The organism is Tessaracoccus massiliensis (genome assembly GCF_000826065.2).
Lineage (GTDB): Bacteria > Actinomycetota > Actinomycetes > Propionibacteriales > Propionibacteriaceae > Arachnia > Arachnia massiliensis_A.
The window spans coordinates 286,129-343,799 of sequence record NZ_LN623543.1; the positions used below are offsets into that span (position 1 = coordinate 286,129).

General features: G+C 68.8%; 52 protein-coding genes, 1 tRNA gene and 1 pseudogene (2 of these 54 only partly in view). 43 read left to right on the top strand and 11 right to left on the bottom strand.

What is annotated here, in order from left to right; genetic code table 11:
• Positions 1-215, top strand: partial view of a RelA/SpoT family protein gene (locus BN1186_RS11815; RefSeq protein ID WP_040284264.1) — the final stretch only. It extends 2,059 nt beyond the left edge of the window; only the last 215 of its 2,274 coding nucleotides appear in the window; the start codon falls outside the window, past its left edge; the stop codon is at positions 213-215.
• Positions 216-286: 71 nt separating this feature from the next.
• Here the strand turns inward: BN1186_RS11815 and BN1186_RS11820 are convergent, their stop codons facing one another.
• Positions 287-1,531, bottom strand: a complete 1,245-nt coding sequence (locus BN1186_RS11820) for a DUF349 domain-containing protein (protein ID WP_040284265.1) — start codon at positions 1,529-1,531, stop codon at positions 287-289.
• A gap of 30 nt (positions 1,532-1,561) precedes the next feature.
• On the opposite strand from BN1186_RS11820, the gene BN1186_RS11825 reads away from it, so the two are divergent.
• From BN1186_RS11825 to secA2, 4 genes are all read left to right on the top strand, one after another.
• Entirely contained in the window at positions 1,562-1,711 is a 150-nt protein-coding gene (locus BN1186_RS11825; protein ID WP_139651085.1) for an MBL fold metallo-hydrolase, read from the top strand.
• A gap of 12 nt (positions 1,712-1,723) precedes the next feature.
• A complete protein-coding gene (locus tag BN1186_RS11830; RefSeq protein ID WP_281278480.1) occupies positions 1,724-2,233 on the top strand; it encodes an MBL fold metallo-hydrolase in 510 nt (169 codons plus the stop codon).
• Between the two features lie 11 nt (positions 2,234-2,244).
• Positions 2,245-3,579 carry a histidine--tRNA ligase gene (hisS, locus tag BN1186_RS11835; RefSeq protein ID WP_040284266.1) on the top strand — a complete coding sequence of 445 codons (1,335 nt, stop codon included), beginning with the start codon at positions 2,245-2,247 and terminating at the stop codon, positions 3,577-3,579.
• Between the two features lie 115 nt (positions 3,580-3,694).
• On the top strand, positions 3,695-5,974 hold the full coding sequence (secA2, locus tag BN1186_RS11840) for an accessory Sec system translocase SecA2 (RefSeq protein ID WP_040284267.1): 2,280 nt from the start codon (positions 3,695-3,697) through the stop codon (positions 5,972-5,974).
• Between the two features lie 643 nt (positions 5,975-6,617).
• Here the strand turns inward: secA2 and BN1186_RS11845 are convergent.
• The 3 genes from BN1186_RS11845 to BN1186_RS11855 all read right to left on the bottom strand — a co-directional run bounded on the left by BN1186_RS11845 (position 6,618) and on the right by BN1186_RS11855 (position 9,449).
• Positions 6,618-8,027: a DUF222 domain-containing protein gene (locus tag BN1186_RS11845; protein WP_180349075.1), complete on the bottom strand. Its 1,410-nt coding sequence runs from the start codon at positions 8,025-8,027 to the stop codon at positions 6,618-6,620.
• A gap of 268 nt (positions 8,028-8,295) precedes the next feature.
• Positions 8,296-8,490: a hypothetical protein gene (locus tag BN1186_RS11850; protein ID WP_040284269.1), complete on the bottom strand. Its 195-nt coding sequence runs from the start codon at positions 8,488-8,490 to the stop codon at positions 8,296-8,298.
• A gap of 68 nt (positions 8,491-8,558) precedes the next feature.
• A complete protein-coding gene (locus BN1186_RS11855; RefSeq protein ID WP_139651087.1) occupies positions 8,559-9,449 on the bottom strand; it encodes a type III secretion system chaperone family protein in 891 nt (296 codons plus the stop codon).
• Positions 9,450-9,523: 74 nt separating this feature from the next.
• Here BN1186_RS11855 and aspS point away from each other — a divergent pair, with 74 nt between their 5' ends.
• From aspS to aroB, 11 genes are read left to right on the top strand one after another with little or no spacing between them, the layout of a single operon-like run.
• The gene (gene aspS / locus BN1186_RS11860; protein WP_040284825.1) at positions 9,524-11,317 is read left to right on the top strand and encodes an aspartate--tRNA ligase; all 1,794 of its coding nucleotides are present in this window, start codon (positions 9,524-9,526) and stop codon (positions 11,315-11,317) included.
• Positions 11,314-12,675 (top strand): replication-associated recombination protein A, encoded by a 1,362-nt coding sequence (locus BN1186_RS11865; protein WP_040284271.1) that lies wholly within the window; start codon positions 11,314-11,316, stop codon positions 12,673-12,675. The genes aspS and BN1186_RS11865 overlap by 4 nt, the downstream gene beginning before the upstream one ends.
• A 21-nt stretch (positions 12,676-12,696) precedes the next feature.
• Entirely contained in the window at positions 12,697-13,077 is a 381-nt protein-coding gene (locus BN1186_RS11870) for a DUF948 domain-containing protein (RefSeq protein ID WP_246043306.1), read from the top strand.
• On the top strand, positions 13,074-13,301 hold the full coding sequence (locus BN1186_RS11875; RefSeq protein WP_040284272.1) for a hypothetical protein: 228 nt from the start codon (positions 13,074-13,076) through the stop codon (positions 13,299-13,301). Before BN1186_RS11870 ends, BN1186_RS11875 begins: the two co-directional genes overlap by 4 nt.
• 31 nt (positions 13,302-13,332) lie before the next feature.
• Positions 13,333-15,984, top strand: a complete 2,652-nt coding sequence (gene alaS, locus BN1186_RS11880) for an alanine--tRNA ligase (protein WP_040284273.1) — start codon at positions 13,333-13,335, stop codon at positions 15,982-15,984.
• Positions 15,977-16,438, top strand: a complete 462-nt coding sequence (gene ruvX, locus BN1186_RS11885) for a Holliday junction resolvase RuvX (RefSeq protein WP_052460112.1) — start codon at positions 15,977-15,979, stop codon at positions 16,436-16,438. Before alaS ends, ruvX begins: the two co-directional genes overlap by 8 nt.
• Positions 16,435-17,568, top strand: coding sequence for an endolytic transglycosylase MltG (gene mltG / locus BN1186_RS11890; protein ID WP_052460113.1), 1,134 nt, complete (start codon positions 16,435-16,437; stop codon positions 17,566-17,568). Before ruvX ends, mltG begins: the two co-directional genes overlap by 4 nt.
• Entirely contained in the window at positions 17,538-18,389 is an 852-nt protein-coding gene (locus tag BN1186_RS11895) for a shikimate dehydrogenase family protein (protein ID WP_246043307.1), read from the top strand. The genes mltG and BN1186_RS11895 overlap by 31 nt, the downstream gene beginning before the upstream one ends.
• Positions 18,390-18,402: 13 nt before the next feature.
• A complete protein-coding gene (aroC, locus tag BN1186_RS11900) occupies positions 18,403-19,599 on the top strand; it encodes a chorismate synthase (RefSeq protein ID WP_040284274.1) in 1,197 nt (398 codons plus the stop codon).
• Positions 19,596-20,102, top strand: a complete 507-nt coding sequence (locus BN1186_RS11905; RefSeq protein WP_040284275.1) for a shikimate kinase — start codon at positions 19,596-19,598, stop codon at positions 20,100-20,102. Before aroC ends, BN1186_RS11905 begins: the two co-directional genes overlap by 4 nt.
• The gene (gene aroB, locus BN1186_RS11910; protein ID WP_040284276.1) at positions 20,099-21,172 is read left to right on the top strand and encodes a 3-dehydroquinate synthase; all 1,074 of its coding nucleotides are present in this window, start codon (positions 20,099-20,101) and stop codon (positions 21,170-21,172) included. The genes BN1186_RS11905 and aroB overlap by 4 nt, the downstream gene beginning before the upstream one ends.
• A gap of 144 nt (positions 21,173-21,316) precedes the next feature.
• On the opposite strand, the gene BN1186_RS11915 is transcribed toward aroB, so the two are convergent.
• Both BN1186_RS11915 and BN1186_RS16115 read right to left on the bottom strand, forming a co-directional pair.
• Positions 21,317-24,121 (bottom strand): ExeM/NucH family extracellular endonuclease, encoded by a 2,805-nt coding sequence (locus tag BN1186_RS11915; protein WP_074437031.1) that lies wholly within the window; start codon positions 24,119-24,121, stop codon positions 21,317-21,319.
• A gap of 304 nt (positions 24,122-24,425) precedes the next feature.
• Positions 24,426-24,845 (bottom strand): annotated as a pseudogene (locus tag BN1186_RS16115) (lamin tail domain-containing protein); the annotation flags it as partial.
• 264 nt (positions 24,846-25,109) lie between these two features.
• On the opposite strand from BN1186_RS16115, the gene efp reads away from it, so the two are divergent.
• From efp to rpe, 14 genes are all read left to right on the top strand, one after another.
• Complete coding sequence (gene efp, locus BN1186_RS11925) at positions 25,110-25,676, top strand: elongation factor P (protein ID WP_040284277.1); 567 nt, start codon at positions 25,110-25,112, stop codon at positions 25,674-25,676.
• A complete protein-coding gene (gene nusB / locus BN1186_RS11930) occupies positions 25,677-26,105 on the top strand; it encodes a transcription antitermination factor NusB (protein WP_040284278.1) in 429 nt (142 codons plus the stop codon). It abuts the gene before it with no gap.
• A gap of 20 nt (positions 26,106-26,125) precedes the next feature.
• On the top strand, positions 26,126-27,253 hold the full coding sequence (gene carA, locus BN1186_RS11935; protein ID WP_040284279.1) for a glutamine-hydrolyzing carbamoyl-phosphate synthase small subunit: 1,128 nt from the start codon (positions 26,126-26,128) through the stop codon (positions 27,251-27,253).
• Positions 27,253-30,555, top strand: coding sequence for a carbamoyl-phosphate synthase large subunit (gene carB, locus BN1186_RS11940; protein ID WP_040284280.1), 3,303 nt, complete (start codon positions 27,253-27,255; stop codon positions 30,553-30,555). The genes carA and carB overlap by 1 nt, the downstream gene beginning before the upstream one ends.
• Positions 30,552-31,604, top strand: a complete 1,053-nt coding sequence (locus BN1186_RS11945) for a quinone-dependent dihydroorotate dehydrogenase (protein ID WP_040284281.1) — start codon at positions 30,552-30,554, stop codon at positions 31,602-31,604. Before carB ends, BN1186_RS11945 begins: the two co-directional genes overlap by 4 nt.
• Positions 31,601-32,413, top strand: a complete 813-nt coding sequence (gene pyrF / locus BN1186_RS11950; RefSeq protein WP_040284282.1) for an orotidine-5'-phosphate decarboxylase — start codon at positions 31,601-31,603, stop codon at positions 32,411-32,413. The genes BN1186_RS11945 and pyrF overlap by 4 nt, the downstream gene beginning before the upstream one ends.
• A 106-nt stretch (positions 32,414-32,519) precedes the next feature.
• On the top strand, positions 32,520-32,831 hold the full coding sequence (gene mihF, locus BN1186_RS11955) for an integration host factor, actinobacterial type (RefSeq protein ID WP_040284283.1): 312 nt from the start codon (positions 32,520-32,522) through the stop codon (positions 32,829-32,831).
• Positions 32,832-32,852: 21 nt separating this feature from the next.
• The gene (gmk, locus tag BN1186_RS11960; protein WP_040284284.1) at positions 32,853-33,404 is read left to right on the top strand and encodes a guanylate kinase; all 552 of its coding nucleotides are present in this window, start codon (positions 32,853-32,855) and stop codon (positions 33,402-33,404) included.
• Positions 33,405-33,425: 21 nt separating this feature from the next.
• Positions 33,426-33,770, top strand: a complete 345-nt coding sequence (gene rpoZ / locus BN1186_RS11965; RefSeq protein WP_040284285.1) for a DNA-directed RNA polymerase subunit omega — start codon at positions 33,426-33,428, stop codon at positions 33,768-33,770.
• A gap of 84 nt (positions 33,771-33,854) precedes the next feature.
• Positions 33,855-35,042, top strand: a complete 1,188-nt coding sequence (gene metK, locus BN1186_RS11970; RefSeq protein WP_040284286.1) for a methionine adenosyltransferase — start codon at positions 33,855-33,857, stop codon at positions 35,040-35,042.
• 2 nt (positions 35,043-35,044) lie between these two features.
• Positions 35,045-36,979, top strand: coding sequence for a primosomal protein N' family DNA-binding protein (locus BN1186_RS11975; RefSeq protein WP_040284287.1), 1,935 nt, complete (start codon positions 35,045-35,047; stop codon positions 36,977-36,979).
• Positions 36,976-37,887 (top strand): methionyl-tRNA formyltransferase, encoded by a 912-nt coding sequence (fmt, locus tag BN1186_RS11980; RefSeq protein ID WP_040284288.1) that lies wholly within the window; start codon positions 36,976-36,978, stop codon positions 37,885-37,887. Before BN1186_RS11975 ends, fmt begins: the two co-directional genes overlap by 4 nt.
• Positions 37,884-39,191 (top strand): RsmB/NOP family class I SAM-dependent RNA methyltransferase, encoded by a 1,308-nt coding sequence (locus BN1186_RS11985; protein ID WP_040284289.1) that lies wholly within the window; start codon positions 37,884-37,886, stop codon positions 39,189-39,191. Before fmt ends, BN1186_RS11985 begins: the two co-directional genes overlap by 4 nt.
• 5 nt (positions 39,192-39,196) lie before the next feature.
• On the top strand, positions 39,197-39,850 hold the full coding sequence (gene rpe, locus BN1186_RS11990; RefSeq protein WP_040284830.1) for a ribulose-phosphate 3-epimerase: 654 nt from the start codon (positions 39,197-39,199) through the stop codon (positions 39,848-39,850).
• On the opposite strand, the gene BN1186_RS11995 is transcribed toward rpe, so the two are convergent.
• Positions 39,844-40,695: a proteasome assembly chaperone family protein gene (locus BN1186_RS11995; RefSeq protein ID WP_040284290.1), complete on the bottom strand. Its 852-nt coding sequence runs from the start codon at positions 40,693-40,695 to the stop codon at positions 39,844-39,846. The two genes, rpe and BN1186_RS11995, sit on opposite strands and share 7 nt — an antisense overlap.
• Positions 40,696-40,731: 36 nt before the next feature.
• On the opposite strand from BN1186_RS11995, the gene metH reads away from it, so the two are divergent.
• The 3 genes from metH to BN1186_RS15830 are packed head-to-tail and all read left to right on the top strand — an operon-like array spanning position 40,732 to position 45,822.
• Positions 40,732-44,202: a methionine synthase gene (gene metH, locus BN1186_RS12000; protein ID WP_040284291.1), complete on the top strand. Its 3,471-nt coding sequence runs from the start codon at positions 40,732-40,734 to the stop codon at positions 44,200-44,202.
• Positions 44,192-44,857 (top strand): HAD family hydrolase, encoded by a 666-nt coding sequence (locus BN1186_RS15825; protein WP_074437033.1) that lies wholly within the window; start codon positions 44,192-44,194, stop codon positions 44,855-44,857. Before metH ends, BN1186_RS15825 begins: the two co-directional genes overlap by 11 nt.
• Complete coding sequence (locus BN1186_RS15830) at positions 44,854-45,822, top strand: tRNA (adenine-N1)-methyltransferase (RefSeq protein ID WP_187120315.1); 969 nt, start codon at positions 44,854-44,856, stop codon at positions 45,820-45,822. The genes BN1186_RS15825 and BN1186_RS15830 overlap by 4 nt, the downstream gene beginning before the upstream one ends.
• Here the strand turns inward: BN1186_RS15830 and BN1186_RS12010 are convergent.
• Positions 45,745-46,104: a DUF3054 domain-containing protein gene (locus BN1186_RS12010; protein ID WP_040284292.1), complete on the bottom strand. Its 360-nt coding sequence runs from the start codon at positions 46,102-46,104 to the stop codon at positions 45,745-45,747. The two genes, BN1186_RS15830 and BN1186_RS12010, sit on opposite strands and share 78 nt — an antisense overlap.
• A gap of 18 nt (positions 46,105-46,122) precedes the next feature.
• On the opposite strand from BN1186_RS12010, the gene prcB reads away from it, so the two are divergent.
• The 9 genes from prcB (at position 46,123) to BN1186_RS12055 (ending at position 55,621) form a co-directional block, all read left to right on the top strand.
• Positions 46,123-46,908 (top strand): proteasome subunit beta, encoded by a 786-nt coding sequence (gene prcB, locus BN1186_RS12015; RefSeq protein ID WP_052460115.1) that lies wholly within the window; start codon positions 46,123-46,125, stop codon positions 46,906-46,908.
• Positions 46,909-46,910: 2 nt separating this feature from the next.
• A complete protein-coding gene (gene prcA, locus BN1186_RS12020; protein ID WP_342777365.1) occupies positions 46,911-47,561 on the top strand; it encodes a proteasome subunit alpha in 651 nt (216 codons plus the stop codon).
• A complete protein-coding gene (locus BN1186_RS12025; RefSeq protein ID WP_246043308.1) occupies positions 47,554-48,627 on the top strand; it encodes a prephenate dehydrogenase in 1,074 nt (357 codons plus the stop codon). Before prcA ends, BN1186_RS12025 begins: the two co-directional genes overlap by 8 nt.
• A complete protein-coding gene (gene cmk / locus BN1186_RS12030) occupies positions 48,624-49,283 on the top strand; it encodes a (d)CMP kinase (RefSeq protein ID WP_425471501.1) in 660 nt (219 codons plus the stop codon). Before BN1186_RS12025 ends, cmk begins: the two co-directional genes overlap by 4 nt.
• A 43-nt stretch (positions 49,284-49,326) precedes the next feature.
• The gene (gene der / locus BN1186_RS12035; protein ID WP_218975472.1) at positions 49,327-50,658 is read left to right on the top strand and encodes a ribosome biogenesis GTPase Der; all 1,332 of its coding nucleotides are present in this window, start codon (positions 49,327-49,329) and stop codon (positions 50,656-50,658) included.
• A gap of 156 nt (positions 50,659-50,814) precedes the next feature.
• Positions 50,815-52,227: a DUF222 domain-containing protein gene (locus BN1186_RS12040; RefSeq protein ID WP_040284297.1), complete on the top strand. Its 1,413-nt coding sequence runs from the start codon at positions 50,815-50,817 to the stop codon at positions 52,225-52,227.
• A gap of 255 nt (positions 52,228-52,482) precedes the next feature.
• Positions 52,483-54,093 (top strand): SulP family inorganic anion transporter, encoded by a 1,611-nt coding sequence (locus tag BN1186_RS12045; protein ID WP_218975473.1) that lies wholly within the window; start codon positions 52,483-52,485, stop codon positions 54,091-54,093.
• Positions 54,094-54,153: 60 nt separating this feature from the next.
• Positions 54,154-54,227 (top strand) — tRNA-Pro (locus BN1186_RS12050).
• Positions 54,228-54,331: 104 nt separating this feature from the next.
• On the top strand, positions 54,332-55,621 hold the full coding sequence (locus BN1186_RS12055; protein ID WP_218975474.1) for a cytochrome P450: 1,290 nt from the start codon (positions 54,332-54,334) through the stop codon (positions 55,619-55,621).
• A 71-nt stretch (positions 55,622-55,692) separates the two neighbouring features.
• Here the strand turns inward: BN1186_RS12055 and BN1186_RS12060 are convergent, their stop codons facing one another.
• Positions 55,693-56,094, bottom strand: coding sequence for a four-helix bundle copper-binding protein (locus tag BN1186_RS12060; protein ID WP_246043309.1), 402 nt, complete (start codon positions 56,092-56,094; stop codon positions 55,693-55,695).
• 73 nt (positions 56,095-56,167) lie between these two features.
• Positions 56,168-56,809, bottom strand: coding sequence for a hypothetical protein (locus BN1186_RS12065; RefSeq protein WP_139651089.1), 642 nt, complete (start codon positions 56,807-56,809; stop codon positions 56,168-56,170).
• Between the two features lie 112 nt (positions 56,810-56,921).
• On the opposite strand from BN1186_RS12065, the gene BN1186_RS12070 reads away from it, so the two are divergent.
• Positions 56,922-57,635 (top strand): alpha/beta fold hydrolase, encoded by a 714-nt coding sequence (locus tag BN1186_RS12070; protein WP_040284301.1) that lies wholly within the window; start codon positions 56,922-56,924, stop codon positions 57,633-57,635.
• Here BN1186_RS12070 and BN1186_RS12075 read toward each other — a convergent pair.
• On the bottom strand, positions 57,632-57,671 hold the end of the coding sequence (locus BN1186_RS12075; RefSeq protein WP_082031376.1) for a formate--tetrahydrofolate ligase. The gene runs 323 nt beyond the window's last position; only the last 40 of its 363 coding nucleotides appear in the window; the start codon falls outside the window, past its right edge; the stop codon is at positions 57,632-57,634. The genes BN1186_RS12070 and BN1186_RS12075 overlap by 4 nt on opposite strands.

Sequence of the window (57,671 nt, forward strand, 5' to 3'; positions counted from 1 at the left end):
AGGGCATCGACCGTGCCCGTCTGCTCTCGGACGTGTCCTCGGTGCTGTCCGAGCAGCACATCGACATCCTGTCGGTGAACATCAACACCAACAAGCAGCGTCAGTTCACCGGCAAGATCACCTTCGAATCGCCGGATCCCACGCACCTGCAGCATGTGATGAACCTGATCCGCCGCGTGCCCGGCGTCTACGACGTCTACCGCGTCTCCGGCTGACACCCACCTTCGGGAACAGACGGGGCCGCCGGGCGATTCGCCCGGCGGCCCCTTGTGGTCGGTGTCTGGAACTACTTGGTGAAATCGGCGAGCGTCTCGCGCGCCTGGTCCAGCCAGCTGGTGTAGGTCTCGATGGACTTCCGCGCGTCCTTGACCTTCTTGGCATCGCCCTTGGCCTCGGCCGCGGCGAGGTCCTGTTCCAGCTTGGCGATCTGGGCCTCGAACATCTGCACGGTGGTCTCGGCACGCTCGCGTGCCTCAGGATCCGTGCGGCGCCATTCCTCGGCCTCCAGCTCGGCGACGCGGTCGCCCAGCCGGCGGACCCGGGAGTCCAGATCGCGCATGGCGTTGCGCGGCACGTGGCCGATCTCGTTGTACTTCGTCAGGAACTCGCGGTGCGTGCTCTTGGCCGCCTCCACGTCCGTGACGCCTTCGAGGTCCTTCTCCACCTGCTCAACGAGCGCCCGCTTGGCTTCCAGGTTCTCGGCCTGCTCGCCGTCGACGGCGTTCTGCGCCTCGGTGCGGGCATTGAAGAACTGGTCCTGGATGGCGCGGAACCGCTGCCACAGCTTGTCGTCGTCGGCGCGGCGGGCGCTGCCCGCAGCCTTCCAACGCTGCATCAGGTCCCGGAACGCGGCCGAGGTCGCGCCCCAGTCGGTGGAATCCGCGAGCGGCTCGGCCTCCGCGATGATGGCTTCCTTCTCCGCCTTGGCCGCGTCGCGGCGGGTGTTCAACTCGGAGAAGTGGGCCTTGCGGCGGCGCGTGTACTGCGTGCGGGCGCTGGAGAAGCGGTGCCACAGTTCGTTGTCCGTGACGCGGTCGATGCGGGGGAGTGCCTTCCACTCGTCCAGCAGGGTGCGGAAGCGGTCCACGCCGCCGCGCCAGTCCTCGCCCGCAGCGAGCTGCTCGGCCTCCTGGACCATGGTCTCCTTCGCCTGCGCGGTGGCCGCGTTCTGCTCAGCGCGGGCGGCCTTGCGGGCCTCGATCTGCGCGGGCAGCAACTCGGTCAGCGCATCGAGGCGCGTGGTCAGGGCTTGGAGATCGCCCACGGCGTTGGCCTCGGCGACGTTGGTCTTCGCCGTCTCGATGGCGGTCTTGGCCTCCTCCGGCGACATGGCGGTTGCCTTGACGCGGGATTCGAGGAGACTCACCTCCGCGGCGAGGTTCTCGTAGCGGCGGACGTAGAACGCCATCGCCTCTTCTGGGGTGGAATCGGGGATCTGCCCGACACTTCGTTCTGTGTCACCCGTCTTGACGTAGACCGTGCCGTCTTCATCGACGCGGCCGAAATCAGCGGGCGCATGCGGTTCGCTCATGGCACCAATCTAGCGGGATAGGGTGGCCATGTGCTCATCCACCCCATTACTGTCTCGCCCTGGCAGGCAAATTGTTATCTGGTCACCGCCTCCGAAGACGTCGCGGAGTGCGTCATCATCGACCCGGGGATCACCGCCGCGGAGCCGGTGGAGGCCGCGATCCGCGAGCGTGGCCTCTAGCCGCAGGCCATCCTGGCCACCCACGGCCATCTTGATCATGTCGGTGACGCGCACCTCATCGCCGCCCGCTGGGGGTTGCCGGTCTATCTCGCGGAGGCGGACCAGCATCTCCTGATCCACCCTGCCGACGGGCTGGGCCCGCACGGCGCCGCCATGATGCAGCAGTTGACCGCCTCGGACACGCTGCCTCCCATCGAGGATGTCCGCGACTACGGGGATCCCTTCGAGGTGGCAGGCCTCGCCGTCGAGACCTTCGCCGCCCCGGGCCACACCAAGGGTTCCATGTTGTTGCAGGTCACCTCGCCGGAGATCACTGTGGTGTTCAGCGGCGACGTGCTGTTCGCGGGCACCATCGGCCGCACCGATCTGCCCGGCGGTAGCATGTCTGAGATGCGCGATTCGCTGCGGCGCATCGCGGAGCACTTCCCGGCCGATTCCCCGCTGCTGCCGGGGCACGGTCAGCCCACCAGCCTGGCCAGGGAGATCGCCACCAACCCGTATCTGCAGCCCGGAAACCTGTGAGGAACTGAGCCTTGTCCCGCCCCAAGCCGCTGAGCGGCTTCCCCGAGTTCCTGCCCGCCGGCCGCTTCGTGGAGGACCGCGTCCTCGACGTGGTCCGCTCCACATTCGAGCTGCACGGCTTCGCTCCCATCGAGACCCGCGCTGTCGAGCCCCTCGACCAGCTCGCGCGCAAGGGCGAGATCGACAAGGAGATCTACGTCGTGCGCCGCCTGCACGCCGAGGCGGGAGACGCCGACGAACTCGGCCTGCACTTCGACCTCACCGTGCCTTTCGCCCGCTACGTGCTGGAGAACGCCGGGCACCTGGCCTTCCCGTTCCGTCGCTACCAGATCCAGAAGGTCTGGCGCGGCGAACGTCCCCAGGAGGGGCGCTACCGCGAGTTCACGCAGGCCGACATCGACATCGTCGGGCAGGGCGCCCTCGCCTCGCACCACGACGTGGAGATCCCGCTGGTCGCCGTCGATGTGTTCGAGAAGCTCCACCGCGACCTCGGTTTGCCGCAGGTGAAGCTGCTGGTCAACAACCGCAAGGTGCTCGAGGGCTTCTACCGCGGGCTGGGCATCGCCAATCCCGCGGCCGTGATGCAGCGGGTGGACAAGTACGACAAGATCGGCCCCTACGCCGTCAGACAACTGCTCACCTACGAGCTCGGGCTGAGCCAGGCGCAGGCCGGCGCCTGCGTAGCCCTGGCTGGCATCTCCGCCGCGGATGAATCCTTCGTCGACGATGTGCGCGCTCTCGGCGTGACCGACGATCTGCTCGACACAGGGCTGGACGAACTGGCAGGGCTGATCCGCGTCGCCCGCAGGTCGGCTCCAGACAGGGTGGTCACTGATCTGAAGATCGCCCGCGGTCTGGACTACTACACCGGCACCGTCTACGAGACCCTGCTGGTGGGCTCCGAGAAGCTCGGCTCGGTCGCCAGCGGTGGCCGCTACGACTCACTGGCCAGCGACGGGAAGACCACCTTCCCCGGGGTCGGCTACTCGTTCGGCATCACCCGCATCCTCGCCCCGCTGATCGGCAAGAAGAAGATCGGGGCCAGCCGCTCGGTGCCCAGCGCGGTGCTCGTGGCCGTGGACAACGAGGATTCCCGTGAGCAGGCGATCGCCGTGGCCGGGCAGTTGCGTGCGCGCGGCATCCCCGTCGAGGTGGCACCGAAGGCGGACAAGTTCGGCAAGCAGATCCGCTATGCCGAGCGTCGGGGCATCCCGTTCGTCTGGTTCGGCGCCGGCTACGACGACTCGGTCAAGGACATCCGCAGCGGAGACCAGGCAGCGGCCTCGCCCGAGACCTGGACCCCGCCCGCCGAAGACCTCCACGTCGCCGTCACGGCCGTTGGTTGAGCCTGCGAGCTCTGCGAGCAGTGTCGAAACCGCTGACGCATGTCGGACAGGTTGTCACCAGCTTGGCGCCGCAGCCTCTGCTGGGGCCTTCACTTGGGACAACTAGGCTGGTTCCATGTTCGACGCGCTGCGTGCCAAGCTGCTGCGGCAGATCAGCAACCGCCCCGTGGAGCGGCTGGCGCCCATCGCCCGGGCCGCGGCACAGCTGGATCTGAGCACCCGCTCCGACGATGAGCTGAGCGCCGCTGCCCGGACCGATGCTGGGGAGGCCGCCTCCTCTGACGAGGCGTTGGCGAGCTACCTCGCTGCGAGCAGGGAACTGGCCGACCGGCATCTCGGGATGCGGCCCTTCGAGGTGCAACTCCACGCCGCGGCCGCCCTGCTCCGGGGCCTGTCCGTGGAGCAGGCGACTGGGGAGGGCAAGACCCTGGTGCTCGCCCTCGCGGCCGCCTCCTACGGCCTGGCAGGGCGGCGCGTGCACGTCCTCAGCGCCAACGACTATCTCGCGGAGCGCGACGCGCAATGGATGGGCCCACTGTTCTGCGCGCTCGGGCTCAGTGTCGCATCGGTGACCGGGCACACGCCACAGGCCCAACGCCGGGAGCGGTACGCGGCGGGCATCGTCTACGTGCCTGTGGCCGAGAGCGGCTTCGATCTCCTCCGCGACCGGATCGCGATGTCCGCCGATGCCCAGGTCTCTCCCGTGCGCGACGTCGCGCTCATCGACGAGGCCGACGCGGTACTCCTCGACGAGGCGACCGTGCCGCTCGTCCTCAGCGCAGAGGCCGGCACTGCGGAGAGGATCGACCCGCGCATCATCGAGGTGGTCGAGTCCCTCGAGCGGGAGAGTGATTTCGCGGTCGACGACGATGCTCGCGCGGTGCACCTCACCGACGCCGGCCTCACCGCGTTGGAGGAGGCGCTACCCGGTCTCGAACTCTTCGGCCGCCACCATCATCTCCTCGCGCAGGCCAACGTCGCCCTGCACGCCCGGCACCTGCTGCGCCGTGACGTCGACTACGTGGTGCGCGACGGCCGGGCGTGGCTGGTCAGCCAGACGAAGGGCCGCGTCGAACTCCTGCACCGTTGGCCCGAGGGGCTCCAGTCCGCGGTCGAGGCCAAGGAGGGGCTGAAACCATCGGCACGCCTGGAGATCCTCGACCAGGTCACCATCGCGGAGCTCGTCCGCGGCTACGGCACCGTGGTGGGCACCAGCGCGACGCTCTGGCCCGCCGCAGAGGAGCTGTTCGAGCTGTACGGCATCGGGGCCGGACATCTGCCGCCCAACGCGCCCTGCATCAGGGTCGACGAGCCGGTGCGGGTCTACGAGCTCTCCGCCGAGCGTGACACTGCGGCGCTGGATCTCGTGCACGCTGCCCATTCCGCCGGCCAGCCGGTGCTGGTCGGCAGCCCGTCGGTGGCGCGTTCTGAGGAGTTCGCCGCCACGCTGCGCGAGGAGGGCCTCGACGCAGTCGTGCTCAACGCCCGGCAGGACGCGGAGGAGAACACGATCATCGCCCGAGCAGGGGAGCCTGGCCGGATCACTGTCTCCACCCAGATGGCGGGCCGCGGCACCGACATCCGGCTGGCAGACGCCGCCCGCGACGCCGGAGGCCTCCTGGTGATCGGGTTAGGGGTCTTCCCCAGCACCAGGCTCGACGACCAACTGCGGGGGAGGGCCGGCAGGCAGGGCGATCCCGGCCGCTCGATCTTCCTGGCCAGCCTCGAGGACGAACTGATCCAGCAGACCGAACCCAACCACCGCACCCCGGCGGACGTGGCCGACGGCGGGCTGATCCGCGACCGTCGGCTCAACGAGATCGTCGGCCACGCGCAGCGGGTCAAGGAGGGCGAACAGCAATCACTGCGAGGGCTGACCCACCGCTATGGGCGGCTGTTGCGGATCCAGCGCGGCAGGATCCTCGAGCGCCGCCAGCGATGGCTGACCGACGACGCCTCGCTCGCCGAGGCGTGGGGCCTCATCCCGGAGAAGGCCGCCCAGTTGGCCGATCAGGTGACAGAGGACGCCATGCACAGGGCCGCACGTACGGCGTTGCTCGCGAGCGTGGACCGGGCCTGGACCAGGCACCTGGACTTCGCGGCGCAGCTTCGCGAGGGCATCCACCTGCAGAGCCTCGCCCGAAAGGTTCCCCTGGAGGTGTTCAACGGCGAGATAGCCCGCGCGTTCGGCCCCCTGCTCGACCGTTCCGTGACCAGCGCGTCACGGATCCTCGCGAGGGCGACCGTCGTCGACGGCGGGCTGCGGCTGAACGCCCGCCAGTTGGGCATTCCCAGCGCCACCTGGGCTTACACCGTCAGCGACTACTCGCTGGGCAGTGAGCTCGACCGGATGGGCAGGAAGCTGAAGGGCAAGGACCGTCGCGGCTACTACTGAGGTCGCCTTGTGGTTCCCTGAGCGTCGCGCCCTGCGCTGGTTGAGCCCGCGAGTTCTACGAGCGGTGTCGAAACCGCTAAGCGTGCCCAGCACCTGTTCCACTGCGGGGGTGTGCCGCCGAGGGTGGGGAAAGAAGGACGCGAGTGTTGCCCGTGCGCATGGACGGCGACGGTCGGTTGTCGCTGCTCGGCGTGGCCTCGAAACTCGCGCCCTTCACTCCCCGTCCCCGGCTTTGCCCTGTCCGGTTGCCCGTCGTTGCTGCCTACACCGTTGTCGACGTGGTTGCCGGAGCGTCCGGCGTCGGGGTGCGTTGCAGAAAGGCAGCGTTGTCGGGCAACTAGGGACCTGGGTGGGGTCCGGTGCCGGAGAAGCACTTGCGTACCCCCGACCCCGGCCACTCCTTCACGCTTCGCCGGTCCCTGAGCGTGAGCGCCAGCGAACGACGAAGGGCCCCCGCAGCCCGATCCGACACCCCAACCACCAGGGTCAAGACCATAGACACGCTGCGGGCGCCCTTCGTCGCCGCGCGGGGCGCGACGCTCAGGGACCAGGACCCGCGCAGCCGATCCGACACCTCAACCACAGGGCATGCTTGCAGGCCCCGACCGCGAGTTCCGGCAGGGGCTGGCCGAACAGGCGGGGGTCAGGAGACCAGGGCCAACAATTCTGGGTCGAGGCAGGTGGCGCGGTCGGGGTACCGGTCCCACGCCGGATCATCGCCAGGCGGGTCCGCATAAGGTTTCACCGCGGGTGGTTCCAAGGCCGTCGGTCTTGGGGTCAGGGTGTTGAGCCTGATGGTGCCGGCCGAGGTGACCAGAAACTCGAGCCCGGAGCGGTACCGCCAGTGGAACACCCCCGGCGAGATCTGCTCGACCCACACCTTCCCGGCAGTCTTGGGCCGGTGGATGCGTCTGGACAGATTCCCCAGGTTCGGCAACTTCGTCTGCCCCGTCTCGCCTTCCGCATAGGGCTGGGTGTGGTCCATGTCACACGCCCTGGCAGGCGTGGAGCCGAACGGGCCCACGCAGTACGGGTCCCGCACGTTCAGCGCCAGCTTCATCGCCGCGGTGGGGTCATGCGCATCAACCGCTGCGAGGCTGTTGGGGTCGATCACCGGCCTGACGATCACCTTGCACCCCTTGAGGAGTTCGGGGAGGCGGTTGGCGAGGAGGTCGCCCCACTTCTCCACCCGCGCAACACCGGAAAGCTCCTGCCCGACGTCGTCGGTGAGCGGGATCTGCTGCGCGTCGATCGACACGATCAACTCCCGCACCGGAAGGGTGTCCTGCCCGAACCTTGAACGGGCCAACTCACCCATCGCAGCCGCCCGACGAGCATTCAGCTTCACCCGCTGGACATCCGTCTCATCAAAGATCAACGCCTGCACATCGGCAGGCAGATCCTGGGCCGGAAGAGTCGCCGCAATGCTGCTGACCGCGTCCTCAAACGCGATCCCATCCGCCGGATTCAACCGGGCGAACACCTCCACCTGACCATCCTTGATACCCGTGACATGCACCTTCCGCTCCTTGCGCGCCAACACCTCACGGGCCTCAGCCGCCGCCGGATCAGCCGCGATGATCCACCCCGGCAACTCCTTCAACACCCGGACCCAGGGCCACTGCCCCAGAGCTTGGGCGCACTTGGCATCTATCTCGGTCACCTGGGTGGCAGACAGCCGGGCGCACTCCGCCGCGACGCCCGCGGCCTGGTAGAACCTGATCCGGCCCCCGAGCACTGCTTCCCAGAGGACGGGGTGGCGGTCGCGGACGTTGAGCACGTCCGCGATCCTGCCGATCGCCGAACCCGGCGAGATCCCCAGTACAGCGGCGATCTCGACCGCGACGAACTCACCCACCGACGCCGTGCCGTCGGCGCCGAACCGGACCAGACGCTCGATGGTCTCCACCGTTCGCTCTTCATCGATCTCGTAGGCGTCGCAGATCTGCGCAATACTCACCGCCTGCAACACCTCACCCGTCTGGGCCAGGTCGTTGCCTCTCAGGAGGTCTTCCAGACCGTCTGTCACGGCCCGGGGTAATAGATCCATCATGAGATCCACGCTAGAGGCGACCTCTGACATTTTTCGCCTATGCTGGCTATATGGCCAGATTCTTTTCGTTGATGTGGGCTATCCGTTGAGGGTGATGGGTGGGGTGTTGGATCGGCTGCGGGCGCCCTTCGTCGTGGCCCGGCTCCTTCGTCGCGGGGGCCACGCTCAGGGACCAGGGCCCCCGCAGCCGATCCGACACGTCAACCACCGGGGCATGCCAGTAGGCCCCGACCGCGAGTACCGGCAGGGGCTGGGCAAGCAGGCAGGGTCAGGAGACCAGGGCCAACAATTCAGGGTCGAGGCAGGTGGAACGGTCCGGGTACAGGTCCCACGCCGGATCCGCGTACGGACGCACGGGCGGTGGCTCCATGGCCGTCGGTCGTGGGGTGAGGGTGTTGAGCCGGATGGTGCCGGCCGAGGTGACCAGAAACTCCAACCCCCAGCGGTAGCGCCAGTGGAACACCCCAGCGCCTAGAAGGTTTTCGGACACCGCTCGTAGCACTCGCGGGCTCAACCAGCGGCGCCTACCGGTCAGCGGTAGTCGCTGCGCACGAAGTTGGGCACCGAACCCACGAACCGCTCCAGCAGCGCCAGGTGGGCGTCGAGATCCTGCTCCTTGGCGCCCGGGGGCAGCCAGGAGACCACCCAGCCGCCGGCGAGGTCGACGCGTTCGGCGCTCAACGGGGCGTCGACGAACAGGGCAAGTAGCCGCTGGTGCACCACGTCGGACGCGTAGCGCGGATCCTCGGCAGTGACGCGCCAGCGCTGGTTGAAGTCAACAGACTCGAACTTCTGCCGCTGCGTGATCCACACCTCGTCGAGCGACCGGTCGGTCACTGACAGCGGTGGCAGGTGCAACTCGGCCTCGACCGCAAGGAAACGACGCTGGAACTCAGGGCTGTTGAGCCCGTGCACCATCCCGGCGAACGCGGTGTGGGGACCGGCCTTGCCGTAGACGATGTCGGTGATCTTGTGGGTCTTCTTCTCATCGGAGACGCCGGCGATCTTCAGCGCCTTCGCGTGCTCGCGGAGGTGGACGATCATGTTCTCGACCGGCCGCCACGCGTCGGCGGGGCTCTTCCCACGGATGACCGTCCGCTCGTAGCGCCACCCGCGCTCGGCCGCCCAGCGCTGCAACCCGGGACGGATCCGGCGGGCCAGTGCATCGGCGCGCACCTTGCTGACCCCACGGATGATCAGCCACGGGATGCCCACGAGGATCAGGATCGCCAACGCCAGCACCGTGAGGCCCACCAGGATGGCGCCCACCCAGGGGATGTCGAACAGCGTCGACGGGGCCTCGAGCACGATGATCAGCAAGCCGACGCACACCGCGGTCACGACGGCGAGGGTCGTGGTGATGGTCCGGGAGGCACGGCGTGCGAACACGGAGAGGGGCTGACGGCGCTGATGGCGATTCACGAGTGGCAAGGCTACCCCGATAACATGGCCGGACGAGCTGCACCGTCTATGCAGCCGTAGATAGGGAAATGACTGTGATTCGCACCTTTGAGGCCGGCATGCTGCGGGCCGAGCACGTCGGGCAGGAAGTCGTCCTCGCCGGGTGGGTGGCCAAGCGCCGCGACCACGGCGGCGTGGCCTTCATCGACCTGCGCGACGCCTCCGGCATCTGCCAGATCGTCGTGCGCGACGAATACCTCGAATCGGCCGGCATCCACGACCTGCGCAACGAGTTCTGCATCAAGGTCACCGGTGTGGTCGACAAGCGCGACGACGAGAACATCAACCCCAACCTGCCCACCGGCGAGGTTGAGGTGGCCATCCGCGAGCTCGAGGTGCTGAACTCCGCCGCCCCGCTGCCGTTCCAGATCGACGAGCGCACCACGGTGGGCGAGGACGTCCGCCTCAAGTACCGCTACCTGGATCTGCGTCGCCCCCGCCAGCACGAAGCGATGGTGCTGCGCTCCAACGTGACCCACACCATCCGCGAGGTGCTCGCGAAGAACGGCTTCTACGACATCGAGACGCCCACCCTGACCCGCTCGACGCCGGAGGGTGCCCGCGACTTCATCGTCCCGGCACGCCTCCACCCCGGCAAGTGGTACGCGCTGCCTCAGAGCCCCCAGCTGTTCAAGCAGCTGCTCATGGTGGGCGGTATGGAGCGCTACTACCAGATCGCGCGCTGCTACCGCGACGAGGACTTCCGCGCCGACCGCCAGCCCGAGTTCACCCAGCTCGACATCGAGATGAGCTTCGTCGACCAGGACGACGTGATCTCGCTGTCCGAGGAGGTCATGGCCGCCTGCTGGCGCCTCATCGGCGTGGAACTGCCCACCCCGATGCCGCGCATCACCTGGCACGACGCGATGGACAACTACGGCTCCGACAAGCCGGACCTCCGCTTCGACCTGAAGATCCGCGAGCTCACCGAGTACTTCAAGGACACCCCGTTCCGCGTGTTCCAGAACGAGTACGTGGGCGGAGTCGTCATGCCCGGCGGCGCCTCGTTGCCGCGCCGCCAGTTCGATGCCTGGCAGGAGTGGGCCAAGCAGCGCGGCGCCCGCGGCCTGGCCTACATCACCATCGGCGAGGACGGCACCCTGGGCGGCCCCGTCGCCAAGAACCTGTCTGACGCAGAGCGCGACGGCATCGCCGCGGCCATGGACGCCAACCCGGGCGACGCGATCTTCTTCGCCGCCGGCAAGCGCGAGCAGTCCCAGGAACTCCTCGGTGCCGCCCGCCTCGAGATCGGGCACCGCACCGGTCTGATCAACGAGGACGAGTGGAGCTTCGTCTGGGTGGTCGACGCGCCCATGTTCAAGTCCACCGAGGCCGCCGAAGCCTCGGGCGACGTCGCCGTCGGCGGCGGCAAGTGGACGGCCGTGCACCACGCGTTCACCGCACCCACGCCCGAGAGCATGGACACCTTCGACACGGATCCCGGCTCGGCGCTCAGCTACGGCTACGACTTCGTCTGCAACGGCAACGAGGTGGGCGGCGGCTCGATCCGCATCCACCGCCGCGACGTGCAGGAGCGCGTGTTCAAGGTGATGGGCATCTCGGAGGAAGAGGCGCAGGAGAAGTTCGGCTTCCTGCTGGAGGCCTTCAGCTTCGGTGCCCCTCCGCACGGCGGCATCGCGTTCGGCCTCGACCGCCTCGTCATGCTGCTGGGCGGCTTCGACACCATCCGCGACGTCATCGCCTTCCCGAAGAGCGGCGGCGGCTTCGATCCGCTCACCGAGGCCCCGGCCGAGATCGACCCGAAGCAGCGCAAGGAAGCCGGCGTCGATTTCAAGCCCGAGCCGAAGGACGCCGAAGTCACGTCGTGAGCTACGACCTGTTCGGCAACCTCGACCCCGAGCCCGCACAGCGGGGCGGGTCGTTGACCGACGCCCACAACCCGCAGGCGCCGCTGGCCGTCCGGCTCCGTCCCAGGACCCTGGACGAGATCGTCGGCCAGCAGCACCTGCTGGCGCCGGGCTCGCCTCTTCGGCGGCTCGCCGACGGGCAGCCCATGTCGGTGTTCCTCTGGGGGCCGCCCGGGGTGGGGAAGACCACCATCGCGTCGGTGGTCTCGCAGGCCACGAAGCGACGCTTCGTCGAACTCTCCGCGGTGACCGCCGGCGTCAAGGAGGTCCGCGCCGAGCTCACCGAGGCCAAGCGGGAACTGGCCCGCGGCAACGCCACCGTCCTGTTCGTAGACGAGGTGCACCGCTTCTCCAAGGCGCAACAGGACGTGCTCCTGCCCGCCGTGGAGAACCGCCTCGTCACGCTGATCGCGGCCACGACGGAGAACCCGAGCTTCTCGGTGATCTCGCCACTCCTGTCCCGTTCGCTCCTGCTGCGCCTTCAGCCGCTCACCAACGACGACCTCTCGGCCCTGCTGGACCGCGCGTTGACCGATGAACGCGGCGTCGCCCGCACAGACGGCAGCCCGTTCGAACTTGGCGACGACGCCCGCGAACTCATCCTGCGCCTCGCCGGGGGAGACGCCCGCCGGGCGCTGACCTACCTCGAGGAGTCCGCAGCGGCTGCGGATGCCAAGGATCAGGGCGTGATCGATCTGGCCTCGGTCGAATCCTCGGCCGACCGCGCGGCGGTGCGCTACGACAAGGACGGCGACCAGCACTACGACGTCATCTCCGCCTTCATCAAATCCATCCGCGGCTCCGACGTGGACGCCTCCCTGCATTACCTGGCCCGCATGCTGGAAGCGGGGGAGGACCCCCGCTTCATCGCGCGGCGCCTGATGATCTCGGCCTCCGAAGACATCGGCATGGCAGCCAGCGGTGTGCTGCAGACCTGCGTGGCCGCCGCCCAGGCGGTGCAGCTACTGGGGATGCCGGAGGCGCGCATCACGCTGGCGCACGCCACCGTCGCCGCCGCCACGGCGCCGAAGTCGAACGCCGCCTACCTGGCCATCGGGGAGGCCATAGCAGACATCCGCGCGGGCAAGGGCGGCCTCGTGCCGCCGCACCTGCGCGACGCCCATTACGCCGGAGCGGAGAAGCTCGGCCACGGCGAGGGGTACAAGTACGCCCACGACTATCCGCACGGCGTGGCACCCCAGGTGTATCTGCCCGACGACCTCGCCGGCACCCGGTACTACAGGCCGACGGACCACGGCCAGGAAGCCGCGATCGCGGAGCGCGTGGCGGCGCTACGGGCGCTGCTGGGCGACGGGTGAGTCTCGGCTAGAGTTACGCCCATGACGCTCATGACTGTTGGAGAGATCGCGGGCCTACTCGCCGCGGTCGCAGCGTGCGTATTCGTGGCCCTGGCCGCGGTGCCGCTGCTTAAGGCGGGCCGCGCGCTCGACGAGGTGCGCACCGTCGTGCGTGACCTCGGCACCCATTCGACGCCCGTGCTGCAGGAACTCAAGGGCGCCGTGGCCGCCACCAACACTGAGTTGGCCAAGCTGACCGTGGTCACCGATGACGCCTCGAAGATCACCGCCAACGCCAACGTCGTCACCGAGAACGCCGCCCACCTATCTACACTGTTCACCGCCACGCTGGGCGGGCCGTTGATCAAGACGGCCGCCTTCAGCCACGGCGTGCGCCGCGCACTCAAGGGGCGTCGCGCATGAGCCGCTTCTTCTGGTTGCTCGTGGGAGCAGGCCTCACCGTCTTCCTCATGCAGCGCGGCAAGGAACTGTTGTTCAGGTTCACCCCGCGCGGCATCGCCGAGAACGTAGAGAAGAAGGGGCACGAGACCGCCGCCACCGTCGGCGACTTCGTGGCCACCTTCCGCCACGCCATGGCCGAACGCGAGGCCGAACTGCGTCGCGAACTCGACCTCCCCAAGAACTGACTCCGCACACCATCGCTAGGAACCCCATCACATGAAGACCTCCGAGATCCGGAGCCGGTTCGTCGACTTCTTCGCGCGCAACGGTCACGAGATCGTGCCCAGCGCCTCGCTGCTCTACAACGACCCCACGCTGCTGTTCGTCAACGCCGGCATGGTGCCGTTCAAGCCGTACTTCCTCGGCGATGAGCCGGCCCCGTACAAGCGCGCTGTGAGCTCCCAGAAGTGCGTGCGCACCCTCGACATCGACGAGGTGGGCAAGACCACGCGCCACGGCACGTTCTTCCAGATGCTGGGCAACTTCGCGTTCGGCGACTACTTCAAGGAAGGCGCCATCAACTTCGCCTGGGAACTAATCACGGGCTCCGAGGCCGACGGCGGCTGGGGCTTCGACGCCGACAAGGTGTGGGTGACCGCGCTGCACGGCGACCAGGAGACCATCGACCTGTGGCAGAAGGCCGGCATCCCGCGCGAGCGCATCCAGGAACGCGGGCTCAAGGACAACTACTGGCACATGGGCGTGCCCGGGCCGGGCGGGCCGTGCTCGGAGATCTACATCGACCGCGGCCCTGAGTTCGGCCCCGATGGCGGCCCCGAAGCCGACGAGGACCGCTTCCTCGAGATCTGGAACCTCGTCTTCCAGCAGGAAGAACTCTCCGAGGTGCGCCGCAAGGACGACTTCGACGTGCTGCGCCCCCTGCCGTCGAGGAACATCGACACCGGCTCCGGCCTCGAGCGCGTCGCCTACCTGAAGCAGGGCAAGGCGAACATGTACGAGATCGACGAGGTCTACCCCGTCATCGCGAAGGCCTCCGAGCTCTCCGGCAAGACCTATGGCGCCGATGACGTCGACGACGTGCGCTTCCGCGTGGTCGCCGACCACGTGCGTTCCGGCCTGATGCTGATGACCGACGGCGTCACGCCCGGCAACGAGGCCCGCGGCTACGTGCTGCGCCGCCTGCTGCGCCGCGTGGTGCGCGCCATGCGCCTGTTGGGCGTGGGGGACCCGGTGCTGCAGGAACTGCTGCCGGTCTCGAAGGCCGCGATGCTGGCATCCTTCCCGGAGATCGACGAGAACTGGTCCCGCGTGTCCCAGCTCGCCTACGCGGAGGAGGAGTCCTTCCGTCGCACCCTGCAGGCGGGCACCGTCATGTTCGACACCGCCGTCGGTGAGGTCAAGCAGGGTCAGGCGAAGACGCTGCCCGGCGAGAAGGCCTTCCAGCTGCACGACACCTACGGCTTCCCGATCGACCTCACCATGGAGATGGCCGAGGAGCAGGGCCTGGCGGTGGACCGCGCGAAGTTCGACGAGCTCATGAAGGAGCAGAAGGAGCGCGCCCGCGCCGATGCCAAGGCGAAGAAGGGCGGCACCGCCTCGATGGAGGCCTACCGCCAGCTCCGCGACAAGGGCGAGGTGCCGTTCCTGGGGTACACGGACCTCGACGTCGCCACCACCGTGCGCGGCATCATCGCCGACGGCGTGGCCACGGATCGTGCCGAGGACGGCAGCACCGTCGAGATCGTCCTGGCCGAGACACCGTTCTACGCGGAGGCCGGCGGCCAGGACGCTGACCGCGGCACCATCGTCGGCGACGGCTTCCAGCTCGAGGTGCTCGACGTGCAGAAGCCCGTGCCCGGGCTGGTCGTGCACCGCGTGCAGGTGCTCGGCGAACTGCCCGTGGGGGCGCAGGTCGACGCCCGCGTCGACGCCGCCGCCCGCCACGGCGCCTGCCAGGCCCACACCGCCACCCACATCGTGCACGCCGCGCTGCGCGAACTGGTGGGTTCCAACGCGACGCAGGCGGGCTCGTACAACAAGCCCGGCTACATGCGCTTCGACTTCTCCTCGCCCCAGGGCCTCTCGGATCAGCTCAAGGCCGAGGTGGAGGCCAAGGCCAACGAGGCGATCATCGCCAACTTCGCCGTCACGGCGCAGGAGATGAAGCTCGAGGACGCCAAGGCGCTCGGCGCCATGGCCATGTTCGGCGAGAAGTACCCGCCGATGGTGCGCATGGTGGAGCTGGCCGGACCCTGGTCCCGCGAGCTGTGCGGCGGCACCCACGTGGCCACCACGGCAGAGATCGGCGTGCTGAACCTGCTCAGCGAGTCCTCCATCGGCTCCGGCGTGCGGCGCGTGGAGGCGCTGGTCAGCACCGATGCGTTCGCCAAGTTCGCCGCCGAGCGCGCCCTGGTCAACCAGCTCACCGACACGCTGCGCGTGCAGCCCGACAACCTCGTGGGCCGCATCGAGAAGCTTGTCGCCCAACTCAAGGACGCCGAGAAGACCATCGCCAAGCTGCAGTCCGAGAAGCTGCTCGCCGGGGCAGCCTCGCTCGTGGACCGCGCCGTCGACGTCAACGGCGTGCGCTTCCTCGGCGTGGAGACGCCTGGAGTGGGGGGCAACGACCTGCGCACCCTCGCCCTCGACCTGCGCGAGAGGCTGGGCAGCGAACCGGCCGTCGTCGCCCTGGTGGGTGGCGCCGAGAAGCCCACGGCGATCGTGGCCACCAACGAGGCAGCACGTGGCCTCGGGCTGGGCGCCGGCCGCCTGATCGGCGTGGCCTGCGCCGCGCTGGGCGGCAAGGGCGGCGGCAAGGACGACCTTGCCCAGGGCGGCGGCACCGACGCGTCCGCGGCCCCGCAGGCTGTGGCGGCGGTGCGCACTGCGCTGGAGGAGCGTGCCTGACGGCGCGCGCCTCGGCATCGACTGGGGCAAGGCGAGGATCGGGGTCGCGGCGTGCAACGCCGGGGTCTCCTTCGCCTACCCCGTCGAGACCGTGCAGGCCGGAACGGACGAGTTGCGGAGGTTGGCGGCCATCGTCGCCGAGTACGAGCCGGCCGTGGTCTACGTCGGGCTGCCCCTCACCCTGGCCGGAGAGCGGAGCTTCGCCGCCACCTTCGTGCGCGAGAAGGCCGCGCAGTTGGCCCGAGCGATCCCTGCGACACGCGTGCGGCTCATCGACGAGAGAATGAGCACGGCTACGGCATCGCGTAGTCTGGGCGATGCAGGACGCCGCGCCAAGCAACAGCGCAAGGTCATCGACCAGGCAGCGGCCGTGGAGATTCTGCAACGTGCGCTCGACGCTGAGGGGCGTACCGGAGATGTCGTCGGAGAACCTGTAGAACTGGAGGCGGAGTGAGCGCGAAGTTCACAGACAACGATGGGCGCCTGAACTGGCGCCGCCTGGGCTACTACGCCCGCAGCGCCTTCGCGGTGCTGCTGTCGGCGGCCGTGCTGATAGGTGGCGGCTGGTTCATCTACTCGAAGGCCAACGAGGCCTACGTGTCCTGGCGCACAGCGGATGACTACATCGGTGAGGGCACGGGCGAAGAAGTCCAGATCATGATCCCCCGAGGCGCAGGCGCCTCGGATGTGGGGGTCCTGCTGATGGAGGCGGACGTGGTGAAGTCCGCGGGCACGTTCCGCAAGGTCGCCACCCGCAGCGGCAAGTGGGACCAGGTGCAGTCCGGCAGGTTCAAGCTCACCAAGCAGATCCCGGCGGAGACAGCGCTCGACATGCTGCTCGACCCCGAGAACGCGGTGCGCCTGATGGTGACCTTCCCCGAGGGCCTGGCCGCCCAGCGGCAGTGGGCCATCATGGACCGCGCGGCCAACGCCGACATCGGCCTCACCGCCGCAGACATGGCGGAAGCCGCGTCGGATACCAGCATCTACCAGGCGCTCCCCGGCTACGCCAACGGCGAGCTCGAAGGATTCCTGTTCCCCTCCACCTACGAGGTGGGGGAGCCCGCCGTGGCCTCCCACCTGATCGGCACCCAGATCGGCCAGTTCAACCGCATCGCCGAGAAACTCGAACTCGTGGAGGGCGCGCAGGCTCTGGGCACCACCCCGCGCAACATCGTGACCACCGCGTCCATCATCGCCGCCGAGGTCAACAACCCTGACGATCAGCCGATGGTGGCACGGGTCATCTACAACCGCATCAACCAGGGGATGCCGCTGCAGATGGACTCCACCGTGCACTACGCGGTGCAGGACTGGGGCACGGTCTCCACCACCGCCGAGCAGCGCGCCAACCCCTCGCCCTACAACACGTACGTGCACAAGGGCTACCCGCCGGGCCCCATCACCAACCCCGGCGAGAGCGCCCTCAACGCGGCGCTCAACCCGGCGGAGACCGATGCGCTCTTCTTCGTCACCGTGAACCTCGACACGGGCGAGACCAAATTCGCCGCCACCATCGAGGAGCACAACGCCAACGTGGCCGAGTACCAGGCATGGTGCCAGGCCAACACCGGCCGCTGCTGATGGGCGGCCGCTACCGGGCCGCGCTCATCGGCGACCCGGCCGCCCACTCCCTCTCCCCGGCCATCCACCACGCCGGCTACCAGGCCAATGGCCTCGTATGGCGCTACGACGCCGTCACCGTGCCGCCGGAGGAGCTCGACGGCTTCGTGCGGGCGCGCCTCGACGACCCGGCGTGGGCCGGGCTCAGCGTGACGGCCCCGCACAAGGAGGCCATCCTCGGCTACGGCGAAGCCGACGAGCCCACCCGGCTGGTGGGCGGCGGCAACACGCTGGTCTTCGGTGCGGAGCCTAAGGTCTACAACACCGACGTGCCCGGTTTCGTCCGTGCCTGGCGGGCCCACGGCCTCGACGCGCCTCGCTCGGCGGCCATCCTGGGTAACGGCGCGACGGCGCGCTCCCTGGTGCTCGCATTGGCCGGCTTGGAAGCCCGCGAAGTGGTGATCCTGGCCAGGCACCCCGAGCGGGCAGGAGCCATCGTCGACCTGGCGCAGATGCTGGGCCTGTACGCAGAGGTGAAGGTACTGGGGGAGAGCCCCGGCCCGGTTGACCTGGTGGCCAGCACCATCCCCGCAGATGCCACCGCCGCCCACGCCGCGCCCCTCGTGGCCGAATCGCGCGTCGTCTTCGACGCCGTCTATGATCCCTGGCCCACGCCGCTGGGCACCGCCGCTGAGGAGGCCGGGCGGTTCTCGCTCAACGGGCTCGACCTGCTGGCCGGCCAGGCGGTGGACCAGTTCTACCTGTTGACCGGCCACCAGGTGACGTTTGAGGCGTGCCGTTCGGCTGCCGGGCGGGAGCTCCGGCGCCGCGCCGGACTCTGACACAATGGCGCACATGTTGCGTTACCTCACGGCCGGTGAATCCCATGGCCAAGCTCTGATCGCCACCATGGAAGGGATCCCCGCGCACGTCCGCGTAGGGACCGGGGAGATCGCTGAGAACCTCCGCCGGCGCCGGCTGGGCGTCGGGCGTGGCGCCCGGATGAAGTTCGAGGCGGACGAGTTGACGCTGCTGGCCGGCTTCCGGCACGGCGAGACCCTGGGCTCACCCATCGCGATCATGATCGGCAACACCGAATGGCCCAAGTGGGACAAGGTAATGGCCCCCGGCGAGGTGGACGAGGCGGAGCTGGCCGCGCTCGCCCGCAACGCGAAGCTCACGCGCCCCCGGCCCGGCCACGCGGATCTGGCGGGCATGCAGAAGTACGACTTCGACGAGGCCCGCCCCCTCCTGGAGCGGGCCTCCGCGCGCGAGACCGCGGCCCGCGTCGCGCTCGGCACCGTCGCCCAGGCTTTCCTGCAGCAGGCCTTCGGCATCACCGTACTCAGCCACGTCGTCGAACTTGGGCCCGTCCGCGCCACGCGCGAGGACCTGCCCACCATCGACGACCTGCCGGCCATCGACGCCGATCCTGCCCGCTGTTTCGACCCAGAGGCTTCGGCTGCCATGCAGGCCGAGGTGGAGGCCTGCCAGAAGGAGGGCGACACCATGGGCGGCGTCGTCGAGGTGCTCGCCTGGGGTCTGCCGCCGGGCCTCGGCTCCCACACACAGGGCGACCGCCGCCTCGACGCGAAGCTCGCCGGCGCTCTGATGGGCATCCAGGCCATCAAGGGCGTGGAGGTGGGCGACGGCTTCGAGCTGGCCCGCACCCGCGGCTCCCTTGCCCACGACGAGATCCTGCCCACCGACGGTGGAATCCGCCGCGTATCACACCGCGCGGGTGGCACCGAGGGCGGCATGTCCACCGGCGAGGTGCTGCGCGTGCGCGCGGCGATGAAGCCCATCGCCACCGTGCCCCGCGCGTTGCGCACCATTGACACCACCACCGGCGAGCCCACCGCCGCGCACCACCAGCGCTCCGACGTGTGCGCCGTGCCCGCCGCCGGCGTCGTCGCCGAGGCCATGGTCGCGCTCGTGCTGGCGGAGGTGGCGCTGGAGAAGTTCGGCGGAGACTCGCTGGGGGAGACCCGCCGCAACTACGAGGCCTACCTCGCCGACGTCGCCGAGCGCGGGCTGGAGATCGGCCGATGAGCATCGTCATCATCGGCGCGCCCGGTGCCGGCAAGTCCACCGTCGGCAAGCGCCTGGCGCGCAAGCTCGGCAGGACGTACGTCGACGTGGACCAACGCATCGAAGAGGTCGAGGGCAAGCCCGTGGCTGAGATCTTCGCCGACGAGGGCGAAGACTACTTCCGCGCGCTCGAGCAGGAGGCCACGCTGGAGCTCCTCGACGCCTTCGACGTGGTCTCGTTGGGCGGCGGGGCAGTGATGAACCGTGGCATCCGGGAGGCGCTGGAGAACTCGGACCACGAGATCATCTGGCTGAAGGTCTCCATCGGCCAGGCCACCCGCCGGGTCGGCATGAACAAGGCACGCCCTCTGCTGCTCGGCAACGTCCGCGGGCGGCTCATCGAACTCCTGCGGGAACGCAACCCCGTCTACGAAGCGCTCGCCACCCAGATCGTCGAGACCGACGGACGCGGCAGCGTCGAAGTCGCCGATGAACTCGCCGCAGAAAGGGGCGCGGAGCAGTGAGCGTCCACGTCGACTCCACGCTCGGCCCCTACGACGTGCACATCGGTCGCGGCGTCCTCAACCGGCTTCCTGACCTCGTGGGCGACGCGATGCGGGTCGCGGTCATCCACCCCGAACCGCTGACCATGCTGGCGCGGACCGTGGCCGCTCAGCTCGACCGGCAGATCACCATGATCCCGGTGCCCGACGCGGAGGCCGCGAAGACCGCCGAGGTGCTGACCCGCTGCTGGGACACCCTGGCCGGCGCGGGCTTCACGCGCAGCGACCTCGTGATCGGCATCGGCGGCGGCACCACCACCGATCTGGCCGGCTTCGTGGCGGCTTCCTGGCTGCGCGGGGTGGGCTACATCAGCATCCCGACGTCCGTGCTGGCCATGGTCGACGCGGCCGTGGGCGGCAAGACCGGCATCAACCTGGGCGCTGGCAAGAACCTGGTGGGCGCCTTCTACGAACCCCTCGCGGTGCTCTGCGACCTGTCCCTGCTCGACACCCTGCCGGAGCGCGACGTGCGCGCCGGCATGGCCGAGGTGATCAAGTGCGGGTTCATCGCCGACACCGGCATCCTGGAACTCGCCCGGGAGGACCTCACCGACGCGGCGGACACCACCAGCGACCGCTTCGCCGAACTCGTCACGCGCGCAGTGCAGGTCAAGGCGACGGTGGTGGCGGCCGACTTCCGGGAATCCACCTCCCAGGGCGCCAACGTGGGACGGGAGGCCCTCAACTACGGCCACACCCTCGGCCACGCCATCGAGGCCCACGCGGGCTACACCTGGCGCCACGGCGACGCCATCTCGGTGGGCATGGCCTGGTGCTCGCGCGTCTCGCGGCAGCTGTTGGGCCTGGACCACGAGACCGTCGTGATGCACGACGACCTCCTTGGCGGCCTCGGGCTGCCGCTGCGTTACGAGCAGTCGGCGTGGGCGGACCTGCGTCGGATCATGAGCCTGGACAAGAAGGCCCGCGGCGCCACCCTGCGGATCGTGGGCATCACGGAGTTCGGGAAGCCGGTGATCATCGACGGCCCCGATGAGGGCGCTCTCGAAGCCGCCTACCGCGAACTCTCCTAGCTGGTCCCTGAGCGTGCCCCGCGACGAAGGGCCCCCGCAGCCGATCTGACATCTCAACCACCGGGGTCAAGGTCGCAATCACGCTGCGGGGGCCCTTCGTCGCCGCCCGGCTCGCAAGCTCGCCGGGCGACGCTCAAAGTCCGACTACCTCAATTCGGGGCTACCGAACATGACGATGTTGTTGAACACCCATTCGTTGGCCTGGGAGAACACGTAGCCGCCGTTACGGGCCGGGGTGGCCTTGTAGACGGTCACGTAGCTGTACGAGCGGCAACCGTTGCCGCCGGTGCGCGCGGTGTCGCACTCGGTGCGCCACTGCCGGCCGTCGGTCTCGGCGGTCCATTCACCGGTGCGGGCGAGCGGGTTGGTGCCCCATGCCTCGCGGGTCATGTACGGCAGGTACGTGAGGTTGTTGAACGTCCACGTGTTCTTCCGCACGAAGCGACCGTTCTCGATCACCACGACGGTGGCCCAGATCTCGGTGCGGCAGCGCTCGGTCTGCGAGTACTGCTCACAGGTCGTGTTCCAGTCGCGGCCGTTGAGGTTGCGGTGCAGCCCGGCCAGCGTGTACGGCGCGGTGCGCTGATACTTGGCGGGCTCATCCGTGGGCTCGCCGGTCGGGTCGTCCGTGGGCTCATCCGTCGGGTCGTCCGTGGGCTCGTCAGTCGGCTCCCCGGTGGGATCGTCCGTGGGCTCCACCGTCGGCTCTTCGGTCGGCTCCGTCGTCGGGGCGGGGCCCACGATGACGGTGAACGTGCCCGAGGACACGTTGCCCTCGCTGTCGGTGACGTTGACGGTGACGGTGAATGCGCCCACGGTGGTGGGCGTGCCCAGGATGAGGCCAGTGGGATCGATCGACATCCAGGACGGCGCACCGGTCAGGGAGTAGATCAGCGGCGTCGACTCGTCGGTCGCCGAGACCTGCTGCCGGAACGGGACGCCCACCTGGGTGCTGCGATCGGCAATCGGCTCGATGACCGGGCCGGTGGTGTCCGGCTCCGGCGCGACGACCAGAGAGAAGGTCGCGGTGGTCGCGTTGCCGGCGGCGTCGGTCACCACGACGGAGACCTCAACGGTGCCTTCCTCGGCGGGCATCCCCGACAAAACGCCGTCCTCATCGATCGAGAGCCATGCCGGAGCGCCCTCACCGAGCTGGTAGGTCAGCGGCAGCGAGTCATCGGTGGCCTCGACGGCCAGGGTGAACTCGGTGCCCACCGTGGCGCTCTGATCGGCGATCTCGACGAGCGGTGCGGTGGTGTCGGGCTGCGCGGCGAGGATGCCCAGGATCACCGGGTCGTGATCCGAGGAGGCGTAGACGTCATCGGCGTGGAAGTCGGTGACGTTGTAGTTGCGCCGTGAGTACTGGAAGGCGATGGACTCGTCGCCGTTGATGTTCCACACCGTCGCGCCGCCGACGATGGCCTGCGCGGCCTCGTTGGCGAAGACGTGATCCAGCGAGCCGAGGCGGCCGCTGAACTGGTAGGTGGCCTCCTCGGTGACGCCGCCGCGGGTCTGGTTCTCGAAGCCGGCGGCCTCGAGGATCTGCAGCGGGGTCTCCATGGTGTAGGCGTTGAAGTCGCCCATCAGGAACACGGCCTTCTCGGCGAACGCCTCGAAGGTGTTGGCCCAGTTGCTCAGCGCCCGGGCCTGCGCCTCGCGGGACGGGTTGGCGTTGCCCTGGCCGGTGCCGTCGTCGACGCCCGAGCCCTTGGACTTGAAGTGGTTGTTGATGGCCACGAAGGTGACATCGGTGCCGATGACGCCGAACTCCTGCGCCAACGGCTGGCGGGCGTTGGAGAACGCGTTGTCGAGCAGGATGTAGGACGGGCCCACCAGTTCGATCGTGTCGGGGTTGTAGATGAACGCGGTACGGATGACGTCCTCGCCCGGGGGCGTCACCGTCGGGCTGGGGGCGAAGGCCCAGTTGCCGCCGGCCTCGTTGAGGGCCGCCACCAGGGTGGCGAGCGCCTTGTCGCGGGGCTGACCCTTCAGGTAGGTGATGGCCGCGCTGTTCTCGATCTCCTGCAGGCCGACGACGTCGGCGTCGAGCTTGTTGATGGCGGCCACGATCTTGGCCTCCTGATCGGCGAATGCTTCCGCCGAGTACGCGCCGCGCACCTGGCAGTTGTTGGCGCCGACGGGGTTGCCGTTGCGGTCCGCGTAGAAACGGCAGCGGGACTCGCCCGCGCCCAGGTCGTCGAAGTAGTTCAGCACGTTGAACGAGGCGAGCTTGACGTCACCAGCCACCTCGGCCGGGGCGGCCGGGCGGTCGTTGACCGTGGTGAGGAACGTCTGCTCGGCGCCGACCACCTGGGAGGTGGGCTGGTAGTTCCACTGGAACCGGTAATCGAGGATGACCGGCTCGGCGAACGTGACAGGGGAGCCCGTGCGCATGGGTGAGGCGGCGCTCAGGTACGGCAGCGGGCTGTTCTTGGCCGTCGCGTTGGTCATGTAGTTCCAGCTGGAGCCGTCGTCGAGCGTGATCTCCTTGAGCTGGTTAGCGGCCTCGTAGGCCGTCGCCTCGGCTCCGGGGCGCACCGCGTCGGTGGCCTGGAACAGGGGATCGTCGCCGAAGGCGAGGCCGATCTGGCCGTACTGGTTCAGCGCGTAGTTGTTGGTGATGGTGTAGGTGCCCTGCGGCAGCACGAGCATGCCCTCGTACGCCTCCTTGGCGGCGTCTGTGGCGGGCAACTCGGCGAGGTCCGTGGCCGTGACGTCCTCGCAATCAGCGGCCGGCGCCAGCGTGGGGTTGGTGAGCTGCGTCAGGCCGTTGTACTCGCCCGCGGTGCCGGTCACGGTGTAGCACTCGCCGATCGTGGCAGAGGCTGCCGCGTCGCCGTAGACGAAGATGCCGTCCGACGCGTCGCCGGCTGCCTTGGCCTCGCCGCCGGTGCCGGGGGTCTGGATGTAGGCGCCGAGGAAACCGCCGGTGGGGTAGGCGGCGGTCACGACGCCGACGGTGGTCACCGTCCGGCCGGCCAGGGGAGTGGCGCCACCGGTGCCCTGGATCTCTGCGATGGGGGTCGTCGCCCCCTGCGGGGGATCGGTCGGATCCGTGGTGGGGGGATCGGTGGGGTGGGCCGCCCTCGATGGTGGCGTCGGTGCCGGGTGTGGGCGTCTCGGTGAACGTGAAGTCCACCGCGTTGTTGTCGGTGTCCACCGCACCGGTACGGGTGATGGCACCCGGAGCGCTGTTGCCACCCGGGTACTCGGCCACGGCGGTTTCATTGCGCACCGCGGAACCCCAGCCCACGAGGTCGATCTCGGTGCTTCCGTTGAGGAGGGTGTAGGAGCCGTTGGTGCCGGACGGGCTGATGTTGGTGCACGCCTGGTCCGACTCGATGCTCTCGCCGTTGGCGCCGTTCGAGCCGACCGCCACGACGTAGAAGTCGCCGGCACCCACGGTGCCCGTCAACTGACAGGTGTTGCCCACCGTGGCGCTGCTGCCGGAGCCGTAGCCCAGCCCCCAGCCGGAGCTGAGTGTGATGGCCGAGCCCGTGGGGTTGTACAGCTCGACGAACTTGGTCTGGTAGGGCTGGTTGGCGCTGCCGCCCCGGGCGTAGACCTCGTTGATGATGAGGTGATCGGCGGGGGCCGCCTGTGCTGGTGGGGCGATGAATGAACCGGCGATCAACGCCGTCGTCGCCGCCAGCACCGCTAAGTGCTTGCGCATGGTGTTCAAACTCCTGCTGTGTAGAGGGAGATGCCGCGGGAAATCACGACACTGTGATCCCACCGTAAGTGGCCCGTGCCGGACAAGCTGGGAGTTGGCACTTTTCCGTCTGTTCACCTTTTCTTGTCCTGGAATTCGCCTCCGGCGGCGATCCGGGCGGCTCGCCGGAACGTCCAGATTCGTGGCGGATTTTTCCGCCGTCTGCCGGATCACGTAGACTGCGCTGTTGGCCGCAGCCCCCCGATTTTCTGAGGAGAAACAAGCATGGTCTCGACCAACGATTTCAAGAACGGCATGGTCCTCGATCTCGACGGACAGCTGTGGCAGATCATCTGGTTCCAGCACCACAAGCCCGGCAAGGGCAACACCGTCGTCCGCTCCAAGCTCAAGCACGTGCTGACCGGCAAGACGGTGGACAAGACCTTCAACTCGGACACCAAGGTCGACACCGCCACCGTCGACCGCTCCGAGATGCAGTACCTGTACATGGACGGCGACGACTACGTGTTCATGGACAACACCACCTTCGACCAGCTCTACATCCCCGCCGAGGTCGTCGGCGAGGCCAAGGACTTCCTGCTGGAGAACCAGAACGCATTCGTCGCCACGCACGAGGGCAACCCGCTGTTCATCGAGCTCCCGGCCTCGGTCGAGCTCGAGGTCACCTACACCGAGCCCGGCCTGCAGGGCGACCGCTCCACCGGCGGAACCAAGCCCGCCACGCTGGAGACCGGCAAGCAGATCCAGGTGCCCCTGTTCATCACCACCGGCGAGCGCATCAAGGTCGACACCCGCGAGGGCGGCTCCTACCTCGGGCGCGTCTCGAACTAAATGAGCCAGCGCGCATCCCACTACAGCGCCCAGACGAAGGCCCGCAAGGCTGCTCTCGACATCCTCTTCATGGCGGAGCAGCGCGAGGCCTCGCTGAGCGAGACCTTCACCGAGCAGCGCAGCCTCTCCGGCGGCGTCGTACGCGAGCTGACCCGCGACATCATCTTCGGCGTCGCGGGGAACCTCGACGCAATCGACGCCCGCATCGAGGCCGCGGCCTCCGAGAAGTGGCCACTGGACCGCATGCCGTCGGTCGACCGCAACATCGCCCGGATGGCGGTCTACGAGCTCGACTACACCGACACCCCACCGGCCGCCGTCATCTCCGAGGCGGTACGGCTGGCCTCAGACCTGTCCACCGACGAATCACCGACGTTCCTCAACGGCCTGTTGGCCAAGGCCGCCGGCGCGAAGCCCACCACGAACTGATGTACCGAAAGAGGTAACGCATGAGTCCCGTTCCCGCACTGTTGGTCTTGGAGGATGGGCGCGTGTTTCGTGGCCGGTCCTTCGGCGCCACCGGCGAGACGTTCGGTGAACTGGTGTTCTCCACCGGCATGTCCGGCTACCAGGAGACCCTGACCGATCCCAGCTATCGCGGGCAGGTCGTGCTCGCCACGGCCCCGCACATTGGCAACACCGGCTGGAACGATGAGGACGGCGAGTCCGGCCGCATCTGGGTGGCCGGCTACATCGTGCGGGACCCTTCTCCCCGCCCGTCGAACTGGCGCTCCAGGCGCAGCCTCGACGACGAGCTGCAGGCGCAGGGCATCGTGGGCATCGCCGACATCGACACCCGGGCGCTGACGCGCCACATCCGCGACCTCGGCGCCATGCGGGTGGGCATCTCCACCGAGACCGACAACGCCGACGAACTGCTCGCCCGCGTGCTGGGCCAGCCCATGATGGCCGGGCGGGACCTGGTGGGTGACGTAACCACTCAGATGCCCTACACCGTCGAGGCGCAGGGGGAGAAGAAGTACACCGTCGTGGCGGTGGACCTCGGCATCAAGTCCATGACCCCCTCGCAGTTGGCCGCCCGCGGGCTGGACGTGCACGTGGTGCCCGCACACGTCACGTTCGACGAGGTGATGAGCTACGAGCCGGACGGGGTGTTCTTCAGCAACGGACCCGGCGACCCTTCGACGGCGGAGGCACCCACGGCGCTGCTGCGCGAGGTCTTGCAGGCCGGGATCCCGTTCTTCGGCATCTGCTTCGGCAACCAGCTCTTCGGCCGCGCGCTCGGCTTCGACACCTACAAGCTGAAGTTCGGCCACCGCGGCATCAACCAGCCTGTGATGGATTTCACCACCGGCCGCATCGAGGTGACCTCCCACAACCACGGTTTCGCCGTCGACGCACCGCTGGAGGGAGCCACGGACACCGAGTTCGGGGAGGTCACCGTCAGCCACAAGTGCCTCAACGACGACGTGGTGGAGGGACTCGAGCTCCGCCGCGACGGCGCACTCGTGGGCTTCTCCGTGCAGTTCCATCCCGAATCAGCCGCCGGCCCCCACGACGCCAACTACCTCTTCGACCGGTTCGTCTCGGTCATCTCGGCCGGAAAGGACGCCTGATGCCCCGTCGCACTGACATCTCCTCGATCCTGGTGATCGGCTCGGGGCCCATCGTCATCGGGCAGGCCTGCGAGTTCGACTACTCCGGCACCCAGGCGTGCCGCGTTCTCCGCGAGGAGGGCTACCGCGTGATCCTGGTCAACTCCAACCCGGCCACGATCATGACGGATCCGGATTTCGCCGACGCCACCTACGTCGAGCCCATCACCCCCGAGTTCGTGGAACGCGTCATCGCCAAGGAACGGCCCGACGCGGTGCTGGCCACCCTCGGCGGGCAGACGGCGCTCAACGCCGCCGTCGCGCTGCACGAGGGCGGCGTGCTGGAGAAGTACGGCGTGGAGCTCATCGGCGCCTCCATCGACGCGATCCAGCGCGGTGAGGATCGGGAGCAGTTCAAGGAGATCTGCGTCAACCTCGACATCCCGGGCGGCGCGCCCGAGGTGGCGCGCTCCCAGATCTGCCACTCCATGGACGAGGTGCTCGCCGCGGCGGAGACGTTGGGCTACCCGGTGGTCGTGCGGCCGTCCTTCACGATGGGCGGCGTGGGCTCCGGCTTCGCGCACGACGAGGCGGAGCTGCGCAACATCGCCGGCGCTGGCCTGGCCGCCTCGCCCTCCACTGAGGTCCTCATCGAGGAGTCCATCCTCGGGTGGAAGGAGTATGAGCTGGAGCTCATGCGCGACAAGGCGGACAACGTCGTGGTGATCTGCTCCATCGAGAACTTCGACCCCATGGGTGTGCACACCGGCGACTCCATCACGGTGGCGCCCGCCATGACGCTGACCGACCGTGAGTTCCAGCGCATGCGCGACGTGGGCATCGGCATCATCCGCGCCGTCGGCGTCGACACCGGCGGCTGCAACATCCAGTTCGCCGTCAACCCCGACGACGGCCGCCTGATCGTCATCGAGATGAACCCGCGCGTGTCGCGCTCCTCGGCCCTCGCATCGAAGGCCACCGGTTTCCCGATCGCGAAGATCGCGGCCAAGGTGGCGGTCGGCTACACGCTGGATGAGATTCCCAACGACATCACCAAGGTGACGCCGGCCAGCTTCGAGCCCACGCTCGACTACGTGATCGTCAAGATCCCGCGCTTCGCGTTCGAGAAGTTCCCCGCGGCGGATCCCTACCTGACCACCCACATGAAGTCCGTCGGCGAGGCTATGGGCATCGGCCGCAACTTCACCGAGGCGCTGGGCAAGGCGCTGCGCTCCATGGAGGACTCGAAGGCGCCCTTCGAGTTCACCATGGAGATCACCGAATCCGTCGAGGAACTCCTGGAGACGGCCTCGCGACCGTTCGACGGACGGCTGCAGGTGGTCATGAAGGCGCTGCGCGCCGGCGCCACCGTCGAACAGGTCTTCGACGCCACCAAGATCGACCCGTGGTTCCTCGACCAGCTCACCATCCTGCTGGAGGTGGCGCGCGAGGTGCGCGACGCCGCCGAGCTCACGCCGGACCTGCTGCGCCGCGCCAAGCGCCACGGGCTCAGCGACGCCCAGATCGCCCGGCTGCGCAACCTCACCACCGATGTGGTGCGGGGCGTGCGGCACGCGCTGGGCATCCGCCCGGTGTACAAGGCGGTCGACACCTGCGCGGCCGAGTTCGAGGCGAACACGCCGTACCTCTACTCGTCCTATGACGAGGAGACCGAGGTGCCCGCCCGGACGAAGGAGGCGGTGCTCATCCTGGGCTCCGGCCCCAACCGCATCGGGCAGGGCATCGAATTCGACTACTCCTGCGTGCACGCCACCATGTCGCTGCGCGAGGCGGGCTACGAGACCGTGATGGTCAACTGCAACCCGGAGACCGTCTCCACCGACTACGACACCTCGGACCGTCTCTACTTCGAGCCGCTGACCGCCGAGGATGTGCTGGAGATCTACCACGCCGAGCTGCAGGCCGGCCCCGTCGCCGGCGTCATCTGCCAGCTGGGCGGCCAGACGCCGCTGAAGCTGGCGCAGACGCTGAAGGACGCCGGCGTGCCCATCGTCGGCACCTCGCCCGAGGCCATCAACCTGGCCGAGGAGCGCGGCGCCTTCGGCCGGGTCCTGGCCCGCGCGGAACTGCCGGCACCGAAGCATGGCATGGCCACCACCGCGGATGAGGCCAAGGCCATCGCCCGCGAGATCGGCTACCCCGTGCTGGTGCGCCCCAGCTACGTGCTGGGCGGCCGGGGCATGCAGATCGTCTACAACGACGAGGCACTGGAGACCTACATCGCCAAGGCCACCGAGGTGAGCGACGACCAGCCGGTGCTGGTGGACCGCTTCCTGGACGACGCCGTCGAGATCGACGTGGACGCCCTCTACGACGGGCAGGAGCTCTACATCGGCGGCATCATGGAGCACATCGAGGAGGCCGGCATCCACTCCGGCGACTCGTCGTGCTCGCTGCCTCCCATCACGCTGGGCGACGCGGTGATCGAGCAGATCCGCACCTCCACCCTCGCCATCGCCGACGGCGTGGGCGTGCGTGGTCTGCTCAACATCCAGTACGCGCTGCACAGCGACACGCTGTACGTGCTCGAGGCCAACCCGCGGGCATCGCGCACGGTGCCGTTCGTGTCGAAGGCCACCGACACGTCGCTGGCGAAGGCCGCCGCCCTCATCATGATGGGCCGCTCTATCGCCGACCTGCGCTCCGCCGGAATGCTGCGCGCCGACGGCGACGGCTCCACCCCGAAGCAGAACGCCCCCTTCGCCGTGAAGGAGGCCGTGATGCCGTTCAACCGGTTCCGCACCGCCACGGGCGCCTTCGTCGACACCCTGTTGGGCCCGGAGATGCGTTCCACCGGCGAGGTGATGGGGCTGTCAGACAACTTCGGCACCGCCTTCGCCAAGTCGCAGGCCGCCGGGGGAGGGCCCCTGCCCACATCCGGCACGGTGTTCGTCTCGATCGCGGACCGCGACAAGCGCCACGCGATCTGGCCCATCAAGCGGCTCGTCGATCTGGGCTTCCGGGTGCTGGCCACCACCGGCACCGCTTCCGTGCTGCGCCGCAACGGCGTGGCGGCCGAGGAGGTCCGCAAACTCAGCGAACTGCGTGAGGGCGAGACGTCCAAGTCGATCATCGACATGATCAAAGACGGCGACATCGACCTGATCTTCAACACGCCCGAAGGCTCGGCATCCGGCGCGAGCACCCGCGAGGACGGCTACCTCATCCGCACCGCCGCGGTGCTGGCCGACGTGCCCTCCATCACGACGGTGCCCGGCCTGGCCGCGGCCACGCAGGGCATCGAGGCGCTCCAGCGCGGCGAGGTTGAGGTGCGCTCGCTGCAGGACTGGGCCACGGCATGAGCCTGTCCACCTGGGCGCTGAGGGCCGGCTACCGCGGCCTGCGTGCCGGCATGTTCCGATACGCGGGCGGCGACGCCGAGCGCGTGCACGAGGCGATGATCTCCCTACTGGCCAAGGCCCCGGCCGGGGCCCGTGGCCGTGTGGCGGATCCGATCACGGTGGCCGGCATCCGGTTCCCGAACCGGGTCGGGCTGGCCGCCGGCCTCGACAAGGACGGCCTGGCGGCCCAGGCGTGGGCGCGCTTCGGCTTCGGTTTCGCCGAGCTCGGCACCGTCACCGTGCTGGCCCAGCCGGGCAACCCGAAGCCGCGCGTGTTCCGGGCCATGTCGTCTGAGGGCATCATCAACCGGATGGGCTTCAACAACCGCGGGGCCGCTGAGCTGGCCGAGACCCTGCGCGCCAAGGGCGTGGCCCGCGGCAACCAGGCGCTCGGCATCCCGCTGGGCATCTCCATCGGTAAGTCCAAGGTCACCGAGCTGGAGGCCGCCACGCAGGACTACCTCACGTCCTTGCGGCTCCTGGCCCCGTACGCCGACTATGTGGCGGTCAACGTCTCCAGCCCGAACACGCCGGGCCTGCGCAGCCTGCAGGCTGCGGGCGAGTTGGCGGAGCTGCTCGGCGCGCTCACCGGCGAGGCGGCCGCTCTCAGCGCGCGGCGACCCGTCCCGGTTTTCGTGAAGCTCGCCCCTGATCTGGAGGGGACGGACCTGCGCGAGACGGTCGCCGTGATCAACGACTCCCGGGTCGCGGGTGTGATCGCCACCAACACCACGCTGTCGCGGCACGGTCTGCTCCCGGCGGATCGGCACCTGGCCGACGAGGCCGGGGGGCTCAGCGGTCGCCCGCTGACGGCCAGGGCACTCTCGTTCGTCGAGCGGCTCGCCGCCACCACTCAGCTGCCCGTGATGGGTGTGGGCGGCATCATGAGCCCAGCAGACGGCGCGCGCATGTTCGACGCCGGGGCCAGCCTGCTGCAGCTGTACACCGGCTTCATCTACGAGGGCCCGGCGCTGGTGCGCGGGATCCAGGAACTCAGGAGGCCCCTGTGACCTATGCTGCCAAGCTTGCCGCCATCTCCGCGGAACGGGGGAGGCTGTGCGTGGGCATCGACCCGATGCCGGCCGTCCTCGACGCGTGGGGCCTCCACCACGACGTCGACGGGTTGGAGCGCTGCGCCCGGGGGATCGTCGAGGCGGCAGGCGAGACCGTCGCGGTGTTCAAACCCCAATCGGCCTTCTTCGAGGCCTTCGGGTCGAAGGGCGTGGCCGTCATGGAGCGGGTGCTGGCCGACATCCGCGATGCCGGGGCCCTCAGCATCCTCGACGTCAAGCGCGGCGATATCGGCTCCTCCATGGCCGGCTATGCCGCCGCGTTCCTCGGTGATGACGCGCCCACGCGCGCCGACGCCATCACGCTGTCGCCGTACCTCGGGGTCGGCTCCCTGCAGCCTGCCATCGACGCCGCCGTCGCCGGCGGCCAGGGCCTCTACGTCCTGGCCCGCACCTCCAACCTGGAGGGCGCTCCCGTCCAACTGGCGGACGCCGGGGGAGTGAGCGTGGCCCAGCACGTCGTCAACACCGTCGCGGCGCTGAACCCCGGCGCGGACCACGCCGTGGGCCTCGTCGTCGGGGGAACGCACAGCGACGCCGGCTGCGACCTCAGCGACTTCAACGCGTCCATCCTGGTGCCCGGCATCGGCGCACAGGGCGGCACGGTAGGTGCTCTGGGGGAGATCTTCGGCCCCGCCTTGACGCATGTGCTGCCGACGGCGAGCCGTGGAGTGATCGGACAGGGGCATGACAAGGTGCGGGGCAACGCCCAGGAGTTACTAGCGCACATCGCGCAACATCTCGGCTGATCCGTCCAAAACCCACCCTAAAGGCTGAAGTTTTGGATACAACGCGGTATCTTTCAGGGGCAACCTGTCCGTACAACGTACTTCCAGCAACCCGAAGGGAAATCCGATGGCCATTCCTCAGTTGAGCAGCGCCCAGCTCGAAGCCGCCCGCGCCGCTGCCACCGAGGCGCGTCGCGCCCGTGCAACCCTCAAGGAGCAGGTCAAGAAGGGCGAGTTGTCGTTCACCGATGCGCTGGACAAGGCTGTCGCTGACGACACGCTGTCTCGCATCAAGGTCGTCGACCTTCTCCGTGCCATGCCCCGCGTCGGCATCACGCGTGCCACTGAGACCATGGAGAATCTCCAGATCGCGCCGAACCGCCGCATCCGCGGGCTGGGCCGCCACCAGGTGCTGCGCCTCAACGAGCTGTTCTCCTGACCTGCCGCTAAGCTCACCCGGGTGACTTCTTCTGCAGTGTGGGTGATCTCCGGCCCCAGCGCCGTCGGTAAGGGCACCGTGTGCGAGCGGCTGCGCTCCCTCCACCCCGAACCCTTCTACTCGGTCTCCATGACCACCCGGTCCCCGCGCGCGGGGGAGGTGCCCGGTAAGAGCTACCACTTCGTCGCCATCGACGAGTTCCGCTCCCTCATCGAGGGCGGCGAACTGCTCGAATGGGCCGAGGTGCACGGCAACTACTACGGCACCCCCAGGCAGCCCGTCCTCGACTCGGTTGCTGAGAACCGCCCGGTGATCCTCGAGATCGATCTCCAAGGTGCGCGGCAGGTCAAGGAGAACCTGCCCGAGGCGCAGCTGATCTTCCTGAGCCCCCCGTCGTGGGAGGAACTCGTCAGCCGGCTCCGTGGCCGCGGCACCGAGGACGATGCGGCGATGGCCCGGCGCCTGGAGACCGCCAAGCAGGAACTGCTGCAGATCGACGAGGCTGACCACGTCATCGTCAATGTGTCGATCGAGGAAACCGTCGAGGCTTTGGTAAGCTTGATGAGCTTGTGATCAGAACCCGAAAGGATCACCTTGAACACCCAGCCTGAAGGCATCACCAATCCGCCGATCGACGACCTGCTCGAAGACATCGACTCGAAGTACCGGCTCGTTCTGTTCGCTGCGAAGCGCGCGCGCCAGATCAACGCGTACTTCTCCCAGCTCGGCGAGGGCCTGCTGGAGAACGTCGGCCCGCTCGTCTCGGCCGCTCCTGAGGAGAAGCCCCTCTCCATCGCACTGCGCGAGATGAACGAGGGTCTGCTCCAGTACACCGAGATCGATCCCAACGCCGTGGAGGAAGCTCCGGCGGCCACCGACGTCGATCCGGCCTTCGCCTTCGTCGATCCCTTCGCGGAGAACGAAACCGCGTCCTCCTGACGCACCACCCCAGGGGGCGGCTTGTCGCCGCCACAGAACCCCTACCCACTATGCGGCTTGTCGCCGCGCTAGGAGTGCTCAGCCATGAGCCGTCTTTTCACCTCTGAATCCGTCACCGAGGGCCACCCTGACAAGATCGCCGACTCGATCTCCGATGCCGTGCTCGACGGCCTGCTCGCGCAGGACCGCCAGTCCAGGGTCGCCGTCGAGACGCTCGTGACCACCGGTCTCGTGGTCGTGGCCGGAGAGGTCTCCACCACCGGGTATGTCGACGTGGCGAACCTGGCCCGCCAGCGCATCCTCGAGATCGGCTACGACTCGTCGAGCAAGGGCTTCGACGGCGCCTCGTGCGGCGTCAGCGTCGCCATCGGCGCCCAGTCTCCGGACATCGCCCAGGGCGTCGATGACGCGTTCGAGCGCCGCGTCGAGGCCGATGGGGATCTGGCCAGCGCCCAGGGCGCCGGCGACCAGGGCCTGATGTTCGGCTACGCCTGCAACGAGACCGAAGCGCTCATGCCGCTGCCCATCGACCTGGCCCACCGTCTGGCCGAGAAGCTGACGGCGGTGCGCAAGGACGGCACGCTCGACTATCTGCGCCCGGATGGCAAGACCCAGGTCACCGTCCGCTACGGTGAGGACGGCCGGCCTGAAGGCATCGACACCGTGGTGGTCAGCACGCAGCACCGCGCCGACGTCAACCAGCCGCAGATCCATAAGGATCTGCGTCGCGAGGTGATCGGCCCCGTGCTGGAGCGCTACGGGTTCGGCATGCCGGAGCACGTCTTCATCAACCCCACCGGCAAGTTCGTGATCGGCGGCCCCATGGGCGACGCCGGTGTCACCGGACGCAAGATCATCGTCGACACCTACGGCGGCATGGCCCGCCACGGTGGCGGCGCGTTCTCCGGCAAGGACCCCTCGAAGGTGGACCGCTCCGCCGCGTACGCCACCCGCTGGGTGGCCAAGAATGTGGTGGCGGCCGGGCTGGCGGAGCGGTGCGAGGTGCAGGTGGCCTACGCCATCGGCAAGGCCCATCCGGTGGGCTTCTACCTCGATACCTTCGGCACCGCGCAGGTGCCCGAGGATCAGATCCGCAGCGCCGTGCTGGCCACGTTCGATCTGCGTCCCGGCGCGATCATCCGCGACCTCGACCTGCTGCGCCCCATCTACAGCGACGTGACGGTCTACGGCCACTTCGGCCGCACCATCCCCGCCGCCACCTGGGAGCGCACGGACCGGGCCGAGGCACTGGCGGCGGCGGTCAAGGGCTGAGCATGACGGGCCGGGTGGCGCGGGTCGCCGTCGACGTGGCGCTGGCCCACCTGGACCGGCTGTTCGACTACGAGGTCCCCGACAAGCTGGCCGATGCGGCCGTGGTCGGAGCCCGCGTGAAGGTGCCGTTCTCCGGCCAGATGCGCGACGGCTGGATCGTCGAGCTGACGGATTCCTCCGAGCTCGCGTCGCTCGCCAAGCTCGCCAAGGTCGTCTCACCCGAGCCCCTGGCCACCCCCGAGGTCTACGGCCTGATCCGGGCCGTGGCCGATCACTATGCGGGCGTCTGGTCCGACGTGGCGCGCCTTGCGATCCCACCCCGCCACGCGGCGACGGAGAAAAGTCCGCAACGTGAGTGGCCGGAGCCCAAGAAGCTCGAGCGTGCCACTGTGCTGCCCAGCTATCCGGCTGGCGACTCGCTGCTGGAGGCGCTGGCGGAGGGCCGATCTCCGCGCCTGCTGTGGCAGGCCGCCGCCGTGCACGGCGGGCCAGGCGACCTGCTGGGCGGCGTCATCGAGGCGGTGGACGCCACGCTGCGCTCCGGCCGCTCTGCCGTGGTGGTGCTGCCCACCGTGCGCGAGCTCACGCCCGCCGTCGCGCGCTTCCGCGCCGTCTTCGGCCACGGTGCCGTCGGCTCGCTCGCGTCGGAGGCTGGGCGATCAGCCCGCTACCGTGCGTATCTCGCGGCCGCCCGCGGGCAGGCCAGGATCCTCCTGGGCACACGCAGCGCGGTGTTCGCCCCGGTGCACGACCTCGGGCTGGTGGTGATCGTCGACGACGGGCATGACGGGCACGAGGAGTTGCGGGCACCGTACCCCCACGCCAGAGCGGTGGCGATCCTCAGATCCTCCCGCCAGCAGGCGGCGCTCATGCTGGCGGGACATTCCCGCAGCATCGATGCCCAAGCGCTCCTTCAGCGGGGCTGGCTGGGCGAGCTCGCACTGAGCCCAGCCGAGGCCAGGCGCGTGGTCGCCCCCGTCCGCGCCGTCGGCGAGGTGGAACGCGAGCACGACCCGTCCGCCGCCCGGCTCCGCATCCCGTCCATGGCCTTCCGCTTCCTGCGTGAGCATCTGCCCCAAGGGCCGGTGCTGGTGCAGGTGCCGATGACGGGCCACTCGGCGTCCCTGGCGTGCCAGCGCTGCGGCAACCGGGCCCTCTGCGCGAAGTGCAGCGGCCCCATGCGCGCACGCCGCCGCGACGTTCCCGAATGCTCGCTGTGCGGGTTCAAGCCCACGCGCTGGAGTTGCCCGCACTGCCACACCTCCCAGCTGCGCACCCCGCTGGCCGGTGCCGCCCGCACCGCCGAGGAGCTGGCGCGGGCCTTCCCCGGTGTGCTGGCAGTCAACAGCTCGGCCCGCAACATCCGCGACGAGATCCCCGATGAGCCGGCCATAGTCGTCGCCACCCCAGGAGCCGAGCCAGCCGCGCCGTCCGGCTACGCGGGGGTGCTGATCCTGGACACGGAGGTCACGCTCTCGCGGGTCAGCCTGCGGGCGGCCGAGGAGGCGATGCGCCGATGGTCCAACGCCGCAGCCATGGCCAGGCGCCCTGTCGACGGCGGTTCCGTGCTGCTGGTGGGCTCGGCCACGCACCCCGCGGTGCAGGCGCTGCTGCGCGCCGATGTGGCAGGCTTTGCCGCCCGGGAGTTGGCGGACAGGGCCGACGCGGGGCTGACCCCCGCCGTGAAGATGGCCCGCATCGTCGGCGATCCCGACGCGGTGCGCGAGTTCCTGGACAACGACCCATGGGAGGGGATCGATATCCTCGGTCCCACAGAGGTCACCACTGATCGCTGGGCCGCGCTGCTGCGGACCCCTGTGGACCGGGCGCGGGAACTGGCGCGCAGCGTCAAGAGCGCGGCCGCCATCCGCTCGGCGCGCAAGGAGCGTGGCAAGCTCAGCATCCACGTCGACCCCGGATCCCTGGAGGACAGATGAGGCTCGTCTTTGCCGGCACCCCCGAGGTGGCCGTCCCGGCCCTCGATGCGCTCGTCGCGTCGGATCATGACGTCGCGGCCGTGATCACCCGGCCCGATGCACCCGCAGGCCGCGGCCGGAAGCTGACACCGTCGCCCGTGGCGGTGCGTGCCGAGGAGTTGGGCATCGAGGTGCTCACACCGGGCCATCCGCGCGAGCCGGAGTTCCAGGACCGGTTCAGGGAGCTGGCGCCGGAGGTGTGCCCCGTCGTGGCCTACGGAGCCCTGCTGCCCCAGTCGGCGCTGGACATCCCGGCGCACGGCTGGGTGAACCTGCACTTCTCGCTGCTGCCACGGTGGCGCGGAGCCGCCCCGGTGCAGCGGGCGATCATGGCCGGCGACGCCGAGATCGGCACCGCCTGCTTCCAGATCGTCCGGGAACTCGACGCCGGCGACGTCTACCTGATGGAGTCGCGGCCCATGCCGGAAGCGACCGCGGGGGAACTGCTCGCTGCGCTGGCTGAGACCGGTGCGCAGCAACTGGTGCGGGCCATCGACATGGTGGCGGCGGGGGAGCGCCCCACCCCTCAGCCGACCGAGGGCGTGACGATCGCGCCGAAGATCACTGTCGAGGAGGCCAGGATCGACTGGACCCGCCCTGCCCTCGACCTACGCAACCACATCATGGGCTGCTCGCCGGATCCCGGCGCCTGGTGCGAGCTGGACGGCCAACGTTTCAAGATTTACCGGGCCGCCGTCGCGGCTTCTCCGGCGCTGTCCCCGGGCGAGCTGTCCCGGACGAAGCGCCAGGCCTTCGTCGGCACCGGCGCGGGCACGCTCGAACTGCTCGAGGTCCAGCCCGCCGGAAAGCGGCGGATGGCCGCGATGGACTGGGCCAGGAACGCCCCTGAAGGTCTGGTGCTCGGATGAACCCCCGTCGCGTCGCCTTCGACGTCCTGCGGCAGGTCACCGGAGAGGACGCCTACGCCAATCTGGTGCTCTCCAAGCGGCTGGCCACCGCCGGGCTCGACACGCGCGACGCCGGCCTGGTCACCGAACTCGTCTCCGGCACCTGCCGGCTGATGGGCACCTACGATCGCGTGATCGAGGCGGCGTCCGGCCGGGCGCTGTCGACGCTGCAGCCCGCCGTCGTCGACCTGCTGCGCCTGGGCGCCCACCAGCTGCTGGGCATGCGGATGAAGAAGTATGCGGCGGTGACCTCGACGGTGGACCTGGCCCGCGCGACCGTGGGGCAGCGGGTCACCGGCCTGGTCAACGCCATCATGCGCAAACTCTCTGCCCACGATCTCGACGGCTGGCTCGACGTGCTCGCAGCGGGCGCGGATCCGCTGGACGAGCTGGCCATCCGGGGGCACCACCCGCGCTGGATCGTCGAGGCGTACGCCGATGTGCTGCCGGCAGAGGAACTCCCCGCGGCGTTGGCCGCGAACAACGTCGCGCCACACCCCACGCTGGTGGTTCGGCCCGGGTTGGCGAAGGTGCAGGAACTGCGCGGCGCCACACCCGCCCGGTTCTCGCCGTTCGGCGCGACGGCGGAGGGGGCGCCGTCCGAGCAGACCGCGGTGCGCCAGGGCAGGGCAGGGGTGCAGGACGAGGGCTCCCAGCTCGTCGCGTGGGCCCTGTCCCACACCGCGGCCCCCGAGGGCCCGTGGCTGGACCTGTGCGCGGGCCCGGGAGGCAAGGCGTCGTTGCTGGCGGGTTTGGCGCGGCAGCAGGGTACCTGGCTGCTGGCCTCCGAGCTGCAGGAGCATCGGACCCGCCTGGTGGCGCAGTCGCTGGGCGCGTACCCCGACGGCACCGTCACCGTGGTCGCCGACGGCACGAAGCCGGCCTGGGGGCGGGCGTTCAGCCGCGTCATGGCGGACGTGCCGTGCAGCGGGCTCGGGGCTCTGCGCCGCCGCCCGGAGTCGCGCTGGCGGAGGAGTCCCGAGGACGTCACCGCGCTCGGCTCCCTCCAGCGCGAACTGCTGCGGAAGGCCATCGCCTCGACCGTACCCCGGGGCGTGGTGGCCTACGTGACGTGCTCGCCGCACCGCGCCGAGACCGTCGAGGTGGTCAACGACGTGCTGGCGGAGCATCCCGGCGCCACGCGGCTGCACGCGCCGGACATGCTCCCCGACGTGCCGGATGCCGCGCTCGGCGACGACATCCAGCTGTGGCCGCACCGCCACGGCACCGACGCCATGTACCTCGCCCTGCTGTCGGTAGAGTGATCGCCATGCGTATCACCCCGAGCATCCTCAACGCCGATTTTGCCAACCTCGCCACGGAGATCGGACGCATCGACAGCGCCGATGCGATCCACGTCGACGTGATGGACAACCACTTCGTGCCGAACCTCAGCATAGGCCTGCCCGTCGTGGAATCCATCCGTGCGACGAGCAGCAAGATGCTCGACATCCACCTCATGATCGAGGATCCGGACCGCTGGGCGCCCGCCTACGCGGAGGCCGGCGCCGAATCGGTGACCTTCCACGTGGAGGCCGCACACGCGCCCATCCGTCTGGCACGCGAGCTGCGCCGCCTGGGCGCCCGTGCGTCGATGGGGTTGAAGCCCGCCACCCCGATCGACGCGTACGCCGGCATGCTCGACGAGGTGGACATGGTGCTGCTGATGACGGTGGAGCCCGGCTTCGGTGGGCAGAAGTTCCTCGACCTTGTGCTGCCGAAGATCAAGCGCACCCGCGAGCTGCTGGGGGAGCGCCCCATCTGGCTGCAGGTCGACGGCGGGGTCAGCGTCGAGACCATCGAACGCTGCGCCGAGGCCGGGGCGGACACGTTCGTGGCGGGATCTGCCGTCTACAACGCCGAGGATCCCGACGCGATGGTCAACCAGCTGCGCGACATGGCGGTTGCCGCCTGCCGTCACTGAGCGCTGGAAGGGCCTTCGTCGCGCCGCCTGCGCAGGAACTTCTCCAATTCGGCGGCGATCGTGTCGCCCGTGGCCTCCTCCACCTCTTCGGTGTCGCGGGCCTCTTCCAGCTGGCCGATGTACTCGGCGATGTCAGGATCCTGCTGGCTCAACTGATCGACCGCCGCTGTCCACTTCTCGGCGTCCTGGGGCAGCTCAGCATGGTGCAGCTGCACGTGCAGCAGCGTCTCCAGCTCCGTCAGCAGCGCGTCCTGCGCCTTCGGGTTGGGCGGCGAGGACACGTAGTGCGGAACGGAGACCCACACGGAGGCCGCCGGGATGCGTTCGTGCAGCAGAAGTTGGCTGGCCACGCCGATCATGCCCGTGGGGCCGGTGTAGTCGCTGGAGCTGACGTTGTAGCGGCGCTCGACCGCCGGGTCGTTGGTGTGCACGCCCACTGGTAGCGGCCGGGAGTGCGGCGTGTCGCTGAGCATGGCGCCGACGAAGATGACCAACTCCGGGTCGATCTTCTTGATCTTGTCCACCAGTTCCATCGAGAACTGGCGCCACAGCAGGTTGGGCTCCGGCCCCATGACCACGATGATGTCGCGGTCCGGATGGTGTACGGCCCGCAGCCGCAGCGCGGGCCACTCCACGAATGTGCCGTCGGCGGTGCGGTGCAGCATCGGCCTGGTCTGCTGGAAGTCCCAGTACCGCTCGTCGTCGAGGATGCCCGCATCCGTGCCGGGGTAGGAGTCCATCAGATGACGCAGCAGGTCACTGGCCGCGTTGCCGGCATCGTTCCAACCGGAGAACGCGATCACCACTGCGGGGTCGCGGAGACCGTCCATAGGCGCGAACTGCATTGGTCCACTCTACCTGGGTGGGGATAGCCTTGCCGCGTGGCTACCTCCTTGAGAGACCTGTTGAACCGTCGCGTCCTCGTCGCCGATGGGGCGATGGGCACCATGCTGCAGTCCTTCGGCGAGCTCAGCCTCGGCGATGACTTCCAGGGGCTCGAAGGGTGCAACGAGATCCTCAACGTGACGCGGCCCGACGTGGTCGCCTCCGTGCACCGGGCCTACTTCGAGGCCGGCGCAGACGCCGTCGAGACCAACTCGTTCGGCACCAACCTGGCGGCGCTGGCCGAATACGACATCGTCGACCGACTGGAGGAGTTGGCCGAGGCGGCAGCACGGATCGCCAGGGGAGTAGCCGACGAGTTCACCGACAAGCCGCGCTTCGTGCTGGGTTCCGTCGGTCCCGGCACCAAGCTGCCGACCCTGGGGCACGTGCAGTTCGAGGCCATCCGCGACGCCTACCAACTGCAGGTGGCCGCGATGATCCGCGGCGGCATCGACGCCGTGCAGATCGAGACATCGCAGGACCTCCTGCAGGCCAAGGCCGCCGTGATCGCCGCGCAGCGGGCTGCGGAGGAGGCGGGCGTGGATCTGCCCATCCTGGTCAACGTCACCGTCGAGACCACCGGCACGATGTTGCTGGGCTCCGAGATCGGGGCCGCGCTGACGTCGCTGGAGGCGCTGGGCATCGACTGCATCGGCCTCAACTGCGCCACCGGCCCGGCCGAGATGAGCGAGCACCTGCGCCACCTCGCCCGCAACTCCACCATCGCCGTGGGCACCATGCCCAACGCCGGCCTGCCCGAGCTGACCGCCGACGGCGCCCGCTACCCGCTCACGCCCGACGGCATGGCGGAGGCCCTCGGCCAGTACCTCGACGAGTTCGGCCTGGCGTTCATCGGCGGCTGCTGCGGCACCACACCTGAGCACATCCGGCTGCTGGCCGAGCGGTTCAGCGGGCGCGAGGTCGTCGCCCGCGAGCCCCAGCCGGAGAACTCGGCAAGCTCGCTGTACATCCAGGTGCCGTTCGGGCAGGACGCCAGCTACCTCAACATCGGCGAGCGCACCAACGCCAACGGCTCCAAGGCGTTCCGCGAGGCCATGCTGGCGGAGAACTGGGACGAATGCATCGAGATCGCCAAGGCCCAGGCCCGCGACGGCGCGCACGTGCTCGATCTGTGCGTCGACTACGTGGGCCGCGACGGCGTGGCGGACATGAAGGAACTGGCCTCACGCCTGTCCACCGCCGTGACCCTGCCCATCGTGCTCGACTCCACCGAGCCGGAGGTGCTCAAGGCGGGCCTCGAGCACCTCGCGGGCCGCGCCATCATCAACTCCGTCAACTACGAGGACGGCGACGGGCCGCAGTCCCGGTTCGGGCGGATCATGCCGCTGGTCAAGGAGCACGGCGCTGCCGTCGTGGCACTGACCATCGATGAGGAGGGCCAGGCCCGCACCGCGGAGTGGAAGGTGCGCGTCGCGTCGCGCCTCATCGACGACCTGACGCAGAACTGGGGCATGGACGTGGGCGACATCCTCGTCGACTGCCTCACGTTCCCCATCGCCACCGGCCAGGAGGAGACCCGCCGCGACGGTATCGAGACCATCGAGGCCATCCGGGAACTGAAGCGGCGCTACCCCGGGGTGCGCACCACGCTGGGCGTGTCCAACGTCTCGTTCGGCCTCAACCCGGCCGCGCGGATCGTGCTCAACTCCGTGTTCCTGCACGAGTGTGTGCAGGCCGGTCTTGATTCGGCGATCGTGCACAGCGCCAAGATCCTGCCGATGGACCGGATCCCCGAGGAGCAGCGCGAGGTCGCCCTCGACATGATCTACGACCGCCGCCGCGAGGGCTACGACCCGCTGTCGAAGTTCCTCCAACTCTTCGAGGGCGTCACCGCCGCCTCCGTACGCGCCTCGCGGGCCGCCGAGCTGGCCGCGCTGCCGCTGGCCGAGCGGCTGCAGCGTCGCATCATCGACGGCGAGTCCAAGGGGCTGACCGCAGACCTCGACGAGGCGCTGCAATCCAAGCCCGCGCTCGACATCATCAACGAGGACCTCCTCGCCGGCATGAAGACCGTCGGTGAGCTGTTCGGCTCCGGCCAGATGCAACTGCCGTTCGTCCTGCAGTCCGCAGAGACCATGAAGCAGGCCGTGGCCCACCTCGAACCGCACATGGAGAAGAGCGACACCGACGAGGGCAAGGGCACTCTCGTGCTGGCCACAGTCCGCGGCGACGTGCACGACATCGGCAAGAACCTCGTCGACATCATCGTCAGCAACAACGGCTACACCGTGATCAACATCGGTATCAAGCAGCCGTTGCAGGCGATCATTGATGCCGCGGAGGAGCACGGCGCCGACGCCATCGGCATGTCGGGCCTCCTGGTGAAGTCCACGCTCGTGATGAAGGACAACCTGGCTGAACTCAACCGCCTCGGACTCGCTCAGAAGTACCCCGTGTTGTTGGGCGGTGCCGCGCTGACACGCACCTTCGTCGAGCACGACCTTGGCGACATGTTCGAGGGGCAGGTGCGCTACGCCAAGGACGCGTTCGAGGGCCTGGCGCTCATGGACGCGGTGATGGCCGTCAAGCGGGGCGTGCCCGGGGCATCCCTTCCCGAACCCCGCAAGCGCCGCCACGCGAAGGTGGAGGTCGAGGAGGAGCCCATCGAGCCGGGCACACGGTCCGACGTCGCACGCGATGTCGACGTCCCCACCCCGCCGTTCTGGGGCACGCGGGTGGTCAAGGGCATCCCGCTAGCCGACGTGGCCGCGTGGCTGGACCACCGGGCCACCTTCATGGGCCAATGGGGCCTGAAGGGCCAGCGTGGCGGGCCGTCGTTCGAGGAGATCGTCGAGGCCGAGGCCATGCCGCGGCTGCGGATGTGGATGGACCGGATCAAGACCGAGAATCTCGCCAACTTCGGCGTCGTCTACGGCTACTTCCCGGTGCACTCCGACGGCGAGACGCTCATCGTCGGCTCGCCCGGCGACCCGCAGCGTGAGCTGACCCGGTTCACGTTCCCGCGCCAGCGCCGCGACAGGCGGCTGTGCCTGGCGGACTTCTTCCGCGACGCCGACGAGGCGGCCGAGCACGGCCCGGACGTGCTGGCCATGCAGCTCGTGACGATGGGCTCGGCCGTGGCGAAGGGCGCGCAGAAGCTGTTCGAGGCCAACTCGTACCGCGACTACATGGAGTTGCACGGCCTCTCCGTCCAGCTCACCGAAGCGCTCGCCGAGCACTGGCACGACCGGATCCGCCAGGACCTCGGTTTCGGGGAGACCAGGGACATCGACCTGGCCATCCGCAAGCAGGCCTATCGGGGCTCGCGCTACTCCTTCGGCTACCCGGCGTGCCCGGACCTGGAGGACCGCATCAAGCTGGTCGAGCTCCTCGAGCCCGGCCGGATCGGAGTCGAGCTCAGCGAAGAGCTGCAGCTGCACCCGGAGCAGTCGACCGACGCGATCGTCGTGCACCACCCGGAGGCGAAGTACTTCAATGCAGGCTGAACCCAGCGCGGTGCTGTGGGACTTCGACGGCACCCTCGTCGACACCGAACCGGTCTGGCAGGCCTCGGAGCGGGCGCTGCTCGCCGAGCACGGCGTCACGTTCGGGCCAGAGCAGTGGGAGGCGATGACTGGTCAGGATGCGAGGCTCTCGGCCGCGATGCTGGCCGAGGCCATCGGCTCCGATGACCCCGACGCCATCCTGGATGACATCCAGGCCCGCGTGGCCGGGCACATCCGCAGCCACGACCTGCCCTACCAGCCAGGCGCCCGCGAGCTGCTCGTCGAGCTTGAGGCGTTGGGGGTGCCGTGCGCGATCGTGACCGCCAGCAGCGGTTACATCCTCGACGCGGCCCGGGACAGGCTCCCGAAACACGTCTCGTTCGTCATCACCTCCGACGACGTGACCCACCCCAAGCCGCATCCCGAGGCCTACCTCCTGGCGATGGAGCGCCTCGGCCTCGCTCCTGAGCAGGTCGTCGTGCTGGAGGACTCGGTGCCCGGCACCCTGGCGGGTCTCGCCTCTGGCGCGGTGGTCTACGCTGTGCCCTCGGTGCCGCTCGAGGAGCACCCGCGGATGTACATCGGCGAAGGCCTCGACGGCGTCGCCTGGAACCAGCTCGTCGACGTGTGGCGGGCACGGAAGGACAACGCATGAACCTCTCCGGAGTGCACACCGGCCCGCTGCGCGCGGGCGAGCGGGTCACGCTCACCGACAACAAGGGTCGGCGCAAGTCGATCCTCCTCCAGGAGGGCGCCGTCTGGCACACCACCAAGGGGGCGGTCCACCACGACGACCTGATCGGCGGGCCGGAGGGCGTCGTGATCAAGTCCGCCGGCGGCATGCAGTACCTGGCGCTGCGGCCCCTGCTGCACGACTACATGGTGGCCATGCCCCGCGACGCGGCGGTGATCTACCCCAAGGAGGCGGCGCAGATCGTCATGTGGGGCGACATCTTCCCAGGTGCACGCGTGTTGGAGGCCGGCGTCGGCTCCGGCGCGCTGTCGCTCGCGCTGCTGCGCGCCATCGGCCAGGAGGGCACGCTGCACTCCTACGAGCGCCGGGAGCGGTTCGCGGAGGTGGCGCAGAACAACGTGCGCAACTTCATCGGCGGGGAGCATCCCGGCTGGACGGTGACCGTGGGAGACCTCGTGGAGGCCATCCGCGACGACGAACTCGACCGCGCGATCCTCGACATGCTGGCGCCCTGGGAGTGCATCGACGCGGTGGGGGAGCGGCTCGTCCCCGGCGGCGTGCTGGTGTGCTACGTCGCCACCGCCACGCAGTTGGGTCGCACGGCCGACACGATCCGCGCCCACGGCGGCTTCACCGAGCCGCAGTTGACCGAGACCACGGTGCGCGACTGGCACGCCGAGGGCCTCGCGGTGCGCCCGGGACACGGCACGTCGAGCCACACCGGCTTCCTGTGCATCACGCGACGGCTGGCTCCCGGCCAGCAGGCGCCCATGCGCAAGCGCCGCCCGGCTCCCGGCGCGTACGGCCCGGACTACACCGGCCCCAGGCCGGCCAACATCCCGGCCGATCTAGGCGGTGCGGGAGCCACGTCTGATGACGGCCCAGTAGATCAGCCGCCAGCTGAAGAAGGCGAGGCCCAGGACTAGCGTGGCCACGGCGACGAAAGCCCACGCGGCGGTGTCGCCGGAGACCACCCGCAGGATCATGCCCCCGATGAGCGTCACCAGCCACACGATCAGCGCCTCGCGCCAGCCGAAGCCCTTCAGCTTGGCCAGGAGGACGGCTGCCCAGCCGATCACGCAGGCCACCAGGAACGGCCACGCGGTCTGCAGGACACCGGTCAGATCGAGGCCGTGGGACGCCCTTCCCACGAGGGCGAAGATCACCACGCAGACCAGATCGACGATGATGGGCACGACTGACTTCATGCCCGCCACTATAGAAGGATGATCATGGAGACCCCCTCGTTCATGACGTATCTGAGGCAGGTGGCGCCGGAGACGCTCCCGGGCACCACCGAGGGCACCGTGCCCGCGGTGCACGGCACCACCATCGTGGCCGCCAGATACCGCGACGGCGTGGTGATGGCGGGCGACAGACGCGCCACCATGGGCACCGCCATCGCGATGCGCGACATCGAGAAGGTCTTCGGAGCCGATGACCACTCCATCGTCGGGGTGGCGGGCGTGGCCGGGATCGCCGTCGAGATGGTGCGACTGTTCCAGGTGGAGTTGGAGCACTTCGAGAAGATCGAGGGCACCCCGCTGAGCTTCGACGGCAAGGCCAACCGCCTGGGCGCCATGCTGCGCGGCAACCTGCCCCAGGCGATGAAGGGCATGGTGGTGCTGCCGCTGTTCGTCGGCTGGGACGAGCGGGCGCTGCGTGGGCGCATGTTCTCCTATGACGCGACCGGCGGCCGTTACGAGGAGCACGAGTTCTGCTCCGTGGGCTCGGGTGCGGCGTTCGCTCGCGGCGCGCTGAAGAAGCTGCACGACCCTGATGCCGATGAGCGCTCCGCCGTGGCGGCGCTGTTGCAGTCGCTGTACGACGCGGCAGACGACGATTCGGCCACCTCGGGCCTGGACCTCACGCGTGGCATCTTCCCGCTGGTGATGCGCGTCTCCGCCGCCGGGGTCGCCCGCTGGTCGGAGGCTGGAGTGCGGGAGTTGGCCGAGACGATCGTCACGGCCCGCATCAACCGCCCGGACGGGCCGAGGGGGTACGCACTGTGAGCATGAGTTTCTATGTCAGTCCTGAGCAGCAGATGCAGGACCGCGCCGAGTTCGCGCGCAAGGGGATCGCGCGGGGCCGCGCCGTCGTCGTCCTCCGGTATGCCGGCGGAATCGTGCTGGTGGCGGAGAACCACTCCACGACGCTGAACAAGGTGGCCGAGATCTACGACCGGATCGCGTTCGCCGCGGTGGGGCGGTACAACGAGTTCGAGACACTACGCATCGCGGGCATCCGGCACGCCGACCTGCGCGGCTACTCCTACGACCGGCGCGACGTGACCGGGCGCAGTCTCGCCGGCGCGTACTCCCAGTTGCTGGGCGGCGCCTTCGCTTCGGGGGCGGAGAAGCCGTACGAGGTGGAACTCATCGTCGCCGAACTGGGGGAGGAGCCCGACGGCGACGTGCTCTACCGGATCAGCTACGACGGGGTGATCACCGACGAGCAGGACCTGGTGGTCATCGGCGGCGATGCCGACCGCATCACCGGCGTCGTGCGGGAAGGCTTCGACGCGGGTGCCCCGCTGCGCGACGCCGTCGATCTGGTGCGTGGCGCGCTTCGATCGGACCAGTTGGAGGTGGCGGTGCTGGAGCGGGGCACCCACCGTCGACGGACGTTCCGCCGGGTGCGTGCTGATGAGGTGTCGCATGGCTGAATCGGTCCTGATCCTGGGCGCCGGGCTGGTGGGCTCGTCGCTGGGCCTGGCGTTGACGCGCAAAGGCTACGACGTGATCCTGTGGGACATCGTCGCCGCGCATTCCCTGGTGGCCGCCGGGCTTGGTGCGGGACGCATCTCGGACGAGGCCACCGACAACCCCGACATCGTGGTGGTCGCCACCCCGCCTGAGGTCATCCCGTCCCTGGTCGCCGAGACCCTCGGCAAGTTCCCCGACGCGGTGATCACCGACGTCGGCTCCGTCAAGGCGCCCATCCTGGAGGCGGTGGTCAGCCTGGCCCCCGAGCACCGGCGCTACGTGGGTTCCCATCCCATGGCCGGTTCGCAGTTCACCGGGCCGCTGACCGCATCGGCTGACCTGTTCAAGGACCGCACCTGGGTGGTGACGCCGCAGGCCGAGAACCTCCCGGGCGACATCGCCCGCATCGAGAAGCTCGCCCACGATGTGGGGGCCCACGTCGTGACGATGCCCGTGGACCTGCACGACGAGGCGGTGGCGCAGGTCAGCCATGTGCCGCACCTGATGAGCATCCTCACCGCCAGCCACCTGCGCGAGGTGCCATCCGACAACCTGCGGCTCGCCGGGCAGGGCATCCGCGACGTCACCCGCATCGCCGGCTCTGATCCGGCACTGTGGCGTCAGATCATCGTCTCCAACGCGGACGCCGTGCGCCACGAACTGGAGGAGGTCGCCACAGACCTCACGCACCTGATCAGCGTCCTCGACCGCCCCGATGAGCTCGAGGATTTCCTGGCCATCGGCCGCAACGGAGCCCACTCGCTGCTGGGCAAGCACGGCCAGGACCCGCTGCAGCTGCTCAAGGTCACCGTCGAGATCCCCGACGAGCCGCGGGCGCTGGGGCGCCTGTTCACCGACATCGGCGAGGTGGGTTTCAACGTGGAAGACTTCGAGATCACCCACGATCCCGTCCGCGAGGTTGGCTACCTGCAGATCGCCGTCGAATCCGACGTCGCCGAGCAGCTGCGGGCCACGCTGGTCGAACGCGGCTGGGGTGCGTGGTCGTCCAACCGAGGGAGGGCATGATGTCTCAGCTATTCGCAATCGACGGACCCAGCGGCTCCGGCAAGTCCACCACCGCGAAGCTCCTCGCCAAGAGGCTGGGCCTGGGCTACCTCGACACCGGCGCCATGTACCGTGCCGCCACCACCGAGTACCTGCGTCGCTTCCCCGAAGGGGCCGCAGCCGGAGAGGTTTCGCAACTGGTGGCTGAGGCGGATCTGGTGTGCGACACCAGCCCCGATGAGCCCTGCTTCCACATCAACGGTCACGACGTGACCGAGGAGATCCGCGAGCCCCGGATCTCCGCCGCGGTCTCCACCGTGGCCACCAACCTGGAGGTGCGGCGGCTCCTCACCGAGTTGATGCGCGCCGTCATCGACCAGCACGGGCGACGCATCGTCGTCGAGGGGCGCGACATCACCACCGTCGTCGCCCCGGATGCCGATGTCCGGGTGCTGCTGGTGGCCGATCCCCAGGCGCGCGTGGCGCGTCGCGCCGCGGAGGTGGCCGGGAAGGCATCGGCAGAGGAGGTCACCGATCAGGTGCTGCGCCGGGACCGCGACGACTCCACGGTGTCCAACTTCACCGACGCCGCCGAGGGCGTCACGGTCATCGATTCGACCTTCCTGACGCCCGACGAGGTGGTCGACGCCATCATCGCGCTCGCACCCCGCGCCTGACCCGGTAGGCTGGGACGCTGCCCGCTCTATTCAGGAGGCTTCCGTGACCGAGACCGTCAAGCCCATCGTGGCCGTCGTCGGCCGACCCAACGTCGGCAAGTCGACGCTGGTCAACCGCATCCTGGGGCGCCGCGAGGCCGTGGTCCAGGACCAGCCCGGCGTCACGCGTGACCGGGTCTCCTACGACGCCAACTGGAACGGCCGCGAGTTCGTGCTCGTCGACACCGGTGGCTGGATGTCCGATGCGCAGGGCATGGCCGCCGCCATCGCCGAACAGGCCGAACTGGCGATCTCGCTGGCCGACGCCGTGCTGTTCGTCGTGGATGCCACCGTCGGCACCGTCGACGAGGACGAGGCTGTGGTGCGCGTGCTGCGCAAGTCTAAGAAGCCCGTGGTCCTGGCGGCCAACAAGGTTGACGACCAGCGCCACGAGGTGATGGCCGCGAGCATGTGGAACCTGGGCCTGGGGGAGCCGTTCCCCGTCTCCGCGTTGCACGGGCGCGGCTCCGGCGACCTGCTCGACGCGCTGCTCGGCGCCATCCCCGAGGCTCCGCGTGAGACCTACGAGGAGATCGGTGGGCCGCGCCGCGTCGCCATCGTCGGCAAGCCGAACGTCGGCAAGTCCTCGTTGCTGAACAAGCTGGCGGGGGAGAAGCGTGTGGTGGTCTCGGATGTCTCCGGCACCACGGTGGATCCTGTCGACGAGATCGTCGAGGTGGGTGGGCAGATCTACCGCCTCATCGACACCGCCGGCATCCGCAAGCGCGTCAAGGAGGCCTCAGGACACGAGTACTACGCGTCGCTGCGCACCCAGGCCGCCATCGAACGCGCGGAGGTGTGCGTGATGGTGATTGACGCCTCGGAGCCGGTCTCGGATCAGGACCTGCGCATCCTCAGCAACGTCGAGGACTCGGGCCGCGCCCTGGTGATCGCGTTCAACAAGTGGGACCTCACCGATGAGGAGCGTCGCCACTATCTGGACCGCGAGATTGACCGGGACCTGCAGGCCTGGAAGTGGGCGCCCAGCGTGAACATCTCGGCCCTGACCGGCCGCAACGTCGACAAGCTGAGCAAGGCCATCGAGACCGCCGCAGCCGGTTGGGAGACCCGGATCTCCACCGGCAAGCTCAACGCCTTCCTGGGTCGCCTCACCGCCGCCCACCCGCACCCGGTGCGCAGCGGCAAGCAGCCACGCATCCTGTTCGGAACGCAGGCGCACAACTGCCCGCCCACCTTCGCGCTGTTCACCAGCGGCAAGATGGACGACACCTACGTGCGCTACATCGAGCGCCGCCTCCGCGAGGACTTCGGCTTCGAGGGCTCACCCGTCGACGTCCAGATCCGCGCCCGCGAGAAGCGCAAGGATCGCAGCTGACCCCCGCGTCCGGTCCCTGAGCTTTCGCCAGCGAGCTTGCGAGCCAGCGAACGACGAAGGGCCCCCGCAGCATCATCGCCCACAGCAACCAAAAGACGCCCATAATATGACTGTCCTGGCCGAAAAATGTCAGAGGTGATCTCTAGCGTTGATCCCATGATGGAAGTGCTACCCCGGGCCGTAACCGACGGTCTGGAAGGCCTCACGAGAGGCAACGACCTCGCCCAAACCGGCGAGGTGATGCAGGCGGTCAGCATCGCCCAGATCTGCGACGCCTACCAGATCGACGAAGAACGCACCATGGAGACCATCGAACAGCTGGTCCGCTTCGGTGCCGACGGCACGGCCTCGGTAGGCGAATTCGTCGCCATCGAGATCGCCGCCGCGTTGGGCATCTCTCCGGGCTCGGCGATCGGCAGGATCGCCGACGTGCTCAACGTCCGCGACCGCCACCCCGTCCTCTGGGAAGCAGTACTGGCCGGGAGGATCAGGTTCTACCAGGCGGTGGGTGTTGCCACGGAGTGCGCGAAGTTGTCAGCCACCGATGTTGCTGACGTGGATGCCAAGTGCGCCCAAGCGCTGGGCCAATGGCCCTGGGCTCGTGTGTTGAAGGAGTTGCCGGGCTGGATCATCGCGGCTGACCCGGCCGCCGCTGAGGCGCGGGAAGTCCTGGCCCGTAAAGAGCGCAAGGTGCATGTCACAGGTATCAAGGACGGTCAGATCGGGGTGTTCGCCCGCCTCAACCCCGCCGACGGGATGGCCTTCGAAGCCGCCATCTCCGGAATCGCCGCCCGCCTCCCGGTCCAGGACCTGCCCGGCGACGTCGCAGCCCTGGTCCTCAACGACACCGAAGCCCAGCGGGTGGGTCTCAACGCCCGCAGGGCCGCAGCAATGGGTGAACTCGCCCGCTCGGTGTTCGGGCAAGACGTCCTCCCTGTGCGGGAGTTGATCGTCACCATCGACGCCGCCCAGATCCCACTGACCGACCAAGACGGGCAGGAGCTGACGGGTGCTGCGCGGGTGCAGCGGTGGGGAGACATCCTCGCCAACCGGCTGCCCGAGCTCCTCGCCGGCAGCAGGGTGATCGTCCGGCCAGTGATCGACCCCAGCAGCCTCGGCGCCATCGATGCCCACGACCCCACCGCGGCCATGCGGCTCGCTCTCAACGTCCGAGACCCGTACTGTGTCGGCCCGTTCGGTTCCACGCCAGCCAGAGCGTGCGACGCGGACCACACTGAGCCCTTCATCGAAGGCGAAAGGGGCCAGACCAGGTTGCCGAACCTGGGGAACCTGTCGCGGCGCATCCACCGTTCCAAGACCGCCCGAAAAGTGCGGGTCGAACAGGTCTCACCAGGGACGTTCCACTGGAAATACCGCTCCGGGCTCGAGTTCCTCGTCACCGCCGCCGGCACGATCAGGTTGAACACGCTGATCCCGCTGCCTCCGCAACAGGAGCCACCACCGGTTAAGCCCTACACGGACCCGTCGCCGGATGATCCCGCCTGGGACCAGTTGCCCAACCGCACCGCCTGCTGGGCAGACCCTCAACTCCTCGCTCTGGTCTCCTGACCCTCACCGCTTGACCAGCCCCCGCCGCACCGCGGCCGGGCCTACAGGCACGCCTCCATACCCCCCGTACTCCGTCGGGGGAACTAGAGCGATACCCTCACCCTCGGAGGCGATACGTACATGGGTAACCGGGATTTCCGGATCGAGCCTCAGCGCTTGACGCCGAGGGAACAGATACGCCGCTACCGCGCGCTGGCGGGGGAGCACGTCATCAGCTTGCGGCACCAGTGGCCACGACCCTCAGACTACGCAGGGGTGAGAACGTCCTGGGCCAGAGATCTCGTCGCCGGCGTCACGGTCGGCGTCGTTGCGCTGCCTCTGGCGCTGGGGTTCGGCGTGGCCTCAGGCGCCGGCGCTGCGGCCGGGCTGATCACCGCCATCGTCGCCGGCATGGTGGCCGCCATCTTCGGCGGCTCCCATCTCCAGGTCTCGGGCCCCACCGGGGCCATGACCGTCGTGCTGCTGCCGGTGATTGCCAAGCACGGCCTGGGCGTCGTGCCGCTGCTGGCGATCATGGGCGGCATCATCGTGGTGGCGATGGCCATCACCGCCGTCGGCCGATCCGTGGAGTTCATCCCGTACCCCGTGGTGGAGGGCTTCACCATGGGTATCGGCGTGATCATCGCGCTGCAGCAACTACCCCTGATCCTGGATGCTCCACGCGGGACGTCTGAGTCCACGCTGGTGGCTGGCTGGCAGAGCCTCCAGCAGGCCGATTGGGGTCACGCCTGGCAACCGCTTATGGTGGCCGGCGGCGTGATCGTGCTACACCTGATCGGCATGAGGTACGTGCCCAAGTGGCCGCTCGCCCTGATCTCGATCATCATCGCCACCGTCGTGGTGCTCGTGTCGCCGCTCGCCGTCGCCACCATCGGCGCACTCCCCACCGGCCTCCCGGCCCCTCAACTGCCTGCCTTCTCCGTCGGCCTTCTGCAGGACCTGACTGGGCCGGCCCTCGCCGTCGCTGCGTTGGCCGCGCTCGAGTCGCTACTCTCGGCACGCGTCGCCGACGGGATGCGCCCAGACCTCAGCCCTACCAATCCCGACCGTGAGTTGATGGGGCAGGGCCTGGCCAACATCGCCTCCGGCCTGTTCGGGGGCCTGCCCGCCACCGGCGCGATCGCCCGCACCGCCGTCAACGTCCGCTCTGGTGCCCGCACCAGGCTCTCGGCCGTGACCCACGCCGTCGTCCTCCTGGTGGTGATGCTGCTCCTGGCCCCCATCGTCGCCACCGTCCCGATGGCGGCCCTCGGCGGAGTGCTCCTCGTGACGGCAGCGCGCATGATCAACCTTCGGCTCGGCCGCACGATGCTCACGGTCACCCGCGCGGACCGCAACACGTTCCTCCTCACCTTCGGCGCCACCGTGCTGCTGGACCTCGTGGCCGCCGTCCTCCTGGGGCTGCTGATGGCAGGGGCGATGAGCCTTCGGCACATGGCTGCCTACTCCGTCGTCGCCCGGCAGAACCTGCCGACATCCACCAACGAGGGCGTCGTGGACTGGGGCCCGGAGCAGGAACACCTCCGCGAGGCGGTGGCCATCTTCAGGATCGACGGCGCGCTCTTCTACGGCAACGCCCAACGGTTCATCGATGAGGTCACCGAGCTCGGCACCGACACCGCGGCCGTCATCATCCGATGCCACCAGATGCGCATCCTCGACGCCTCTGGTGCAGTTGCCCTCGACACGGCGCTCCGGCGGTTGCGGCGACGCCAGATCAGCTACGTGATCCAGGGGATGAACCAGGCGCAGAGGCGCACCTCGGTGATGATGCAGGCCACCGAACAGCGCCATCACGTGCGCGAACTTTCAGAGGCCCTGGAGTGGATCGACCACGAGCTACGCACGGGTCAGGTTCCGAAGTGACCTCGATGTGCGGACTTCGCGAAGAGGCGCTAAGCTATCCGAGTTGCCGCAAGGCAGCGGCGGGCTGTAGCGCAGCTTGGTAGCGCACTTGACTGGGGGTCAAGGGGTCGCAGGTTCAAATCCTGTCAGCCCGACCGAGTGAAAAGCCCCGCGACAGCGAAAGCTGATCGCGGGGCTTTTTGCTTTCCGGTTGCGGAGCGTTGGGTACGTTGGAAGGCACCGACCGAGAGGATCCAACGTGACCAAAGGCACCTGTCCCTTCCACCGGATGACCGACAACGTGGACTTCCTGCGAGACGGCTATCTCTTCGCCGGGAAGCAACGCGAGCGCCGGGGTGCGAGCCACAGCAACCGGCCGCTCTGGCTGCGCCTGCTGCTGCGCCCCACTCTGCTGGTGCGCGGGGCTGAAGGTGTCGAGCTCTTCTACGATTCGAGCAAGGTCAAGCGTGCCGGCGCGATGCCGGGCCCCATCCAGGGCTCGCTGTTCGGCAAGAACTCCGTGCACACGCTCGACGATGAAGCCCACCGCCACCGGAAGGCGACCTTCGTCAAGGTCTGCTACGCCGATGAACACGTAGAGCGCATCAAGCCCATGGTGGAGGCAGAGATCCGCGAGGCCATGACGCGGTGGCGCAAGTATCCCGACAGCGTCTATGACTCGATGGTCATCGCCTATGGCCGCGCCTCGCTGCGCTGGGCCGGGATCGAAGGACGCGACGCTGAGCTCGACGTGCAGGCACGGCGCCTCGGCGACATCGTCGAAGGCTTCGCCCACCTGAACATCGACCACCTCAAGGCATGGCGCAACCGCCGGTTGACGGACGACTGGTGCGCCCAGGTGATCAAGGAGCAGCGGGCCGGCAAGCGCAACGCCGCGCCGGGCACGTCACTGTACGAATGGGCCAATCACCGCGAACCCAACGGCGAGTTGCTCGACGACAAGACCGCCGGCATCGAGATGCAGAACACCTTCCGGCCCCACATCGCCGTCGCACGTTTCGCGGCGTTCGCCACCCGGGCTCTCCTGAAGCACCCACAGTGGCGCGATCGCATCCAGGCCGAGACCGCCGAGCGCGGCACGCTCATCGACGGACCCCTGGCCACTGCCTTCGCCCAGGAGGTGCGGCGCTACTACCCGTTCGTTCCGGTGCTGCCGGCGTTCGCGCGCACCGATTTCGAGTTCCAAGGGGAGCAGGTCAGCAAGGGCGACCGCATCCTCATCGACGTCCTCAACACCAACAGGGGGCCGGTGTCCTGGGACGAGCCCGATGAGTTCGATCCCGAACGCTTCCTGGGCAAGGATTTCCACGAGGCCGAGGCCATCACCACGTTCATCCCGCACGGCGGGGCGGACGTGCGCACCGGCCACCGGTGCCCGGGCGAGAAGATCGCAGTGAGTTCGCTGGCCATGACAGTGGCCGCACTGTGTGAGCCTGAGGTGGAGATCCTCGACGAGGGCCTCGACTTCTCGTGGCGCGAGATGCCCACCAGGCCCGAAAGCGGCGGGCTCGTCCGAGCACGCGGCTGAGCAGCAGGCTGATCACATACCGAGAGGGGCGGTTCCACGGGAACCGCCCCTCTCAATGTCTCTGCTACGCGTCATCCCAGCGACTCGAGCAGCTTGCGGCACGCCTCTTCGCAGCGGCGGCAGCTCTCGGCGCACACCTTGCAGTGCTCGTGGTGGTGCGCGTGCTTCTCACATTCGTCGCCGCAGGCCTTGCAGGCGGCCATGCAGAGCTCGAGCGCCTTCTTGAGCACCTCGCGGTCCGTTTCGGTCTGGCGCGTCAGCAGGGCACCCGTCATGGCGCACACATCCGCGCAGTCCTGGTTGAGCCGGATGCAGTGCCTCAGCTCCGCCACCATGTCTTCCGCCAGGCAGGCGTCGCCGCACGCGGTGCAGCACTGGGCGCAGGCGAAGCAGGCCTCGATACACTCAGCCAGGGCGGCCTGATCGAGGGTGATCTCGCCGGGGTAGGTTTCCAACATCTTGGTGATTGACATCATCTTCCTCCTTGGCACCGACGTTAGCATGCAGGGGAGCGCCGCACATCACCCCGATGGAGGCGATTGATCGTCAGCGGCGGGAGAGGTAGTCGAAGTCGACGTCGATCGCCGGGTCTATGCCTTCGACGATGCCCTCGTAGAAGCTCTCGGCCTGATCCCTCAGGAGGTCCTCGTTGGCGTCGATGTATTCGCCTTTCGCCTCGTCGTTGAGGAGGCTGTTGGTCATCTCCACCGTATCGATCTCCGGGGTGACGAAGCTGAGCACGCCGTTCTTCTCGGTGACCAGCTTGAGGCTGACGTCGTCGTGACCGATGAAGATGAATTCGGGGATGGAGATCCGGATCCCGTTCTCACCGGCCTCGCGGATGCGGACGTCGCCGCCGTCGATGCCCAGCTTCGCGTTGAAGGAGTACTGGAGGAACGAGGCCCGCTCGGTGCCCGGGACCCGCACCCCGAGGAAGGTGCGCTGTTGCGACTGCTCCGCGATGCCCTGGATGCCCAGGCTCAGCAGCGAGACCTCCTGCGTGCGCGTGATCGCGTTGATGACCTGAGTGTTGGCCGATTCCGTCTCGACGTCGGTGACGCGCGTGGCGTCACGCACCGCGTTGAACACCATGGGCCCGACGAACAGCACCGCGATCAACAGGGTGGCCACGATTCCCGAGGCCCACATCCACGGCTTCGCGCCCTTCATCTCACCCAACTCCCTCACTGCCGGTTTCCCTTGTGAAACGGTAGCAGGGCCGGGCGGCGGCTCGGCCATGTACAGCCCACCGACACGGATTAGGCTGGCCAACACCAGCCCTCACACATTGGAGCGCGGCATGGAAATCATCCTCATCCCCGGACTCTGGCTCGACGGCGGCTCGTGGGACCGCCTCGTCCCCGCCCTTCTCGAGGCGGGCCACCGCGTGGTGGCCGTCACCCCACCCGGCTACAACGGAGAGCACCCTGGCACGGTCCGCTACGCGGATCTCATCGCCGCTGTGGTCACCGAGATCGACAACGCGAGCGGACCTGCCGTCGTCGTGGGGCATTCCGCCTCTTGCGCGGCAGCCTGGGCAGCCGCCGACCGACGCCCCTCCCGGGTGTGCAGTGTGCTGCTGGTGGGAGGCTTCCCCATCCCGGATGGCTCAGCCCTGCTCGACGGGTTCGCGACCACCGCCGACGGGGCGGTGCCGTTCCCCGGCTGGCAACAGTTCGACGGCCCCGACAGCGCAGACCTCGCCGAGGGGGACAGGGCGTGGCTCGAAAGCCACATGTCGCCGGCACCCCAGGACTACGCGCTGGGCACCCAGCACCTCAGCAACCCCGATCGTTACCACGTGCCGGTCGTGATGGTGTGCCCGGAGTTCTCCGAAGACGATGTCCATGCCTGGGTGCAGCAGGGATTCGCCCCGGTGGCTGAGCTCCCGAAGATCCGCCACCTCAGCTACGTGGAGCTGGGCTCTGGCCATTGGCCGCAGGCCAGCCGGCCCGATGATCTCGCCAATGTCATTCTGCGAGCAGCGGACGCGGGGGAGCATCAGGGTCGCTAGAAGAGCCCGACGACCTGCCCGTCCTCCAGCCCGATG

Bases quoted from the DNA above. Each gene is read 5' to 3' on its own strand.
- BN1186_RS11820 (WP_040284265.1), bottom strand. From the start codon at position 1,531: ATGAGCGAACCGCATGCGCCCGCTGATTTCGGCCGCGTCGATGAAGAC.
- secA2 (WP_040284267.1), top strand. From the start codon at position 3,695: ATGTTCGACGCGCTGCGTGCCAAGCTGCTGCGGCAGATCAGCAACCGC.
- BN1186_RS11845 (WP_180349075.1), bottom strand. From the start codon at position 8,027: ATGATGGATCTATTACCCCGGGCCGTGACAGACGGTCTGGAAGACCTC.
- BN1186_RS11870 (WP_246043306.1), top strand. From the start codon at position 12,697: ATGACGCTCATGACTGTTGGAGAGATCGCGGGCCTACTCGCCGCGGTC.
- BN1186_RS11875 (WP_040284272.1), top strand. From the start codon at position 13,074: ATGAGCCGCTTCTTCTGGTTGCTCGTGGGAGCAGGCCTCACCGTCTTC.
- alaS (WP_040284273.1), top strand. From the start codon at position 13,333: ATGAAGACCTCCGAGATCCGGAGCCGGTTCGTCGACTTCTTCGCGCGC.
- BN1186_RS11895 (WP_246043307.1), top strand. From the start codon at position 17,538: ATGGTGCCAGGCCAACACCGGCCGCTGCTGATGGGCGGCCGCTACCGG.
- aroC (WP_040284274.1), top strand. From the start codon at position 18,403: ATGTTGCGTTACCTCACGGCCGGTGAATCCCATGGCCAAGCTCTGATC.
- BN1186_RS11905 (WP_040284275.1), top strand. From the start codon at position 19,596: ATGAGCATCGTCATCATCGGCGCGCCCGGTGCCGGCAAGTCCACCGTC.
- efp (WP_040284277.1), top strand. From the start codon at position 25,110: ATGGTCTCGACCAACGATTTCAAGAACGGCATGGTCCTCGATCTCGAC.
- nusB (WP_040284278.1), top strand. From the start codon at position 25,677: ATGAGCCAGCGCGCATCCCACTACAGCGCCCAGACGAAGGCCCGCAAG.
- carA (WP_040284279.1), top strand. From the start codon at position 26,126: ATGAGTCCCGTTCCCGCACTGTTGGTCTTGGAGGATGGGCGCGTGTTT.
- carB (WP_040284280.1), top strand. From the start codon at position 27,253: ATGCCCCGTCGCACTGACATCTCCTCGATCCTGGTGATCGGCTCGGGG.
- BN1186_RS11945 (WP_040284281.1), top strand. From the start codon at position 30,552: ATGAGCCTGTCCACCTGGGCGCTGAGGGCCGGCTACCGCGGCCTGCGT.
- mihF (WP_040284283.1), top strand. From the start codon at position 32,520: ATGGCCATTCCTCAGTTGAGCAGCGCCCAGCTCGAAGCCGCCCGCGCC.
- metK (WP_040284286.1), top strand. From the start codon at position 33,855: ATGAGCCGTCTTTTCACCTCTGAATCCGTCACCGAGGGCCACCCTGAC.
- BN1186_RS11975 (WP_040284287.1), top strand. From the start codon at position 35,045: ATGACGGGCCGGGTGGCGCGGGTCGCCGTCGACGTGGCGCTGGCCCAC.
- fmt (WP_040284288.1), top strand. From the start codon at position 36,976: ATGAGGCTCGTCTTTGCCGGCACCCCCGAGGTGGCCGTCCCGGCCCTC.
- BN1186_RS11985 (WP_040284289.1), top strand. From the start codon at position 37,884: ATGAACCCCCGTCGCGTCGCCTTCGACGTCCTGCGGCAGGTCACCGGA.
- rpe (WP_040284830.1), top strand. From the start codon at position 39,197: ATGCGTATCACCCCGAGCATCCTCAACGCCGATTTTGCCAACCTCGCC.
- BN1186_RS11995 (WP_040284290.1), bottom strand. From the start codon at position 40,695: ATGCAGTTCGCGCCTATGGACGGTCTCCGCGACCCCGCAGTGGTGATC.
- BN1186_RS15825 (WP_074437033.1), top strand. From the start codon at position 44,192: ATGCAGGCTGAACCCAGCGCGGTGCTGTGGGACTTCGACGGCACCCTC.
- BN1186_RS15830 (WP_187120315.1), top strand. From the start codon at position 44,854: ATGAACCTCTCCGGAGTGCACACCGGCCCGCTGCGCGCGGGCGAGCGG.
- BN1186_RS12010 (WP_040284292.1), bottom strand. From the start codon at position 46,104: ATGAAGTCAGTCGTGCCCATCATCGTCGATCTGGTCTGCGTGGTGATC.
- prcB (WP_052460115.1), top strand. From the start codon at position 46,123: ATGATCATGGAGACCCCCTCGTTCATGACGTATCTGAGGCAGGTGGCG.
- prcA (WP_342777365.1), top strand. From the start codon at position 46,911: ATGAGTTTCTATGTCAGTCCTGAGCAGCAGATGCAGGACCGCGCCGAG.
- BN1186_RS12025 (WP_246043308.1), top strand. From the start codon at position 47,554: ATGGCTGAATCGGTCCTGATCCTGGGCGCCGGGCTGGTGGGCTCGTCG.
- cmk (WP_425471501.1), top strand. From the start codon at position 48,624: ATGATGTCTCAGCTATTCGCAATCGACGGACCCAGCGGCTCCGGCAAG.
- BN1186_RS12040 (WP_040284297.1), top strand. From the start codon at position 50,815: ATGATGGAAGTGCTACCCCGGGCCGTAACCGACGGTCTGGAAGGCCTC.
- BN1186_RS12060 (WP_246043309.1), bottom strand. From the start codon at position 56,094: ATGTCAATCACCAAGATGTTGGAAACCTACCCCGGCGAGATCACCCTC.
- BN1186_RS12070 (WP_040284301.1), top strand. From the start codon at position 56,922: ATGGAAATCATCCTCATCCCCGGACTCTGGCTCGACGGCGGCTCGTGG.